General features: G+C 61.9%; 52 protein-coding genes (2 of these 52 cut by a window edge). 32 read left to right on the top strand and 20 right to left on the bottom strand.

From position 1 onward, the window contains the following. The 4 genes from DK366_RS07260 to grxD form a co-directional block, all read right to left on the bottom strand. On the bottom strand, positions 1 to 1,653 hold the 5' portion of the coding sequence (locus tag DK366_RS07260; protein ID WP_109124872.1) for a lysophospholipid acyltransferase family protein. The gene continues 57 nt to the left of window position 1, outside the view; only the first 1,653 of its 1,710 coding nucleotides appear in the window; it begins with the start codon at positions 1,651 to 1,653; its stop codon lies beyond the left edge, outside the window. 101 nt (positions 1,654 to 1,754) lie between these two features. Beyond that, positions 1,755 to 2,354 carry a YhgN family NAAT transporter gene (locus tag DK366_RS07265; protein WP_109124933.1) on the bottom strand — a complete coding sequence of 200 codons (600 nt, stop codon included), beginning with the start codon at positions 2,352 to 2,354 and terminating at the stop codon, positions 1,755 to 1,757. A gap of 36 nt (positions 2,355 to 2,390) precedes the next feature. Continuing rightward, entirely contained in the window at positions 2,391 to 3,161 is a 771-nt protein-coding gene (locus tag DK366_RS07270) for an SDR family NAD(P)-dependent oxidoreductase (protein WP_109124873.1), read from the bottom strand. Further along, complete coding sequence (gene grxD / locus DK366_RS07275) at positions 3,161 to 3,484, bottom strand: Grx4 family monothiol glutaredoxin (protein ID WP_109124874.1); 324 nt, start codon at positions 3,482 to 3,484, stop codon at positions 3,161 to 3,163. The genes DK366_RS07270 and grxD overlap by 1 nt, the downstream gene beginning before the upstream one ends. Before the next feature lie 391 nt (positions 3,485 to 3,875). Here grxD and sodB point away from each other — a divergent pair, with 391 nt between their 5' ends. Further along, positions 3,876 to 4,454, top strand: coding sequence for a superoxide dismutase [Fe] (sodB, locus tag DK366_RS07280; RefSeq protein ID WP_109124875.1), 579 nt, complete (start codon positions 3,876 to 3,878; stop codon positions 4,452 to 4,454). Between the two features lie 175 nt (positions 4,455 to 4,629). Here sodB and DK366_RS07285 read toward each other — a convergent pair whose 3' ends face one another. Together DK366_RS07285 and purE are read right to left on the bottom strand one after the other, a co-directional pair. After that, complete coding sequence (locus DK366_RS07285) at positions 4,630 to 5,793, bottom strand: 5-(carboxyamino)imidazole ribonucleotide synthase (protein WP_109124876.1); 1,164 nt, start codon at positions 5,791 to 5,793, stop codon at positions 4,630 to 4,632. Continuing rightward, positions 5,790 to 6,293, bottom strand: a complete 504-nt coding sequence (purE, locus tag DK366_RS07290; protein ID WP_109124877.1) for a 5-(carboxyamino)imidazole ribonucleotide mutase — start codon at positions 6,291 to 6,293, stop codon at positions 5,790 to 5,792. The genes DK366_RS07285 and purE overlap by 4 nt, the downstream gene beginning before the upstream one ends. Before the next feature lie 64 nt (positions 6,294 to 6,357). Here purE and DK366_RS07295 point away from each other — a divergent pair, with 64 nt between their 5' ends. The 4 genes from DK366_RS07295 (at position 6,358) to DK366_RS07310 (ending at position 10,434) form a co-directional block, all read left to right on the top strand. Next, complete coding sequence (locus DK366_RS07295; RefSeq protein ID WP_109124934.1) at positions 6,358 to 6,630, top strand: Trm112 family protein; 273 nt, start codon at positions 6,358 to 6,360, stop codon at positions 6,628 to 6,630. A gap of 165 nt (positions 6,631 to 6,795) precedes the next feature. Beyond that, entirely contained in the window at positions 6,796 to 9,090 is a 2,295-nt protein-coding gene (locus DK366_RS07300) for a DUF1631 domain-containing protein (RefSeq protein WP_109124878.1), read from the top strand. After that, positions 9,087 to 9,941, top strand: coding sequence for a carboxylating nicotinate-nucleotide diphosphorylase (nadC, locus tag DK366_RS07305; RefSeq protein ID WP_109124879.1), 855 nt, complete (start codon positions 9,087 to 9,089; stop codon positions 9,939 to 9,941). The genes DK366_RS07300 and nadC overlap by 4 nt, the downstream gene beginning before the upstream one ends. An 85-nt stretch (positions 9,942 to 10,026) precedes the next feature. Next, positions 10,027 to 10,434, top strand: a complete 408-nt coding sequence (locus DK366_RS07310) for a DUF3301 domain-containing protein (RefSeq protein ID WP_109124880.1) — start codon at positions 10,027 to 10,029, stop codon at positions 10,432 to 10,434. 59 nt (positions 10,435 to 10,493) lie between these two features. Here DK366_RS07310 and DK366_RS07315 read toward each other — a convergent pair whose 3' ends face one another. The 5 genes from DK366_RS07315 to petA form a co-directional block, all read right to left on the bottom strand. Further along, positions 10,494 to 10,946, bottom strand: a complete 453-nt coding sequence (locus tag DK366_RS07315) for a ClpXP protease specificity-enhancing factor (RefSeq protein ID WP_232820948.1) — start codon at positions 10,944 to 10,946, stop codon at positions 10,494 to 10,496. Between the two features lie 147 nt (positions 10,947 to 11,093). Next, positions 11,094 to 11,717 carry a glutathione S-transferase N-terminal domain-containing protein gene (locus DK366_RS07320; protein WP_109124881.1) on the bottom strand — a complete coding sequence of 208 codons (624 nt, stop codon included), beginning with the start codon at positions 11,715 to 11,717 and terminating at the stop codon, positions 11,094 to 11,096. Between the two features lie 82 nt (positions 11,718 to 11,799). After that, a complete protein-coding gene (locus DK366_RS07325) occupies positions 11,800 to 12,555 on the bottom strand; it encodes a cytochrome c1 (RefSeq protein ID WP_109124882.1) in 756 nt (251 codons plus the stop codon). After that, positions 12,548 to 13,849, bottom strand: coding sequence for a cytochrome bc complex cytochrome b subunit (locus DK366_RS07330; protein WP_109124883.1), 1,302 nt, complete (start codon positions 13,847 to 13,849; stop codon positions 12,548 to 12,550). The genes DK366_RS07325 and DK366_RS07330 overlap by 8 nt, the downstream gene beginning before the upstream one ends. After that, a complete protein-coding gene (gene petA, locus DK366_RS07335) occupies positions 13,849 to 14,454 on the bottom strand; it encodes a ubiquinol-cytochrome c reductase iron-sulfur subunit (RefSeq protein WP_109124884.1) in 606 nt (201 codons plus the stop codon). The genes DK366_RS07330 and petA overlap by 1 nt, the downstream gene beginning before the upstream one ends. A 384-nt stretch (positions 14,455 to 14,838) precedes the next feature. Here petA and DK366_RS07340 point away from each other — a divergent pair, with 384 nt between their 5' ends. Then, positions 14,839 to 16,023 (top strand): trypsin-like peptidase domain-containing protein, encoded by a 1,185-nt coding sequence (locus DK366_RS07340; RefSeq protein WP_109124885.1) that lies wholly within the window; start codon positions 14,839 to 14,841, stop codon positions 16,021 to 16,023. Here the strand turns inward: DK366_RS07340 and DK366_RS07345 are convergent. Continuing rightward, positions 16,009 to 17,121, bottom strand: coding sequence for a lytic transglycosylase domain-containing protein (locus DK366_RS07345; RefSeq protein ID WP_232820949.1), 1,113 nt, complete (start codon positions 17,119 to 17,121; stop codon positions 16,009 to 16,011). The two genes, DK366_RS07340 and DK366_RS07345, sit on opposite strands and share 15 nt — an antisense overlap. A 323-nt stretch (positions 17,122 to 17,444) precedes the next feature. On the opposite strand from DK366_RS07345, the gene miaB reads away from it, so the two are divergent. Genes miaB through ybeY form a run of 4 tightly spaced genes read left to right on the top strand, consistent with a single transcriptional unit; the run spans position 17,445 to position 20,753 of the window. After that, the gene (gene miaB / locus DK366_RS07350) at positions 17,445 to 18,797 is read left to right on the top strand and encodes a tRNA (N6-isopentenyl adenosine(37)-C2)-methylthiotransferase MiaB (RefSeq protein WP_109124887.1); all 1,353 of its coding nucleotides are present in this window, start codon (positions 17,445 to 17,447) and stop codon (positions 18,795 to 18,797) included. Beyond that, a complete protein-coding gene (locus DK366_RS07355; protein WP_109124888.1) occupies positions 18,794 to 19,288 on the top strand; it encodes a GNAT family N-acetyltransferase in 495 nt (164 codons plus the stop codon). Before miaB ends, DK366_RS07355 begins: the two co-directional genes overlap by 4 nt. 8 nt (positions 19,289 to 19,296) lie before the next feature. Next, positions 19,297 to 20,283: a PhoH family protein gene (locus DK366_RS07360; RefSeq protein ID WP_109124889.1), complete on the top strand. Its 987-nt coding sequence runs from the start codon at positions 19,297 to 19,299 to the stop codon at positions 20,281 to 20,283. Continuing rightward, a complete protein-coding gene (gene ybeY / locus DK366_RS07365; RefSeq protein ID WP_109124890.1) occupies positions 20,280 to 20,753 on the top strand; it encodes an rRNA maturation RNase YbeY in 474 nt (157 codons plus the stop codon). The genes DK366_RS07360 and ybeY overlap by 4 nt, the downstream gene beginning before the upstream one ends. A 101-nt stretch (positions 20,754 to 20,854) precedes the next feature. Here the strand turns inward: ybeY and DK366_RS07370 are convergent, their stop codons facing one another. Next, positions 20,855 to 21,619 (bottom strand): ABC transporter ATP-binding protein, encoded by a 765-nt coding sequence (locus DK366_RS07370; protein WP_109124891.1) that lies wholly within the window; start codon positions 21,617 to 21,619, stop codon positions 20,855 to 20,857. A 50-nt stretch (positions 21,620 to 21,669) separates the two neighbouring features. Beyond that, positions 21,670 to 22,443 (bottom strand): ABC transporter permease, encoded by a 774-nt coding sequence (locus tag DK366_RS07375; RefSeq protein ID WP_232820950.1) that lies wholly within the window; start codon positions 22,441 to 22,443, stop codon positions 21,670 to 21,672. 608 nt (positions 22,444 to 23,051) lie between these two features. On the opposite strand from DK366_RS07375, the gene DK366_RS07380 reads away from it, so the two are divergent. The 5 genes from DK366_RS07380 (at position 23,052) to DK366_RS07400 (ending at position 29,976) form a co-directional block, all read left to right on the top strand. Further along, the gene (locus DK366_RS07380) at positions 23,052 to 23,900 is read left to right on the top strand and encodes a transporter associated domain-containing protein (protein WP_109124893.1); all 849 of its coding nucleotides are present in this window, start codon (positions 23,052 to 23,054) and stop codon (positions 23,898 to 23,900) included. 86 nt (positions 23,901 to 23,986) lie between these two features. Continuing rightward, positions 23,987 to 25,171 (top strand): DUF4105 domain-containing protein, encoded by a 1,185-nt coding sequence (locus DK366_RS07385; protein ID WP_232820951.1) that lies wholly within the window; start codon positions 23,987 to 23,989, stop codon positions 25,169 to 25,171. A 52-nt stretch (positions 25,172 to 25,223) separates the two neighbouring features. After that, a complete protein-coding gene (gene corA / locus DK366_RS07390) occupies positions 25,224 to 26,234 on the top strand; it encodes a magnesium/cobalt transporter CorA (protein ID WP_232820952.1) in 1,011 nt (336 codons plus the stop codon). A gap of 198 nt (positions 26,235 to 26,432) precedes the next feature. Beyond that, positions 26,433 to 28,112: a hypothetical protein gene (locus DK366_RS07395; RefSeq protein WP_109124895.1), complete on the top strand. Its 1,680-nt coding sequence runs from the start codon at positions 26,433 to 26,435 to the stop codon at positions 28,110 to 28,112. 178 nt (positions 28,113 to 28,290) lie between these two features. Next, positions 28,291 to 29,976 (top strand): tetratricopeptide repeat protein, encoded by a 1,686-nt coding sequence (locus DK366_RS07400; protein WP_109124896.1) that lies wholly within the window; start codon positions 28,291 to 28,293, stop codon positions 29,974 to 29,976. A gap of 65 nt (positions 29,977 to 30,041) precedes the next feature. On the opposite strand, the gene DK366_RS07405 is transcribed toward DK366_RS07400, so the two are convergent. Next, entirely contained in the window at positions 30,042 to 32,114 is a 2,073-nt protein-coding gene (locus tag DK366_RS07405; protein WP_109124897.1) for a S9 family peptidase, read from the bottom strand. A 281-nt stretch (positions 32,115 to 32,395) separates the two neighbouring features. Here DK366_RS07405 and DK366_RS07410 point away from each other — a divergent pair, with 281 nt between their 5' ends. From DK366_RS07410 to DK366_RS07470, 13 genes are all read left to right on the top strand, one after another. Further along, complete coding sequence (locus DK366_RS07410) at positions 32,396 to 32,827, top strand: pilin (protein WP_109124898.1); 432 nt, start codon at positions 32,396 to 32,398, stop codon at positions 32,825 to 32,827. Positions 32,828 to 33,161: 334 nt separating this feature from the next. Then, positions 33,162 to 33,590, top strand: coding sequence for a pilin (locus DK366_RS07415; RefSeq protein ID WP_109124899.1), 429 nt, complete (start codon positions 33,162 to 33,164; stop codon positions 33,588 to 33,590). 90 nt (positions 33,591 to 33,680) lie between these two features. Next, positions 33,681 to 35,615 carry a hypothetical protein gene (locus DK366_RS07420; protein WP_109124900.1) on the top strand — a complete coding sequence of 645 codons (1,935 nt, stop codon included), beginning with the start codon at positions 33,681 to 33,683 and terminating at the stop codon, positions 35,613 to 35,615. A 78-nt stretch (positions 35,616 to 35,693) separates the two neighbouring features. Next, the gene (locus DK366_RS07425; protein ID WP_109124901.1) at positions 35,694 to 36,188 is read left to right on the top strand and encodes a type II secretion system protein; all 495 of its coding nucleotides are present in this window, start codon (positions 35,694 to 35,696) and stop codon (positions 36,186 to 36,188) included. A 67-nt stretch (positions 36,189 to 36,255) separates the two neighbouring features. Next, positions 36,256 to 38,298: a hypothetical protein gene (locus DK366_RS07430; protein WP_109124902.1), complete on the top strand. Its 2,043-nt coding sequence runs from the start codon at positions 36,256 to 36,258 to the stop codon at positions 38,296 to 38,298. Positions 38,299 to 38,301: 3 nt separating this feature from the next. After that, positions 38,302 to 39,543, top strand: coding sequence for a glycosyltransferase (locus tag DK366_RS07435; RefSeq protein WP_109124903.1), 1,242 nt, complete (start codon positions 38,302 to 38,304; stop codon positions 39,541 to 39,543). Continuing rightward, entirely contained in the window at positions 39,530 to 40,207 is a 678-nt protein-coding gene (locus DK366_RS07440; RefSeq protein WP_109124904.1) for a class I SAM-dependent methyltransferase, read from the top strand. Before DK366_RS07435 ends, DK366_RS07440 begins: the two co-directional genes overlap by 14 nt. A gap of 56 nt (positions 40,208 to 40,263) precedes the next feature. Then, positions 40,264 to 42,147 (top strand): asparagine synthase (glutamine-hydrolyzing), encoded by a 1,884-nt coding sequence (gene asnB, locus DK366_RS07445; RefSeq protein ID WP_109124905.1) that lies wholly within the window; start codon positions 40,264 to 40,266, stop codon positions 42,145 to 42,147. Next, positions 42,144 to 43,637 carry an MOP flippase family protein gene (locus DK366_RS07450; protein ID WP_109124906.1) on the top strand — a complete coding sequence of 498 codons (1,494 nt, stop codon included), beginning with the start codon at positions 42,144 to 42,146 and terminating at the stop codon, positions 43,635 to 43,637. The genes asnB and DK366_RS07450 overlap by 4 nt, the downstream gene beginning before the upstream one ends. Then, complete coding sequence (locus DK366_RS07455; protein ID WP_109124907.1) at positions 43,618 to 44,610, top strand: glycosyltransferase family 2 protein; 993 nt, start codon at positions 43,618 to 43,620, stop codon at positions 44,608 to 44,610. Before DK366_RS07450 ends, DK366_RS07455 begins: the two co-directional genes overlap by 20 nt. Positions 44,611 to 44,646: 36 nt before the next feature. After that, positions 44,647 to 45,570 carry a glycosyltransferase gene (locus DK366_RS07460; RefSeq protein WP_109124908.1) on the top strand — a complete coding sequence of 308 codons (924 nt, stop codon included), beginning with the start codon at positions 44,647 to 44,649 and terminating at the stop codon, positions 45,568 to 45,570. A gap of 49 nt (positions 45,571 to 45,619) precedes the next feature. After that, a complete protein-coding gene (gene glf, locus DK366_RS07465; protein WP_109124909.1) occupies positions 45,620 to 46,717 on the top strand; it encodes a UDP-galactopyranose mutase in 1,098 nt (365 codons plus the stop codon). 3 nt (positions 46,718 to 46,720) lie between these two features. After that, positions 46,721 to 47,842, top strand: coding sequence for a glycosyltransferase family 4 protein (locus tag DK366_RS07470; protein WP_109124910.1), 1,122 nt, complete (start codon positions 46,721 to 46,723; stop codon positions 47,840 to 47,842). Here DK366_RS07470 and DK366_RS07475 read toward each other — a convergent pair. From DK366_RS07475 to DK366_RS07485, 3 genes are all read right to left on the bottom strand, one after another. Further along, complete coding sequence (locus DK366_RS07475; RefSeq protein WP_109124911.1) at positions 47,839 to 49,068, bottom strand: glycosyltransferase; 1,230 nt, start codon at positions 49,066 to 49,068, stop codon at positions 47,839 to 47,841. The two genes, DK366_RS07470 and DK366_RS07475, sit on opposite strands and share 4 nt — an antisense overlap. Positions 49,069 to 49,252: 184 nt before the next feature. Continuing rightward, positions 49,253 to 50,107, bottom strand: coding sequence for a glycosyltransferase family 2 protein (locus DK366_RS07480; protein WP_109124912.1), 855 nt, complete (start codon positions 50,105 to 50,107; stop codon positions 49,253 to 49,255). A gap of 105 nt (positions 50,108 to 50,212) precedes the next feature. Beyond that, the gene (locus DK366_RS07485) at positions 50,213 to 51,385 is read right to left on the bottom strand and encodes a DegT/DnrJ/EryC1/StrS family aminotransferase (RefSeq protein ID WP_109124913.1); all 1,173 of its coding nucleotides are present in this window, start codon (positions 51,383 to 51,385) and stop codon (positions 50,213 to 50,215) included. Between the two features lie 229 nt (positions 51,386 to 51,614). Between DK366_RS07485 and pilB the strand changes: the two genes are divergently transcribed. The 4 genes from pilB (at position 51,615) to coaE (ending at position 56,305) form a co-directional block, all read left to right on the top strand. Further along, complete coding sequence (pilB, locus tag DK366_RS07490) at positions 51,615 to 53,336, top strand: type IV-A pilus assembly ATPase PilB (RefSeq protein ID WP_109124914.1); 1,722 nt, start codon at positions 51,615 to 51,617, stop codon at positions 53,334 to 53,336. 159 nt (positions 53,337 to 53,495) lie between these two features. After that, positions 53,496 to 54,758, top strand: coding sequence for a type II secretion system F family protein (locus DK366_RS07495; RefSeq protein ID WP_109124915.1), 1,263 nt, complete (start codon positions 53,496 to 53,498; stop codon positions 54,756 to 54,758). A 66-nt stretch (positions 54,759 to 54,824) separates the two neighbouring features. After that, a complete protein-coding gene (locus tag DK366_RS07500; protein ID WP_109124916.1) occupies positions 54,825 to 55,685 on the top strand; it encodes an A24 family peptidase in 861 nt (286 codons plus the stop codon). A 2-nt stretch (positions 55,686 to 55,687) separates the two neighbouring features. Next, positions 55,688 to 56,305 (top strand): dephospho-CoA kinase, encoded by a 618-nt coding sequence (gene coaE / locus DK366_RS07505; protein ID WP_109124917.1) that lies wholly within the window; start codon positions 55,688 to 55,690, stop codon positions 56,303 to 56,305. A 7-nt stretch (positions 56,306 to 56,312) separates the two neighbouring features. Here the strand turns inward: coaE and DK366_RS07510 are convergent, their stop codons facing one another. Further along, complete coding sequence (locus tag DK366_RS07510) at positions 56,313 to 57,260, bottom strand: Nudix family hydrolase (RefSeq protein WP_109124918.1); 948 nt, start codon at positions 57,258 to 57,260, stop codon at positions 56,313 to 56,315. 12 nt (positions 57,261 to 57,272) lie between these two features. Then, positions 57,273 to 57,671: the 3' portion of a dihydrofolate reductase gene (locus DK366_RS07515; protein WP_109124919.1), read on the bottom strand. It continues 90 nt past the right edge of the window; only the last 399 of its 489 coding nucleotides appear in the window; the start codon falls outside the window, past its right edge; the stop codon is at positions 57,273 to 57,275.

The raw sequence follows: 57,671 nt of genomic DNA on the forward strand, positions 1-57,671 counted from the left end.
GACCAGGCCATCCACACAACCCGAGAATCCCGGATCTTCGCCGAAGTCGAGGAACTGCACGCCTTCGGGTTCCACCAGATCCACATACTGGCGATACAGCACCGGCAGGCTCACACCCAACGCATCCAGGTGATGCTTGAGCTTGCCAAGACCCGCCGCCGGATCAAGCCCGGCCAGCGCATCGCGCACCAGATCGATCACGGCAGGCGACACGACGAAAGGCTGTCGTGCGGATGCAAGGCCCGGCGCGCCGAAGTAATGCTGATGTGCCGCTGCGATCCACTCACGCGCTTCGCGCGGCAGACTCACCGACATGCTTACCGGGCCGAACAGGTAACGCAGATCGGGGTGGCGCTGCAGATACAGGCCAATGCCTTGCCACAGCTGATCCAGCGCGCGCGAACGCCAATAGGCCGGCGCAATGAAACTGCGGCCCAGTTCCAGCCCCTGCGAAAGACGCGATTCGAGTGCCGGCGAGTAATTGAACAGGCTGGAGGTGTACAGCGCGCTCATCCCGCGCTCGGCGATCAGTCGACCGCCGTGGCCGAAACGGTACGAACCCACGATGCGCAACGCCTTCGGGTCCCACAGCACCAGGTGTTCGTAATGCGGGTCGTAGGCATCCAGGTCGCGACGTGCGCCGGTGCCCTCGCCCACCTTGCGGAACGTGAGTTCGCGCAGACGGCCGATTTCACGCAACACGGGGCTGTCGGAAGTGCCCTTGAACAACAGGATTTGCTTGCCGTCATTGAGATCGGCGAGCTTCTCCGCATGGGCTTGCAGTTCCGCCACCACGCGTTCGGTCGGTTCCGGATGCGCCAGCGGTGCCTGCCCGCCGAAGATCAGTCCGCGATGACGACCCACGCGATACACATGGCGACGCATGAGCTTGGCCGCGCGCTGGGTCGACTCGCCGCTGTGCTGTTCCAGCTCATCGGCGGACACCAACTGCCCCACGCTGAAGCCCACGCGGCGACTGGTCGGTGAAATGGCTTCGCGTGGAAGCATGGCCGTGCTCAACGGCTTGGCCAGCATCGACAGGCCATAGAACATGGCCGAGTTGCGCGCCGAAATATGCACCGGCAAGACCGGTACACGGCTGCGCTGCGCCAGGCGGGCAAAACCATCGGACCAGCGTCCATCGCTCACGCCCGACGGACGCACGCGCGACACCTCGCCGGCAGGGAACACGATCAGCGCTTCGCCGTTGTCCAGCGCGCGGTAGATATCGCGCATCTTCGAGGCGGCGCCCTTGCCGAACACATCCACCGGCAGCAGCAGCTTGTGCAGCGGCTCGATCGACATCAGCCAGTCGTTGGCCAGGATGCGGACATCGCTGCGCACCGAGCCCACCATCTGCAGCAGGGTCAGCGCGTCGATCATGCCAAGCGGATGGTTGGCCACGATCAGCACGCCACCCTCGACCGGGATGTTCTCGCGCTCGCGGGGATTGACGTAGTAGCTGACACCGAGCACATCGAGCACGCGCTCGACGAAATCGAAGCCTTCGGCCGCACCAGCGGCTACCAAGGTACGGTTGAAACCATCCTCATCGGCCAGTCGGCCCAGCATGCCGGCAACCGGCCGGCGGATCAGGGGATGTTGCGCCAACCATGGCAGACGTTCGGTGAGGGTCTGTTCAACGCTGAGCATGACCGCCTCCTGGGATTTACCCCAAATGCTGGTAGCGGATTATGACAGCAAGGTTATGCGGAGAGGACCGAAAGATCACGCCGCGTAAAAAGGTCGCTGTTTCAAACAACCAGATGCAAATAAGCCGCCACGCCGCCCATGAACATCTGCACCGACAGCGCGATAAGCAGCATGCCCATCACGCGCTCAAGCGCCGTGAGCACGCTCTCGCCGAGCCAGCGGAACAGATAGGTGGAGCACAGCAGGATTACCGAGGTGGCCAGCCATGCGCCTAGCAGGGCAATGGCCCAATCGGCGGTGCGACCGGGCTGGGTATTGGTCAGCAGCAGCAAGGCGGCCATGGCGGAGGGGCCGGCCACGCCGGGGATGGCCATGGGCACGATGAAGGGCTCGCCCTCCCCCTGCTTGCCGAAGATGCCGCCGCCATCGGCCGGCGGAAACACCATGCGGATGCCGATAAGGAACAGCACGATGCCACCGGCAATGCTGATGGATTCCTGCCGCAACTGCAGCAATTTCAGAATGTGCTGACCGCCAATCAGGAATCCGAGCAGGACACCCAGCGCAATCAGCAGCTCGCGAATCATCACCTTACGGCGGCGCTTGGGTGCGACGTCTTTCAGCAGGCTCAGGAAGATGGGGATATTCCCCAGCGGGTCCATGATGAGGAACAGCAGGATCGCCGCCGACAGCGTGGTCATCTGCATTTCCATGTCAGCAATGCTCCTGCGTCATGGTCATGCCGGTTCACGCAAATCGAGGGTCGCGCCGCGTGCACGCTTGCCCTGCTCGCCCAACAGATAGATGGCGGCCTCGGCCGTGGCATCCGGCAACGGCTGCAGCATGGTGTCTTCGCCAAAGTAGGCCGCACGACGCAAGGTGGTGCGCATGGGCGCGGGCAGCAATGCATGCGAACGCAGCGACGACTGCTCGGTTTCCTCATGGAGGATGGCAACCAGTCGCTCCAGCGCAGCCTTCGAAACGCCATACGCGCCCCAGTGCGCACGCTGCACCAGTTCGGGGTTATCCAGCACGAACACCACGGCGCTGTCCGACGCCCGTGACAGCAACGGCATGCACGCCTGCGTCAGCGCAAACGGCGCCGACACATTCACATGCATGGCGCGCAGCCAGTCGTCCGGCTTCTGCACGGAAAGCGGCGTGAGTTCCTTGAAGCTCGCGGCGGTGTGGACAATGCCGTCAAGGCGACCGAAATCGCGCTCGAGCCCATCGGCCAATGCCTCATAGTCGCCTGGCGTGGCCACTTCCATGTCGAGCGGATGGATCACCGGTTCCGGCAAACCCTCGCTCACCATCGCATCGTAAAGCTGTTCCAGCTGACGCTTGCGGCGACCGGTGATGACCACGGTGGCGCCAGCGCGAGAGGCAGCACGCGCCACCGCCGAACCCAGGCCGCCATACGCGCCGGTAACCAGCACGACACGATCAGCCAACGAGCCCGCCACAGGCGCCCAGCCTTCCGGCAAACGAACCAGGGGAAGCGCCATCAGGAATCGGCTCCGGCCACGTCGGCCGCCATGCGCGCGAGCTCACCGGCGGCCTTCAGGTCTTCGATGATGTCGCAACCGCCGATCAGTTCACCCTGGATGAAAAGCTGAGGGAACGTCGGCCAGTTCGCGTAATGCGGCAATGCCGCACGCACTTCCGGATCGGCCAGCACATTGACGGCGTGGAACGTCGCGCCCGCCTCCGTCAGCGCCTGCGCGGCGCGGCTGGAAAAGCCGCACATGGGGAACTGCGGCGTGCCCTTCATGAAGAGCACGATGGCATGTTCGGCCAACACAGCCTTGATTCGCTCGTTAACGTCCATAACTAGGTGCCTGCTTCATATCTTTTCATGGCCCGCATTCGTCGTCTCAGGCCGCCTCAGAGAGAGCTGAGTCGTAGCGCCTGACTGGTGGTCAGGTCAAGGTTCAGCTCTCTCTGAGGCGGCCTGAGGCGGCGAACCCTATGGGCCGGGTCTATTTGCCCGCCAGCCTGCGTCATCACTCGGTCGTGTATCGACTTACACTCCCTCGTTCTTTCTTGGCTGGCGGGCAAACAGCTCCCGGCGCGGGCCATGAAAAGATATGAAGCAGGCACGAATCATTCATCGCTAGAATGCAGTTAGATCGATAGTGTATCAGTCGTGCACGGGTCGCCGGTCCTCGGCCATTCCAAGCCCGACCCCTTTTCCTCAGCCAACGCCCAGGAGCCACAACATGGCCTTCGAACTCCCCCCCTTGCCCTATGAACAGAATGCGCTGGAACCGCACATCTCGGCGGAGACGCTTGAGTATCACTACGGCAAGCATCACCAGGCGTACGTGACCAACCTCAACAACCTCGTCAAGGGCACCGAGTTCGAAAACGCCTCGCTGGAAGACATCATCAAGAAGTCGTCCGGTGGCGTGTTCAACAACGCTGCACAGGTCTGGAACCACACCTTCTACTGGCACTCGCTCAGCCCCAAGGGCGGCAACGAGCCGAGCGGCAAGCTGGCCGATGCCATCAACAAGGCATTCGGTTCGTTCGAGAAGTTCAAGGAAGAGTTCACCAAGTCGGCCGTGGGCAACTTCGGTTCGGGCTGGACCTGGCTGGTGCAGCGTCCGGATGGTTCGCTCGGCATCGTCAACACGTCCAATGCCGCCACGCCGATCACCGGCAGCGACAAGCCGCTGCTGACCTGCGACGTGTGGGAGCACGCGTACTACATCGATTACCGCAACGCCCGTCCGAAGTACATCGAGGCGTTCTGGAACCTGGCCAACTGGGAATTCGCGGCCAAGAACCTGGCCTGATTCCTCGGGAATCCAGTCGTGAAAACGGGGCTCTTGGGCCCCGTTTTTTTATCAGCACACCAGGCCGGCAATTCAATGTAGGAGCGCACTTGTGCGCGACCGCCACGATTGACGAACCGGGACACTCAACCCTGCGGTCGCGCACTAGTGCGCTCCTACAGGGGCTGCCGCTTGCTTATTTGTTTTCGCTCAGCTTGCCGACTGCCGGCTGCGCCTGCTGATCGCGACCCAGCGCGTGCGCAATACCGGAAAGGCGTTCGACCAACCGCTTCGCATCCGGCGCACACACCGTGGCGTGACCCACCTTGCGACCCACGCGCGGCTGCTTGCCGTAGTCGTGCCAATGCGCATCAACGGCTTCCAGCACGGGCGCAGCATCGGGCAGTTCGCCGATCCAGTTGAACATGGCCGACAAGCCGCGCGCCGACGTATCACCCAGCGGCAAACCGAGCACCGCGCGCACATGGTTCTCGAACTGGCTGGTGAGTGCCCCCTCGATGGTCCAGTGACCGGAGTTGTGCAAGCGCGGCGCCATCTCGTTGCCGAGCAGCTCGCCGTTTTTCACGAACAGCTCCAACGCGAACACGCCGCCGTATTCCAGTTTTTCTGCCAGCGTGCGTGCCAGATCGGTGGCGCGCGCCTGCAGCGCCGCGATGTCCGACGCCGGAGCCAGGCTCAGCGAGAGCACGCCGTCGGTGTGCCAGTTCTGCGTAAGTGGCCAGGTGCGGAAATCGCCGTCGCGACCGCGCACGGCAATCACCGACAGCTCGCGATCGAACGGCACGAAGGCTTCCAGGATGAGCCCGTGTGCCTGCGCCTGCGGACCCAGGGCTGCCCACGCGGCGTCGGCGTCGGCCAACGTCTTGATGCGGAACTGGCCCTTGCCGTCGTAGCCAAGGCGACGCGTCTTGAGGATGGCCGGCGCACCGACTACCGCCAGCGCCTGATCCAGTTCTTCGCGGGTGTCGACCGTCTTGAACTCCGGCGTCAGCAAACCGCATTCGCGAAACAGCGTTTTCTCTGCCAGGCGATCCTGCGCCACGGCCAATGCGCGCGGCGCGGGAAATACGGCGACACGCTTGGCCAGCCAGTGCGCGGTCTCGGCCGGCACGTTTTCGAAATCGAAAGTGACCACGTCCACTTCGCGAGCGAAATGCTCAAGCGCGTCGTAGTCCGTCCAGTCAGCCACTACCAGCGGAGCCACCTGTCCGGCGCAGGCGTCGGCGGCGCTGTCCACCACCAGCGTCTTTACACCCAGCGGCGCCGCGGCAAGCGCCAGCATGCGTGCAAGCTGGCCGCCACCGAGAATGCCGAGGACGGGTTGACGACGGGCGCTCACGAACGGGGGTCCGGGTTGTCCAGCACGGTTTGCGTCTGGCGGGAACGGTAGGCGTCCAGCGCGGCGGCGATGGCCGGATCATGCAGCGCCAGCACCGAGGCGGCGAGGATGCCGGCATTCACCGCACCCGCGCGACCGATAGCCAGCGTGCCGACCGGAATGCCAGCCGGCATCTGGGCAATGGAAAGCAGGGAATCCATGCCGTTGAGCGCCTTGGACTGCACCGGCACGCCAAACACCGGCAGACGGGTCTTGGCCGCCAGCATGCCCGGCAAATGTGCCGCACCGCCGGCGCCAGCCACGATGACCTGGATACCACGTCCCACCGCTTCTTCGGCGTACTGGAACAGCAGGTCCGGCGTGCGGTGCGCAGAGACCACGCGCACCTCGTGCGCCACGCCCAGTTCGGCCAGCACGCTGGAGGCATGCTCCATGGTTTCCCAGTCGGAACGGGAGCCCATTACAACGCCCACGCGCGGCGGGAGGGTAGTCAATGTCATGACCCAAGCCATCCAAAAGGGTTATTGTACGGACTTTCCGCGTCTCGGCACGATCCCGCTCCCCATGGACAAACGCTTGCTCGACATCCTTTGCTGCCCGGTCAGCAAGGTCCCCGTCCGCCCGCTCCAGCGTCAGGAGCTTGATGCACTCAACAAGGCCATCGCGGCCGGCCAGGTCCAGACCGTATCGGGTGCTGCCGTCGGGTCGCCGCTGTCCGAAGGACTGATCACCACCGACCGGAAAGTCATCTACCGGGTCGAGGACGGCATCCCCGTGATGCTGCCCGAAGAAGGCATCGGCACCCTGCAATTCACCGACTTCCCTGCGGCAGCCTGACGACCGCCAGGGCGGCCAGCCCGCAAGAACCCGCGTCTTGTGAACGTGTCGACATATATCGATACGGTGAATGACAGCAGCCCCCGCCATCCCTTATTGTAGGCTGGCGTATTGTCGTTCGTAGGTTGCCCGCACGTCGGCATCACTTTCAGGGGGTGAAAGGCGATGAAAGACGCCAGTGAACCATCCAACATTGTCAGCCTGAGCCAGCGCCTGGACCCCTCCAGCGAGCGCGGAGGCGCCCTCTTGAACACCGTCCGGGACATCGCTGGCAAGCGCCTGCAGATCTTGATCAACGGCATGTTCGAGCACGTGGACGATGCCCTGTTCGATCTGGCCGAAAAGGCCGAGAACAACGCTGCTCAGATGCACTACTTCGACGGCATGCGCGAAGTGCGCAAGCGCCGCCCGATGGTGGAGCGCAGCTTCCTCGCGCAGATCTCGCGCGAGCTGACCGATTTCGCCTCCAGCTACCGCAACAACGCGGGCGCCACCAACGGTGTGTCGCTGCCCGCCGGATCGGTGGAGCTGTCGCTGGTCGCCGACAACGAACTGGAAGAATCGCTGGCCATCACCAGCATGATCGGCAAGAACGAAACGCGCCTTACGCGCGACCTGTTCGCCGTGAACCAGCGCCTCTCCGTCATCTACGGCGGCATCAAGATCGACGACGGCACCAACCCGGTGGGTCCGGCCGCGCTGTCGCAGGCCTTCCGCCAGGCGATGCGCGAGCTCAGCGCCGAGATGCGTGTCAAGCTCATCATCTACAAGCTTTTTGACCGTTACGTACTGGCCTCGCTGGACGAGCTGTACACCGAGATCAACGCGGAACTGGTGCGCGCCGGCGTGTTGCCGCAGCTGCGCCATGAAATCCAGCGCGCGGGCGGCGCCCAGCGTCCGGCCCCCGCGGCCGGAGCAGCGGCTGGTGCGGAAGCCGTCGAACAGAGCGAGGGCAGCTTCCTCGCCGACGACGAAGCCGGCGCATCCAGCGAACTGATCCAGACCCTGCGCACCCTGTTCAGCGCACGCCGCACCACGCCAGTCACCGCGGGCCAGCGCCTGCCGGCCGGCGCCGTGCAGCTGCCCAGCGCGAACGAGTTGCTCGGTGCGCTGAGCGTGCTGCAGAGCCAGGCCGCCATCAATCAACAGATGCCGGCGAATGCCGGCAACGCGATGGAGCTCGCGGGCGAAGTCCAGCAGCTCAAGGAACACCTGCTTGCCCAGATCGGCTCCCTGCGCGGTGAAAAGCCGAGCCAGGTGTCGACCATCGACGAGGACACCATCGATCTCGTCGGCATGCTGTTCGAGTTCATCCTCGAAGACCGCAACCTGCCGACCGAGATGCAGGTATTGCTGGCTCGCCTGCAGATTCCGTATCTCAAGGCGGCCATCCTCGACCGCAAGCTGTTCGCACACCGCCAGCATCCGGCACGCCGCCTGCTGGACAGCCTGGCCGATGCCGCCAAGGGCTGGTCGGCCGAGTCCGATCGCGACCATCGCCTGCACGACAAGATCAAGTCCATCGTCGACCGCCTCCTGCAGGACTTCGACGATGACATGACCATCTTCGAACGCCTGTGCGCCGAGCTGCAGGAATTCCAGGACATCAGCCGCCGCCGTGCCGAACTGGCCGAACAGCGCGTGGCCGAATCCACCCGCGGTCGCGAGAAGCTCGAGCAGGCACGTCGCCGTGCCGCGCGCGAGATCCTCAGCCGTATAGAAGGCCATAACCTGCCGCCGCTGATCCACGGGATCCTGTCGCGTGCATGGGCCAACTATCTGGTGCTGACCATCCTGCGCCAGGGCGAGGAATCCAGCGAGTTCCGCGACGCGCTGCGTTTTGCCAACGATTTCATCGACAGCACCAAGCCGGCCCGCACGCTCGACGAGCGCCGCGCGCTGCGCCAGATGCTGCCGGGCATCGAACGCGCGCTGCGTCGTGGCCTGGCCAATGTGGCGTTCCAGGAAAGCGACATCGATCGCCTGCTGGCCCAGCTGCATACGTATTACCGCCACCAGCTCGGCGAAGCCGTGCCGGAAGCCGAAGTGCAGGCGGTGGAAGAGTCCACCACCCTGCCGATTCCCGAGAGCATCCAGCCGATCGCCGAATCCGAGGCGGAGCTCGCCCGTTCCGAGCCGGAGCCGGAACCGGTGATGGATACGCCGGAGACGCGCCTGGTCGCCGAGCTCAAGCCCGGTACCTGGCTGGAGTTCGTCACGGCACCGGAAACCATCGAGCGCGCCAAGCTGTCCTGGATCAGCCCGATGAGCGGTCGCTACCTGTTCGTGAACCGTCGCGGCCTGAAGGTCGCCGACTATTCGCCGCACGAACTGGCCCAGGCACTCGCCACGGGCACGGCGCGCGTGCTTGAATCCACGGCCTTGTTCGACCGTGCGCTGGATGCCATCGTCGGTCGCCTCAGCCAACCGGCCACGTCCCAGGCACCGACCGAAGAATGACTTCAGTACAACTCGTTTCCCCGGCGTCCGACCTCATCCAGGCGGACGTCGAGCGTGCCTTCGCCGAAGACATCGGCAGCGGCGACGCCACGGCAGACCTGATTCCCGCCAACGCCACGGCCAGCGCCACGCTGACCTGCCGCGAGGATGCGGTCATGGCAGGCATCGACTGGTTCAACGCCTGCTTCCGTCGCCTTGATCCGAAGGTGCAGATCGATTGGACCCCGCGTGACGGCGACCATGTCGCGGCTGGCTCGGTCATATGCCGATTGAGGGGCAACGCCCGCGCGTTGGTGAGCGCCGAACGCTCGGCACTGAATTTCCTGCAGCTGCTCTCCAGCACTGCCACCGCGACGGCAGCCTACGTGGCCGCTGTCGCCGGCACCGGCGTGCGCGTGCTCGATACCCGCAAGACCGTGCCCGGCCTGCGCCTGGCGCAGAAATATGCGGTGCGTTGCGGTGGTGGTCACAACCATCGCGTCGGCCTGTACGACGCCGTCCTGGTCAAGGAAAACCACATCATTGCGGCCGGTGGCATCAAGGCCGCTGCGGAAGCGGCGCGCCGCCTGCATCCGTCCTTGCTGCTGGAAATCGAGGTGGAGAACCTCGATGAATTGCAGCAGGCGCTCGCAGCCGGCGCCGACCGCATCATGCTGGACAACTTCACCCTCCCCCTGATGCGCGAAGCCGTCGGCATCGCCAAAGGCCGGGCTGAGCTGGAAATTTCAGGCAACGTGGACCTGTCTACCATCGCCGGATATGCGCAGACGGGGGTGGATTTCATCTCGGTTGGCGCGCTGACCAAGCACGTGCGGGCGGTGGACCTGTCGCTTCGCCTGCAGCTCGACTGAGCACAGGCAGGGCAACATCCCTTGAAGGCAGGACGTTCACGTCCTGCCTCTTGCAAGGCCGACGCAACGCCTACACTCTCGCGGCATGAGCGAGATTTCCGACCTGATTCTTCTTGTGGCGCTGCTGGCCATCATCGGCCTGTGGCTGCAGCTCAGCCGCGGCCGTGAGCAGGCAGCGCAGGAGGCCCGCGCGCAATGTCGCCAGCACGGCCTTCAACTGTTGGACGAAAGCGTGGGGCTTCGCGGCGTGCGGCTGCTGCGCCAACACGGGCGCCTGATGCTGGAACGCTGCTACACCTTCGAGGTGAGCATTGACGGCAACGACCGTGAACCCGGCAAGCTCTGGCTGATCGGCCGCACGCTGAGCGGCGTCAGCCTGCCGCCCATTCAGAGCCATCTTCCTGGCCTGCTCGCCGAACACGCGCCGCCGCCGGCCACGGACAACGTTGTGCCGTTGCGCCCCCGCCTGCGCAAGGACAACACGCTGCACTAGCGAATATCGAAAGGTCATCGCACCGGCAGATGCCGGCACGATGGCGCGGGATACGCGAATTACTTCACCACGCGCAGGAACGGCGCACTGCGCTTGGGCTTCTCGCCCGTCTGGTCACCTTCCGGCGATGGCGGCGTGTCGTCCGGATCGGGCGACGACGGCGGCGGCTGGTCACCACCTTCGTCAGCCGGGAACATCATGCCCTGGCCGTTTTCCTGGGCGTAAAGCGCCAGCACGGCCTGAACGGGAATATGGATGTTGTGGCTTACGCCGGAAAAACGCGCCTGGAAGCTGATCCAGTCGTTGCCGAGGTCGAGACTGGCGACCGCTCGCATGGCCAGGTTCAGTACCACCTGCCCGTTCTTGATCACCTGCGGAGGCACCCGCACACCCTCCCGCGTGGCATCAACGAGCACATAGGGAGTCAGGTTGTTGTCCGTGATCCAGTCGTAGATCGCCCTAAGCAAATAGGGGCGATTGGAGGACATCGGCGGAAGCTTGTCGTCGGTCATTCAAAAGCCTATGGGTAGCCCCGCCCGACCGGAGACGGTCCGGGGCGTGCCGGGTAGATCGTTGCAGTTTAATGCCAAGCCGAGGCGAGTTGTCGCAGCAAGTCACCCCCGGGATCGGCCGATGCCGTCAGGGAGCCAGGTCGACCGTCAGGGCCGCATGGCCTTTTCCTCAGGCGTCATGCTGCGGGCATAGCCCTGGCTGGCAAAAAGGCGCTCGCCATAGTCCAGGATGGGCTTGCCCTCCCGCCCCAGGTCCACACCCAGCCAGGGCAGGCGCCATACCACGGGCGCAACGAGGCAATCGGTGAGGCTCATTTCGGGGTTCAGAAAGAATCGGGACGCCTTGAACAGCGGCAAGGCCGCCAGCAGGTGCTCGCGAAGACGCTTGCGGGCCGCATCGGCCGGCTTGCCTCCCGCCCGGATGATGTCCACTTCGGGCAGCCAGTCCAGTTCGATCCGCACAGTAGCCAGGCGCAGGCGAGCGCGCGATAGCGGATCGATCGGCATCAAGGGCGGGTGCGGATAACGCTCATCGAGGTATTCGCAGACCACGGCCGTGTTGTAGAGCGTCAGGTCGCGGTCGACCAGGGTTGGCGTGGTGCCGTAAGGATTGAGGTCCAGCAGGTCTTCGGGTGGTTTGGAAGGATCAACCATCACCCGGTCGTAGCTCACGCCCTTCGCGGCGAGCACGAGGCGTGTCCGGTGGCATTGAATGCCATCCGCGGTGGTGTACAGGGCGAGTGCGGTACGCGAACGAGCGCTTTGGACCATGCGCGATCTCCCCATCGACATGAAGCTTCTACGTTACGGCAGCTCTAAGGCCGCCGTAACGTAGGCTTTGGAAGGTGACGTCTTAGTGGACGTCCTTCCAGTACTCCTTCTTTAGCAGATATGCCAGGAAAGTGAAGCCTGCCAGGAACAGAAGCACCCAGATGCCGTAGCGCTGGCGCTGCAAGGCGGCCGGCTCGGAGGCGTACTCCAGGAAGTTGGTCAGGTCACGGGCAGCCTGCTGGTATTGGGCCGGCGTGAGCTTGCCCGGCTGCGAGAGCTCGAGCTTCTCCACGTCGTCACTGCCTTCCTTCTTCACCGCCGTCTGGATGCCCTGCAGCTCCCACAACGGGAACGGCATGGAGGCATTCGGGAACACGGTGTTGTTCCAGCCCACCGGACGGGTGGGGTCGACATAGAAGGAGTTGAGGTAGGCAAAGACCCAATCCGGGCCCTCTTCCTTGGCACGCACTTCCAGCGAGAGATCCGGCGGCGCCTTGCCGAAGAACTGCTGCGCGGAATCTTCCGGCATGTGCGAGATCACCGGATCGCCGAACTTGGCACCGGTGAAGTTGAGGTTCTTCATGACCTCGTCTTCAGACAGTCCCAGGTCTTCGGCAATGCGCGAGTAGCGCACGTACTTCAGCGAGTGGCAGCCCACGCAGTAGTTGAAGAACAACTTGGCGCCACGCTGCAGCGACGCGGTATCGCGGATATTGGTGCCCGCGGAAGGCATGGCGCCCTCCTCGGCCGACGCCACGGAGGCGGTGCCGGCAACCAGGCCAACAGTGAGCGCGAACGAGATAAAAATCTTCTTCATCGGCAACAGTCGCTTAGTCATGGTCGAACACCACCCGCTCCGGGACCGGCTTGGTCTTTTCCCAACCAAGTCGCGGGTAGCACCACAGGAACACGAAGTACCCGAAGTAAAGGACGGTCATGACGCGACCGAAGGTGTTCTCCCAGAACGTCGCATCCGAAGGAGCCCACTCGACCAGCTTCTCGCCAACCACGCCCGCACCCACCAGGGCCAGGCCGATGAAGGAGGCGGCGAAGGTCATCAGCGCCCCCTTGAAGCCGGTGCCGCGATAGCGGATGGAACGCACCTTGCCCGCATCGATCCACGGCAGCACGAACAGCAGCGCGATGGCGCCGAACATGCCCAGCACGCCCCAGAAGGCCGTGCCGAAGAACGACGGGATCATGCGCAGGATCGCGTAGAACGGGGTGAAGTACCACGACGGCTTGATGTGCGACGGCGTCACCAGGTTGTTGGCGGCGACGAAGTTGTCGTGTTCCAGGAACCAGCCACCGAAGGTCGGCGCGAAGAAGATGATGAACGCCGCGATGACCAGGAAGAAGCTGACGCCGAACAGGTCCTTCACCGTGTAATACGGATGGAAGGGAATGCCGTCGGCCGGCTTGGTCGGATCCCAGCGGTTGCCCTTGGGACCGTGCTTGGTATCCACGCCATCGGGGTTGTTCGAACCCACTTCGTGCAGCGCCGCCAGGTGCAGCACCACCAGAAGCAGCAGCACCAGCGGCAGCGCGATCACGTGCAACGCGAAGAAGCGGTTGAGCGTGGCGTCGGCCGGCAGGTAGTCACCCATGATCCATTCGACCAGCGAACCGCCGATGACCGGGATGGTGCCGAACAGCGAGATGATCACCTTGGCGCCCCAGAACGACATGTTGCCCCACGGCAGCACATAGCCCATGAAGGCCTCGGCCATCAGCGCCAGGAAGATCAGCATGCCCAGCAGCCACACCAGCTCGCGCGGCTTCTGGTACGAGCCGTACATAAGCCCGCGGAACATGTGCAGGAACACCACCACGAAGAACAGCGACGCACCGGTGGAGTGCATGTAGCGGATCAGCCAGCCCCACTCCACGTCGCGCATGATGTACTCGACCGAGTTGAAGGCTTCCGCCGCACTCGTCTTGTAGTTCATGGTGAGGAAGATGCCGGTGACGATCTGGTTGATCAGCACCACCAGCGCCAGCGAACCGAAGTAGTACCAAAGATTGAAGTTCTTCGGCGCGTAATACTCGGTCATGTGCTTGCGGTACATGGGCATGAGGCCCGGTGCCCGCTCGTTGACCCAATCGCCGACACGCGTGAATACGTTGGCCATCAGCCTGCCTCCTTCGGATCCACGCCAATCTGGATGTGCGTGTCATCGATGAAGTGGTACGGCGGCACCAGTAGGTTCTTCGGCGCGGGCACACCCTGATAGACACGGCCCGCCATGTCGTAGCGCGACTTGTGGCAAGGGCAATAGAAGCCGCCCTTCCAGTCGGGATCGAACGGCTCGGGCTTCATGACCGGCACGAAGTCGGGCACGCAACCGAGGTGCGTGCAGAGTCCCACGAGCACCAGCCACTCGGGCTTGATGGAACGTGTTTCGTTCTGTGCGTACTTGGGCTGCTGCTCGGCGGAGCCGGCGTCGGACTTGGCGTCGACGAGACGAGCGTCCTGGCTGGGAAGCGCGTCGAGCTGCGTCTTCGAACGATTGACCACAAACACCGGCAGACCGCGCCAAGGGTAGGTCACCCGCTGGCCTTCTTCGATCTTGCTGATGTCGATCGTGACCGGCGCACCCGCGGATTTGGCCCGCGCGCTCGGTTCCCACGACTTGATGAAGGGTACGACTGCCGTTACGACTCCCACACCACCAACCACGGCCGTGGTCGCTGTGAGGAAGCGGCGGCGGCCGTGATCGACGACTTCGTTCGCCATCAGGCTCTCCGGTACTTACATGCCATTGAGACGCGGAACTTAATAAGTTCCACGGGTGCTTGCCAAGCACGTCGATCAAGTTCGGCAGCACGAGACTACATGCTGCGAACAAAAATTCCCCTAAGACTCCCCCTTAGAGAACAGCAGGCACGCGCAGTACCAGCACGATGAGCATGCAGCGAGATCAGCCACAAGCCTTCCGTTGTCGGGCACTTAGCGCACCGGGAAACCCCGGGACGACCCGCTTCGCAAGCGCCAGTGGAACTGACTCCCGCAAAATCGCGTTAGTGTAGCGTCAGGGCATGGCTCGTACAATAAAAGCGCCGCGCCTGCGACACATGCGCGCACCCTCCTCTAACGCCTTGCCGTGAAACGCATTACGACATGAAACATGCCGCTGGCACGCTCGCATTCATCGCCCGCTTCGTGGTGCTCGGGCTGGCGGTTGCCTTCGTCATCAGCCTGGCGTGGCCCAATGTCGGCAACCGGCTGAGGGAACGTTTCGGCGTTTCGCACAACAACGTTGAATCGGCGGTGCAGGCCTCTGCCCCCACGCGCGTCAGCGGCCCGATGTCCTATGCCGATGCCGTCGCCAAGGCCGCGCCCTCGGTGGTGAACATCTACGCCAACAAGATGATCACCGAGCAAGCCGTGCAGATGTACACGGACCCGGTGTTGCAGCGCCTGTTCGGCGGCCGCCCCGCCGGCCCTGCCTACAAGCGGCGCGAACAAAGCCTGGGCTCAGGCGTGATCGTGCAGCAGGGCTACGTGCTCACCAACAACCACGTTATTGCGAACGCCGACGACATCCAGGTGCTGCTGTACGACGGGCGCGTCGCCAAGGCCACCGTGGTGGGCGCCGACGTGGAGACGGATCTTGCGGTGTTGAAGATCGACGCCGGCAACCTGCCCGTGATCCACATCGCCGACCAGCGCGCGGGTCGCACGGGCGACGTGGTGCTTGCCATCGGCAACCCGCTGGGACTCAACCAGACGGTGACGATGGGCATCATCAGCGCCATCGGCCGCCAGTTGAACACCTCCAGCCCGGAAGACTTCATCCAGACCGACGCCGCCATCAACCTTGGCAATTCCGGCGGTGCGCTGGTGAACACCGACGGCGAACTCGTCGGCATCAACACCTTGCTCATCGGCAAGGCCGCCAACGCCGAAGGCATCAGCTTTGCGATCCCCGTCGCCAGCGCCAAGCGCGTGCTCGACCAGATCATCGATACGGGGCATGTAGTGCGAGGCTGGATGGGTGCGGACTACACGTTCGTGCCGGTAACGGCCGACAGTGGCCTCCCGGCCGCCGCGCGAGGCGCGCAGGTGACGGACATCTATCCGGGCGGCCCTGCCGCGCAGGCGGGCATCCAGCCGCATGACATCCTGCTGCGCATCGGCACGGAAGACATCGTGGACCCGGCCGACCTTCGTCGCCACGAGGCGGCATTCAAGCCCGGCAGCAAGGTCGAGGTTTCCGGCTTGCGCAACGGCGCGCCCTTCCACACGGAAGTGATACTTGCCCAGCGCCCGCCGATGGCGCCGACGGCATCACTGGATAGCTGATACGCCTGCCGCGGCCACCGGCGCCCGGACACCACCGGACCCACCGGACGGATGGATGGCCAACCCGTAACGCTTGCGGAGCGTGCCCACGCGCTCGACATACACCTGCGTTTCCGCGAAGGGCGGCACGCCGTTGTAGCGCTGCACCGCACCCGGCCCCGCGTTGTACGCCGCCGCGGCCAGGCGCTCGTTGCCGTTGAACGTGCGCAGCAACAAACCGAGATAACGGGCACCGCCGCGGATGTTCTGCGCCGTGTCGAACGCATCACGCACGCCCATGTCGTTCGCCGTGCCGGGCATCAGCTGCATCAGGCCCTGTGCGCCCTTGAGCGACAGCGCGCGCGGATTGAACGCGCTTTCCGCATGAATGATGGCGCGCAGGAAGGCCTCGTTCACGCCGGACTCCTGGCTGGCCAGCTGGATCACGTCGGCGTACGCGCTGAGGTTAAGCGCCACCGCGTCCCAGCGAATGTTCGAGTGCAGATTGCACGCCACGCAGGTGGCGATGTAGCTGAAAAGCATGGTCACCGCAGGACCTTGCGTACCCGCCGGTTTCAGGTTGGTGTACTCGACGCTGCCGTCCTTGCGCACGACGCGATACACCGCGCCGCGCAGCACCCGGCTGCCGTCGTCACCCACGTCCGCCACGGGTTTGTCCGGCGTGGAAGCACTGCGTGCCGGGCTCGCTTCGCTATAACTCCACTGCCCCGGCTTGCCGCTGGGCGCAGCCTTGGCGGTAATAACCCGGGCGGTGGTTTCCACGGAATCCTCCACCCACGCCACGGAGGGTGACTGGGGAGGCGGCGTCACCGGCACCTTCGGCGTCGAGCCCTCCACCGAACCTTTCACACTGGCCAGTGAAGGCGCAGCAGCGACCGGCTTCTTGCGCACGGGGTCCGGCGTACCGGCGATGCGGCTACACCCCTGGTAACCCGCCGCGCTGCTACTGAAGACAACCTCACCCGCGGAGCCCGTGCAACGATAAAGGGCGCCCGCATGCCCCAAACCCGGGCAGACCAGAGCGGCCAGCAACGCCGTGCCAGCCGCCAGACGGCGAAGATGGGGCGCACACGACCACGGGGAAAGCAGCCCGCTCACGGACTTCCCCCAAGGCCGCCAAGCCTTGGCGGCGGCCTTTTCCCGGTGTGGCACCCGCATCACTCCCCCTTCTTCTACTTCTTCCCGGTCAATGCGTTGCAAGCGCCGGGCCAGGCGGCAGTGTGCTCCCGCCTTGGCCGCCAGCCAAGCGGCATCAGGCCGATTCGTGCGTCAGCGCCCGTTTCCGGAGCACAAAGGACGTCTCATGGCCACGCAAGTGGTTGATCCGACACGCCGGTTTCAGTGGCAGAGGGGTCGCGGGACGAGTAAACTGTGCGGTTCGGCAACCTATCCGCCGCCCCTTGAACCACGGTATTTGAGCCATGACCGGCAAGCTTTTCATCAAGACCCACGGCTGCCAGATGAACGAGTACGACTCGGCCAAGATGGCCGACGTGCTCAAGGCCTCGCATGGTCTGGAATTGACGCAGGACGAGTCCGAGGCGGACGTCATCCTGATCAACACCTGCTCCATCCGCGAGAAGGCCCAGGAAAAGGTCTTCAGCCAGCTCGGCCGCTGGAAGGAGCACAAGCAGGGCGGCAAGCCCGTGCTGATCGGCGTGGGCGGCTGCGTGGCCTCGCAGGAAGGCCAGGACATCATCAAGCGCGCGCCCTACGTGGACCTGGTGTTCGGCCCGCAGACCCTGCATCGCCTGCCGGAACTGATCGAAGCCAAGCGCGCCACCGGCAAGCCGCAGGTGGACATCAGCTTCCCGGAGATCGAGAAGTTCGACCGCCTGCCCGAGCCGCGCGCCGAAGGCCCCACGGCGTTCGTGTCGATCATGGAAGGCTGCTCGAAGTACTGCTCCTACTGCGTGGTGCCCTACACCCGCGGCGAGGAAATCAGCCGTCCGTTCGACGACGTGATCGTGGAGATCGCCCAGCTCGCCGAACAGGGCGTGCGCGAGGTGAACCTGCTCGGCCAGAACGTCAACGCGTACCGTGGTCCCACGCATGACGGCGGCACTGCCGATCTTGCCGTGCTGATCCACGCCATCGCGCAGATCGAAGGCATTGGCCGCATCCGTTTCACCACCTCGCATCCACTGGAGTTTTCGGACTCGCTGATCGAGGCGTATGCCAACGTGCCGCAGCTGTGCAACTTCCTGCACCTGCCGGTGCAGGCCGGTTCCGACCGCATCCTCACGGCAATGAAGCGCGGTTACACGGCGATCGAGTTCAAGCAGAAAATCCGCAAGTTGCGCGCGGTGCGCCCGGACATCTGCATCTCGTCGGATTTCATCGTGGGCTTCCCCGGCGAGACGGACGAGGATTTCGAGAAGACCATGAAGCTGATCGACGACGTCGGCTTCGACCAGAGCTTCTCCTTCATCTTCTCCTCGCGCCCCGGCACGCCGGCCGCCAACCTGGAAGACAACACCTCCCAGGAAGTGAAGCACGCGCGCCTTTCGCGCCTGCAGGCCAAGCTCAACGACAACGCGCGCCAGATCAATGAAGCCATGGTCGGTACGGTGCAGCGCGTGCTGGTGGAAAAGATCAGCAAGAAGAACGCGAACGAAGTCACCGGCCGCACCGAGAACATGCGCTTCGTGAATTTCCCGGGCAGCGCGCGCATGATTGGCCAGTTCGTGGACGTGGTGATCACCGAAGCCATGACCAACTCGCTGCGCGGTCGCGTGCAGCTTGTTGACGACGGCGTCGCCCTGGCCTCGTGACGGCAACCCTTTCGATTCGCGAAATCGGGCCGGACGAATTCACCCTCGTCTGGCCGCTGTTCCACAGCGTGGTGGCTGCCGGTGATACCTACAGCTATCCGCCCGACCTGACGTTCGAGCAGGCGCGGGACTGGTGGACGCTCCCGCCCACGCGCTGTTTCATCGCCCAGCGCGAAAAACTCGTGCTTGGCTGTTACATGCTTCGCCCCAATCAACCGGGGCTGGGCGACCACGTGGCCAACGCTGGCTACATGGTCTCGCCGGCCTCACGTGGGCAAGGCGTTGCCGCGGCCATGTGCGAACATTCGATGGCGCAGGCCCGCGACGCGGGCTTCACCGCCATGCAGTTCAACTTTGTCGTCTCGACCAATACCACCGCGGTGCGCCTCTGGCAGCGCCACGGTTTCCGCATCGTCGGGCAGGTGCCGGGCGCGTTTCGCCACGCCGCACAGGGTCCGACCGATGTCTATGTGATGCACCGGCATCTTTGACAAATCCCATGAACAACGGCCTGAATCAACGCGACTTCTCTCTTGAGCCGGAAGACAACGCCCGGCTGTCCAATCTCTGCGGTCCTTTCGATGAGCACCTGCGCCAGATCGAACTGCGCCTGGGTGTGGAGATCAATCACCGGGGCGCCCTGTTCCAGGTGATCGGCGACGAAGGTGCCTCGCGCGCCGCCGAAAAAGTACTCCGCGCACTGTACGAAGTGACTAATACCGAGTCGCTCAACGGCGCGAAGATCAACCTGCACCTCGCCGAGTCGGGCATCGACGCCATCGTGAGCGATGCCGCCGACGAAGCGCAGGACGTCACCATCAAGGTGAAGCGAGGCGTGATCAAGGGTCGCGGCCCCAACCAGGCGCGCTACCTGCACGCCATCACCACGCACGACATCAGCTTCGGTGTCGGCCCCGCCGGCACCGGCAAGACCTACCTCGCCGTGGCGAGTGCCGTTGAAGCACTGGAAGCCAATCGCGTACAGCGCCTGCTGCTGGTGCGCCCCGCCGTGGAGGCGGGTGAAAAGCTGGGCTTCCTGCCGGGCGACCTGTCGCAGAAAGTCGATCCGTACCTGCGACCGCTCTACGACGCGCTGTACGAAATGCTCGGCTTTGAAAAAGTGGCCAAGCTGATCGAGCGCAACGTGATCGAGATTGCGCCGCTTGCCTATATGCGTGGCCGCACGCTCAACGATTCGTACGTGATCCTCGACGAAGCGCAGAACACCACCGTCGAGCAGATGAAGATGTTCCTGACGCGCATCGGCTTCGGCTCGGTGGCGGTGATCACCGGCGACGTCAGCCAGATCGACCTGCCCCGCCACGTACGCTCCGGCCTGCGCCACGCCATCGAGGTATTGCGTGGCGTCGACGGCATCAGCTTCACCTTCTTCACCTCGCGTGACGTGGTTCGCCATCCGCTGGTGGCCAAGATCGTGCGCGCCTATGAAGCCTTCGAGCAGGCGTCCGAGGAGCCGCCGCGATGAGCGCACTGACGCTTTCGCTGGGCTACGGCGTTCCGCGCAAGGGCATTCCTTCCGCCGCCAGCTTCCGCGCATGGACGGAAGCGGCGCTGCGCGGCGCCAGGCGCCGCAAGGCCACGGAGCTTTCCATCCGCATCGTCGACACGGACGAAGGGCGCGCGCTTAACCGCGACTATCGCCACAAGGACTACGCCACCAACGTGCTGTCCTTCCCGGTGGAATTGCCGCCGGGCGTATCACTGCCGCTGATCGGCGACCTGGCCATCTGCGCACCCGTCGTGGCCCGCGAGGCGAAAGAGCAAGGCAAGAACCCGCGCGATCACTGGGCGCACATGACGGTACACGGCGTGCTGCACCTGCTGGGCTACGACCACATCGAAGACGCGGAAGCCGAAGCCATGGAGGCGCTGGAGACGCGCATCCTCGCGGGCCTGGGCATTGCCGACCCGTACACCCTGCACGGCACCGACTGAAGCCCTTTCGCCTGCGCGCGAGCGAAAGGACGACGCGGTACGGCCGGGACGCAATGCCCGGCCCTACCGGCTGGACACGCATCCCTGCGTACAGGGGCTTTTCAGGCAGCCGCCGCCGTGGGCACGGCGCCAAAGTACGCGTCCGTCACCGAGTGCACATCGCCCATCATGCGAATCTTGCCGTGCTCCAGCCAGATCGCGCGATTGCAGGTGTTCTCGATGAGCTGTCGGGAGTGCGACGCAAGGACCAGGATGTGCGTGGCCTCGACCATGCTGGAGAGGCGGGCCTCTGCGCGATGCCTGAATGCCTCGTCGCCCACGGACAGCCATTCGTCCATCAGCAGGATTTCCGGGCGCAGGATGGTCGACACGGCAAAGACAAGGCGCATGTGCATGCCGGTCGAATACGTGCGCACCGGCATGTCGATGAAATCGCCGAGTTCGGAGAACTCGATGATCTCGTCAATGTGCTCTTTCACGCGCGCCCGCGTCATGCCCAGCAACGCGCCGCGCGTATAGATGTTCTCGCGGCCGCTGGCCTCGTGATCGATGCCAAGCGAAATATCGATGAGCGAACCGACGTTGCCGTCGATACGCACGCGACCACCCGAGGGTTCGTAGACGCCGCCCAGCACTCGTAGCAGGGTGCTCTTTCCTGCGCCGTTGTGACCAAGCAAGCCCACCCTGTCGCCTTTGTTCAAGCTAAACGTCAGGTTCTCCAGTGCGCGCACCACCACGCGGCCGCGCTCATCGGCGCCGATCTGGCCACCGGTGGCAACCCGCAACAGATTCTTCTTCAGCGAACGACCTGTCGCGTTGTAGATCGCGAAATCGACCGTTGCATTTTCAAATTCGATAAACGCCATGATTCTTCAGTCCATGCAAGATGATGTGAAGCGGCTCGCGCCTTTCATCGTTAGAGCCAATAGGCAATGCGTCGCTTGTAACGGCCGTAGACGAACAGCGTCAGTGTCCAGCCAACGATCGCCAGCCCGACACTGACACCCCAGTTCATGGCACTGGGAAGCTGGCCAAGAAGGGGCGCGCGGACGATCTCAAGCAGGTGATAAGCCGGATTGAAGTCCAGCAGATAAGCCGACACGTTGGCCGGCAGGCTGCGAGGCAACCACATGATGGGGGTCAGGTAGAAAGCGACCAGCAGGACGCTGGCGACAATCTGGGCCAGGTCGCGAAAGCGCGCGCAGGCCGCGCCAAGAAGCACCGCCACCCACAGCAGGTTGACCACGAGCAGGGCAAAGCCGACGACGGAAACAAGAATGACCGGGCTGATGGCTTTGCCTGTCGCGATGAACACAATGGGAAGGATCACCAGGTTGTGCCCAAGGATGATCGTGTTGCGCCACATCATGCGAAGCACGTGGACGAACAAAGGGATGGGCAGCTGTTTGATGATCGCATCGGAGGCAATGAAGCTGGTGCAACCTTCATTGACGACCGACGACAGGAAACCCCACAGGATGATGCCGCTCGCCAGCCACGGCAGGAACTCACCCATCGGGCTTCGGAAGAGTGTCCCGAAGACGATGCCAATGGTCCCGATCATCACGCCCATGCTGATGGTGAGCCACAGCGGACCCAGCGCGGAGCGGCGATAGCGCTGGCGAATATCCTGCCAGCCAAGAACACCGACCAGTGGCAGTCGGCGCACCGCTGCCGCGATGTCGGACATCGCAGATATTGTTGAATGCTTGTACATGGAATCCAGAAATTCGAAGGGGACGTTACGAGCAGGGGCGACGCCGGGGCGCTTTCACCAAAAAGTACTTATCCATCATCACCATGAAGCTTTTTGCGGCGAATCCTTGCGCGCACCTTGCCTGACCTCTGCTTTCCCACTGTCCACCCTGCGCAACACACGATTGGAAGTAAGACGTCTGAGAAGGCTCCGGCGGAAATGCTTTCTGAAAAATCTCTGGTGCCGGCGTCAGACGACCACCGGAAACGACAGTGAAGCCGGTAGCCCCAGTCCATGTGCCCGTACCCGCATCAGCCCGCCACGGGTGACGGGTGCGGCGCCGAGCCTGAAATAACAGCAGCGCCTGTTGTGCTACAGGCGGCCGGACGGTACGCCCGGGTGGCCCTCTGCCCGGCTCGCATGGCGCCAGCCCAAGGCCATGGCCCTCGGCGGCCATCGCGAACCGGGGCATCGAGCGGCTGCCTGGGCTCGCCACTTCCACGCGGCACCAAGGCGCCCGCATTCGCCTTGTTCCTGAATCGTCACGAATTTTCCGCTAGACTGACCATTCCGCCCGTCATCGGGCAGCACCCGCACGAGTAATGAACGAGGACCCTGGCAGTACCAGCGGCCCGGCCCACCGCAGTTGGTGGGATCGACTGGGCCACATGTTTTCCGGCGAGCCGCGCAACCGCAAGGAGCTCATCGACGAGCTACGCGCCGCCCAGGCCAACGGCCTGATGTCGTCGGACACCCTGACCATGGTCGAGGGTGCCATCAAGGTCACCGAGCTGAGCGTGGACGATGTCATGGTCCCGCGCGCGCAGATCGTGATGATCTCCGCCGACGCCCCGCTCCCCGACATCCTCGGCATCGTGGTCGAATCGGGCCACTCGCGCTTTCCCGTGCACGGCGAAGACAAGGACGAGATCCTCGGCATCCTGCTCGCCAAGGATCTGCTGCGCTTCGTTGGCAACGGCGATCATTTCGACATCGCCAGCGTGCTGCGCCCGGCGGTGCTCATTCCCGAATCGATGCGCCTGAACGTGCTGCTGGCGGAGTTCCGCCACACGCGCAACCACATGGCGCTGGTGGTGGATGAATACGGCGGCGTGGCCGGCCTCATCACCATCGAAGACGTGCTTGAACAGATCGTCGGCGAAATCGACGACGAGCACGACGACGAGGAAGAACCCAAGCTGATGCACGAACAGTCGGGCGGCGGCTGGGTGGTCAGCGCACTCACTCCCATCGCCGACTTCAACGAGCAAACGGGCGCCGACTTCTCCGACGAGGAGTTCGATACCGTGGGTGGCATGTGCACGTCCGAATTCGGCCATCTGCCGGAAGTGGGCGAGGAAATCACCATCGGCGGTTATCTGTTCCATGTGACCGAAGCGGACGACCGGCGCGTGCAGGCCTTCCGCGTGACCCGCCTGCAGGAAGGCTAAGCATGTTTCATCGTGGGAGGGCGCCGGCGGCGTCGCGTCAAGGACGTTTGTGGCTCGCCCTCGCCTGCCTGCTGGCATGCTGCGCGATGTTGTGGCCTGCCCATGCACGCGCCGGCGTGGCCAACGCCCCGGGTGCCAATCTCGAGGTATCGCTGATCACCTACGGTCCCGGCGATACCTACTGGGAGCGCTTTGGCCACGACGCCATTGAATTGCGCGACACGGTGAGCGGCGAAGCCGTCACCTTCAACTATGGCGTGTTCGACTTCGACGAAAGCGGTTTCCTGCTCAATTTCGCTCGCGGCCAGATGCACTACCTGATGGACGCGGAGCCGTCGGACGTCGACCAGCAGTACTACACCCAGGTGGGCCGCTCGGTGACGCGCCAGCACCTCGCGTTCACGGCCGCACAGGCTGCCGACCTGCGCGACTACCTGCTGTGGAACCTGCAGCCGGAAAACGTGCGCTACGAGTACGACTACTACATGCGCAACTGTGCGACGCGCGTGCGCGATGCGCTGGACAAGGCGCTTGGCGGCATCATCAAGCCGCAACTTGAATCCCGCGTGGGCGGCATGACCTTCCGCCAGCAAACCGCACGACTGATGAGCCAGCAGGCGTGGCTGATGCTGATCCTGGATCTCGGACTCGGTCCGTACGCCGACCAGCCGCTCAGCGCATGGCAGGAAGCCTTCCTGCCGATGGAGTTGCAGCACGAAATCAATCACGTGACCGTGACGGACGCGGACGGCCATGCACATCCGCTGGTGCTGGACGAGAAAGTGCTGTCGCCCAATCGTCTTGATGCGCCACCGGCAACGGCGCCTGACCTGCGCCCGCCGCTCGCGCTGGCCGGACTCCTCTTCGCCGTGGTCTTGTTCGCGACGTATCGCTTTGCGCCTATCGTCTACGCGCTGCTCGGCTCGCTTTACCTCGTACTGGCGGGCCTGGTCGGCATCGCGCTGCTGGTGTTGTGGACATTGACCACGCACCACTCGGCATGGGCCAACGCCAACCTGCTGTTGTTCAATCCACTCGCATTCCTTCTGTTGCCTGCACTGTGGCGTTCGCGCAAGCAGCTGGCTGCTTCGCGCTACGCAAATGCGGTAATCGCCATTCAATTGCTGGCGATTCTTGCCGCGTGCCTGTTGCACCTGCTGCCGGGCGTGGTGCAGCAGAACCAGCCGTGGCTGTTGTTCGCGCTTCCCGTGTGGCTTGTGATTGCGTGGTGCATGCGTCGTCAGCGCGTGGTGAATACGTCGGCCGCCTGATCCCGCTGTCGTTGCCCTGTCTCACACAGGGGCGCATCATTCGCGCATGGACATGACCGCCTCCAAGACCACGCCTCCTGTTCCCGCCAGCGCGATGGTCGTCAATTGTGTTGCCTATCGCTTTGACGGGCAGCGTATTGGCGACATCAGCGTGGACGACATCAGCGAGGTGCTGAAGCAACCGGACACCTTCGTCTGGGTCGGCCTGCACGAGCCGGACGAGGCGCTGCTGCACAAGCTGCAGGAGGAATTCGATCTGCACGATCTTGCGATTGAAGATGCGCAGGCCGCGCATCAGCGCACCAAGATCGAAACCTACGGCGACTCGCTCTTCGTCGTGGTGCAAACCGCGCAACTGGTCAGCGGGCACATCGCCTTCGGCGAAACCCATGTATTCCTTGGCCCGCGCTATCTGGTGACCGTGCGCCACGGCGCATCGCTCTCTTACGCACCCGCGCGGCGCAATTGCGAGCACACACCGGACCTGCTCGCACTGGGGCCGTCCTATGGCCTCTACGGCGTGCTCGACTACATCGTCGACAACCTGCTGCCCATCGTGCGCGACTTCCGCGAAGAGCTGCAGGACCTGGAAAAGGACATTTTTTCCGACACGTTCAAGCGCAGCACCATCCGTCGTCTCTACGACATGCAGCGCGACCTGATGACATTGCGCCTGGCTGTCGCACCCATGCAGGACATCATCAGCCAGCTCGTACGCCAGCATCCACAGCTCATTCCGGACGAGTTGCGCGCCTATTTCCGCGACGTCTATGACCACGTCTTTCGCGTCAACGAATCCATCAGCGCCATGCGCGAGATGCTCGCCGCCGCCATCAACGTCAACCTGTCACTGGTCACCTTCGGCCAGAACGAAGTAATGAAGCGCCTGGCCGGCTACGCCGCCATGCTCGCCGCCCCCACGCTGATCACCAGCTGGTACGGCATGAACTTCGCGCATATGCCCGAGCTCAACAAACCGTGGGCCTACCCCACCATCATCGTCCTGGTCCTCACCATCGTGACCACGATCTACTTCATCCTGAAGCGCAATCGCTGGCTCTGAGTCTCATCCCGCCTCAGGATTTGGGGGAGGCTCCGGGACTGAAGTCACGATTCATGCCGTGCAATCCGCGTTTCTCTGGCCCTGGATGTCGCCGGACCCTACTATGCATGGATGAGGTGATCATGACGCCTCCACCCGCCCACGGTTAATGCCCGGGCAAAATGGGCATGCGGGAAGAAGCAGAACGCAGGGGGATGCATGAAGAAGTGGACGATGCGCGGATTGGCCGTTGCCATTCTGTTCGCGGTGGCGTGGATTTATTTTCCAGTGACCCGCGCAGGATTTGTATGGGATGACTGGCCGAGCTTCCGCGATCTCCAGGGCGATCGCTGGTTGCACTACGTATTCCGCGATTTCAATCAGTGGACCGTCTACTTTCGTCCGCTGACCGTTGCCTTCCTCGCGCTTCAGGTCAAGCTTTTCCACGGTGCGCCGGGACCGATGCATGCGGTATCGCTGGGCCTTCACCTGGTCAATGTCGCGCTGGCAGGAATGCTTGCGTTTCGGGTGGGTGCACTCGCGGGAGCAACCAGCTCACGCCAGGCGTGGACAACGCTGGCTTGCATGTTGCTCTACGGCATGCACCCAGCACTGATCGAAACCGTCTCCTGGATTGGCTGTCAGTTCGACCTGATGGCTACGCTGTTTACGTTGCTGGGACTGGTTGCGAACACGTACATACAGCGCGCCATGACGCGCGCTTTCACGCTGGCAGCCCTCTTTTTCCTGGCCGCCTGCTCCAAGGAAGCGGCCGTTGTGTTTCCTGTGCTGGTCGCCCTTTTTGATGTGGCCCTGTTCGCCCACGATGGTGAGGGTGCTCCCCGCACCATCGCTCATAGAGTCATCCAACGTAACTGGAGAGCCTACGCTGGCATGCTGGGCGCGGGTGTCGTCTATCTCGCGGCAAGGCATTGGGCGCTCAACGTGCCCGGTCACCCGGCCATGTTCCGAGCCGTTGACTGGTCAGCGCAGCTGCAGGAAATATGCCTGACGTATCTGTGCTACTTGAAGGTCATTGTTTGGCCCATGGCCGGTATCGGCCCGCTGCATCCCGAAAACGGGGCAGTGTTTCAGGTAGTGACAACCCAGTCACTGCTCGCCTGCGTCGCATCGATCAGCATCGTCATCACGGGTATTTATCTCGCCGTCAAACGTCGTTCCGCGCTGGGTTTTGTCATTCTCGCAGCCACCATTGCATTGCTGCCCGTATTGCGCGTCATACCCGTCAGCTTCGACCTGAATTTGTACCATGAGCGTTACGCGACGCTTGCCATCGCGGTCATCTGTTCCTTGATACCGCTTTTCAAATGGCCCAGCCCGGCAATGGCGCGTGATTCCGTCGCTGTCAGGGCGGTACGCCTGCTCGCCGTGGCGACAATTGCCCTCTGGACCATGTTCTGCATGGTCGACATACGCACCCTGCTTCCGCACTGGTCAAGTGACGCTGCACTTTGGCGCTGGGCCATGGCCCTGGACCCGTACTCTCAAGTGGCAAAGGACAATCTGTTCCTTTCATTCCAGCACAGCGGAAATGTTGAAGAGGCCCAGAAGTTGGCAGACCAACTCCTGGCCGACCCCGCGACATGCACATCGTGCATGCTTCATATCGCCGAAATGTCGCTGGATCAGAACGACGCCATGCGTGCCACGGTGGCACTCGATCGGGCAGGCCAAAGCCTGCTGGTTAAGAAGCAACCGGATGCTCGGCAGATCTACTACCGTGAACTCGGCCGCCTGTTGATTCACCAGGGCCGCTATGCAGATGCCCAGCATGTACTTGAAGCATCCTTGGCGATCAAGCCTGCCGACCCGAATGCCCAGGCCGCGTTGGCTACGGCCAAGGCGGCCAGCGTAAACGGACTCGATGAGAAACGCTGATCCGCGAAGTCACCTTCCCGGAAAGATCCCGTGGCAAAGGCTTTGGCCTCGATAGCAGCATCCGAACAATGCAATGTCCTGCCATCGGCACTTGATCAGCAGGCATCGGTTCCAACCAACATGGGCGCAATACATCAGAAGAAGTTCGGATGTCGACGCCTTGAGAACGGGTAAGCGCATGCAACATCGTTTGACTTATTGCCTAGGCGCGATCGTCCTGCTGGGGATTGCGCTTCTCTATTGGCCCGTCACCCACTTCAACTTCATCTGGGACGATTGGCAGAGCTTCCACGACACACCCTGGTTGACCCAAGGTGATGAGTGGAAGCACTACATCCTGCGCGATTTCAACACCTGGGTTTACTATTTCAGACCCTTGGGTGTGGGTTTCTTTACGCTGCAGGTGCGATGGTTCGACAGCACGCCAGGCCCCATGCATGCGGTTTCGCTCTCTCTGCACCTGATTGATGTGGCCCTGGTCGGCGTTCTGGCCTGGCGCTGTTCCACCCTTGCCGGCGTGGAAGCCAGGCGCCGGGCATGGCTGACTCCGCTTTGCATGCTGCTTTACGGACTTCACCCGGCACTCATCGAAACGGTTGCATGGATCGGGTGCCAGTTCGACCTGTTGCTGACACTTTTTGTGCTGGCAGGTTTGATCGCAAACCTCAGCATCCACCGGTCCTGGCTCCGGGCCTGCGTCATCACCTTCATTTTCTTCCTTGCGGCATGCACGAAAGAGGCGGCCCTGTCTTTCCCGTTCCTGCTCGTCCTGTTCGACTGGATGCTTTTCTCAGGGAATCACGATCCACGTTTCGTTGCAGGCATAACCAGGATGCTTCGGCGCAACTGGCTGGTATATGCAGGGATCGTTCTTGCGGGCGTCGGTTACCTGATATTCCGGCACGTGGCACTGGGGTCTGTCACGGGCCACTTCGCCCCCATATCAGCGAACCCTCTAGCTCGCCTGTGGGAAATCAGCATCGTCTATCTGCACTACCTGCAGATCATTGTCTGGCCCATCGCCGGCATGAATCCGCTTCACCCATATATCCCCGGGGATTTTCTCGGACCGCTCACTCCCGCTGCATGGCTTGCGATGATTGCCGCAACGATCATTGTCATCAGCGCGACGAGTATGACACTCCTGCGCAGATCGCCTTTCGCGGGAATGGTTGTCGCGGTGACGTTGGCCCTATTGCCCGTTCTCCACGTTATTCCCGTGGACTTTGAGCTAAGCCTCTATCACGAGCGCTACGCCACCCTGGCGGTAGCCATGCTGTGCTCCATGCTGCCATTGCTGCGGCAACCCGCGTGGCTGAAGGCGAAAATGTCGGGACAAGCAACCCGGTTGCTGTTGATGGCCGGCGTGTTCCTGTGGATCGCCTGCTCGATCATTGATTTGCGCGTGATCCTGCCCAACTGGGCGAACGATGTAGCCGTCTGGAACTGGGCGCTATCCGGAAATCCCCATTCCACGGTCGCCAAGGTCAACCTGCTGGCGGCCTACATCAAGGACAAGGACTACGCGGAAGCTCGAGCACTGGGTGATCGCGTCCTGGCGGATCCCTCTTCCTGCGTCCTTTGCATGTTCAAGGTTGCAGAGCTGGCCATCGACCAGCACGAACCCGATCGCGCCGCTTTCGCGCTTGAGCGAGCCCGCCGGTCGCCATTGATCGTTGGGGATAAAAGTACCCTGCATGCGTACTACGTGCTCACGGGAAAGATGCTCATCCTGCAGGGAAAGCCCGAGGATGCTGCGAATGTGCTTCGCGTAGCCTTGTCGCTGGCACCAGACGATACGGTCACCCAAAAGATGCTGGATTCGGTGACGATCTCGCAGAATGAAACGCCCAAGGTCCGCTAGCACCCTGTTGATCCCATAAAAAAACGGCGGCCCATGGCCGCCGTTTTTCATTCAACAAGAGACCATCAGTGCGCCGTGGACGTGTCTTTAGCCGTCCATTCCTTCAACCACGCATTCACCGTCTCATGCCACTGCACGCTGTTCTGCGGCTTGAGCACCCAATGGTTCTCGTCCGGGAAATGCAGCAGCTTGCTGGGAATGCCACGACGCTGCAGCGCGGTGAATGCACCCAGGCCCTGCGTGTCGGGAATGCGGAAGTCCTTGGCCGAGTGGATCACCAGCATCGGCACGCGCCAATCCTTGACGTGGTTGATCGGGTTGAACTTCTCGTAGTTCTCCGGATGCTCGTACTGCGTGCCGCCGTTTTCGCGTTCTTCAAACCAGAGTTCTTCCGTGTCGTAGTACATCGCGCGCGCATCGAACACGCCGTCGTGGTCGACCAGGCACTTCCACGGCTGGTTCCACACGCCGGCGATCCAGTAGGTCATGTAGCCGCCGTAGCTGGCACCGAGTGCGCAGGCGCGATCACCATCAAGAAAACTGTACTTGGACAGTGCCGCGGCCCAGCCGGCCTTGAGGTCTTCCAGCGGCTTGCCGCCCCAGTCGCCCGAGATGGAATCGGTGAAGGCCTGGCCGTAGCCGGTGGAACCATGGAAGTTGATGGTCACCACCGCAAAACCCTGGCCCGCGTACGTCTGCGGGTTCCAGCGATAGCTCCACGCATTGTTCATCGCACCCTGCGGGCCGCCATGGATGATGAAGGCCACCGGGTACTTCTTGCCGGCCTTGTAGCCTGCCGGCTTCACCACGTAGCCCTGCACGGTTTCGTTGTTCCAGCCCTTGAAGGTGAAGAACTCGGGTTCGCCCATCTGCACTTTCTTCAAGCGCTCAGCGTTGTAGTGCGTCACCTGCTTGAGGTTCTTGCCCTGCAGATCGGCCGTATAAAGATCCGCCGAACGCTTCAGGTCGTCGCGCTGCACCAGCAGCGAAGACTTGCCCAGCGCATAGGCGCCGACTTCACCGTTGGTGACCAGCGTGGTGACCTTGCCACTGGCGACGTCCACCGCGAACAGCGGGTGCTGACCGTTGTCATCGGCGGTGACGTAGAGCGTCTTGCCATCGGCGGATACCTGCATGCCACCCGCCGAACGATCCCAGCCCGGTGCCACTTCACGCTTCTGTCCGCTGGCAAGATCAAGCGCCATGATGCGGAAGCGATCAGCCTCGGATACGGGCACCTTCATGGCGAGGTAGTAAAGCGTCTTGCCATCCGGCGATGGCACCGGGAAGGCATCCCACGCGGGGTTTTCCGCGGTGAGGTTGCGCGGCGCGGCCGAGGCATCCGCCGGTACGCTGTACACGTCGAAGTTGGTCGACCACGGCTCGCTGTTGCCGGCGATGCGCACATCGAAATAGACGGTCTTGCCATCGGGCGAGAAACTGAACTCGCCTTCGTCGCCGAACGGCTTGCTCGGCACGTCGCCGTCGATGCCCTTCGTCAGCAGCACGGGCTGCTCGGACGCGTTGTCGAGATCAGCGATATAGAGCTGCGCGCGGCGACCATCGGCCCACGTGTCCCAGTGACGTACGAACAGCTTGTCGTACACGGTGCCCGAGGCCTTGTCCTTGGCTCGACCGTCCAGGTGCTCCTTCGTGCAGGCCAGGTCGGCGCAATCGGTGAACACGCCAAAGGTGAGCAATGCCTTCTTGCCATCGGGCGAGAGCTTGTAGCCATCGACGTCGATGGGCGCATGCGTTACCTGCACGGCAGCGGCAGAAGCGCCCAGCGGGCGGCGCCAGAGCTGCGATACGCCATCCTTGTCAGCCACGTAATAGACGGCCGAACCATCCGGCGCCCAACGCGGCGAGGAAGCCTTCTCCACCAGCTTCACCGGCTCGCCACCCTTGGCAAGGTCGAGCAGGTAGATCGAAGTGACGCCCTTGTTGGCCGCGTAGTCGGTCACACGCACCGTGTAGAGGGCCTGGCGGCCATCGGGCGACAACTGCGGATCGCCGACGCGATCCATCATCACCAGGTCGCGGATATTGAACGGGTGGGTACCGTGGTTTTCGACCTCGGCCGCCATGGCAGAGGTACCGGCCAGCGCAAGCGCCAGCGCGACAAACAGGGGCTTCATGGGTGGGGTTCCTGGGTGTTGCGAAGCCTTCGACGGTAAGAGCCAAAGCGGCCTGAAGCAAGGCACGGTGCGGCATGAGGCCAGCAGGCGTTCGTCAGGTGGCGCTGATCATGACCCGCTCGAGGACTGGCGAAGGACCGCGTAAAGAGCCTAACTCCGTGACGTACTTCACGAATCCCCGTGACGCTTCGGCTGGGCCATGCCCAAGAACCGCCCCATGCAATCCATTGGTACAAAAGCTGCTGCTGGACTCCCCAGGAAAACTCAGGGGGAGTCCCAACATGTCGCGCCCGCGAACTGCCGCCGGCTTTACGTTGATCGAGCTGATGATCGTGGTGGCGATCATCGCCATCCTGTCGGCTATCGCCATTCCGCAGTACCAGACGTACGTGGCCCGCGCGCAGACCGCTGCGGCCCTCAGCGACATCTCGCCTGGCCGTACAGCCTACGAAACGTTGGTGAATCAGGGCGTCGTCGATGGCGCGGTATACGCCAACGCCAACAACCTGGGACTGCAGAGCAGCACGCCGCATTGCCAGCTCATCACGTCAACGGTTGAGGTCGGCGGTACCGGCTCCATCACGTGCAAACTGGATGGCAGCACCGCCATCCGAGACCAGATCATCGAACTGGACCGCAACTCGTCCGGCGGATGGGCATGTCGATCGGAGATCGATCCCCGTTACCTTCCCGCAAGCTGCCTGAGTAGTTGATGCCGGGGCGAAAGGTGACAAAAAGTGTCATCAGATGACCGCCAAGGGCGATCGCTGCGCTGATTCACACCAAGCATCGCGATCAGGTACTCAGTATGCGCACCTGATCACCCGGAACAGCTTGTTGATGTAGTGCCAACCCCTGCACAATCCAGCCACCTGCCAGCAAGCAGGGGCCTGTAAGGGGTGGGGATGGCACACAAGATGCTGTCACCCGCCTTGAGTTTCCTGGTCGTTCCACGGCAATTGTGGGGGACCGGATCCGCCTAGGGGGTACGGGACCGGGGCTCAGGGGCACAATCGAAGGTTAGCTAACCAAAACAGAGGAACCACCATGAAGAACCAGAAGGGCTTCACCCTGATCGAACTGATGATCGTCGTGGCGATCATCGCGATCCTGGCTGCCATCGCCATTCCGCAGTACCAGACCTACGTGGTCCGCTCGCAGGTCACCCGCGTGATCGGCGAAGCCGGCGACCTGAAGGTGGCCGTGGAAGACTGCCTGAACAACGGCCTGACCGTGTTCGGCACCGGCAGCTGCGTCAACACCGCTACGTCGTCTGACCTGATCACCGGCAACATCCCGAACGTTACCCTCAGCCAGACCGCCAGCATCGCTGCCAGCTTCGGCAGCCATGCCAACACCGCGCTGAGCGGCTTCGGCGTGACCTGGAACCGCAATTCCAGCGGCGGCTGGTCCTGCACCACCACGGTGCAGGCCAAGTACGCTCCGGCCAGCTGCACGGCCGTGGCCGGCCCGTAATTCGGTTTCAGAGCATCAAGCAACATCAGGGGCCGCCTCAGGGCGGCCCTTGTTTTTTGTTCCGTGATCACACCACGCAAGTAGCCATCCATGCCCTCGTTTCGCCTCTCCGCCGCTCTCCTCCTGTCGGTCGCCGGCTGCCTGGCGTTGATCGCCGGCCTGTACTGGCCGGCATTGCATGGCGGATTCATCTTTGATGACTATCCGATCTTCGCGGAGAACCCGGCCATCCAGGTCCATGGGTGGGACTCGCATGCGTGGCAGACGGTGTGGCATTGGTCGCGCTCAAACATCCAGCGCCCCCTGGCCATGATGACCTACGCGTTCAACTACGCGATGGGTGGCAGCACGTTCGGTTTCAAACTCACCAACCTCATCATCCACCTCATCAATACGATGCTGGTGATGCTGCTTGCCATGCGACTGCTGCAGGCCGCGTGGCCAACCCAGCATGCCCGCCAGCGCGGGTATTGCGCCCTGGGCGTCGCTGCATTGTGGGCGATACATCCGCTGCAGGTATCCACGGTGATGTACGTGGTGCAGCGGATGGAAATGCTGGCCTTTTCGTTCGTCGTGCTCGCGCTGCTCGCGTACTGGCGTGGACGACGCAACCAGATGACGCACCAGCGTGCGTGGCCGTGGTTTCTGCTGACCGCTGCGTTCACCGCCGCCGGTTATGCCTTCAAGGAAACAGCAGTGCTTGTTCCCGGCTACGCGATGCTGATGGAACTGACACTGCTGCGATTCGAGGCAAGCTCGCCCCGGACTCAACGACTGTGGCAGCTGTTCTATGCGGCCGGCGTGCTGTCCGCCTTGGCGGCGATCGTGTTCTACGTTCTGCCTCACTATGTTTTTTCAGGGTATTTCGAAGGCCGGGATTTTTCGGCCTGGGAGAGGGAGCTGACCCAGTTGCGGGCGCTCCCCATGTACCTGGGCTGGATGCTGTTGCCGCTGTCCAGCCACCTTACGTTCTACTACGACAACTACATCGCCTCGACGAGCCTGCTTCAACCAGCAACGACACTGCTTGGTGGATTGACACTGCTAGCCCTGGTGATTCTTGCGGGCGCCACCTACAAGCGCCGCCCTCTGCTGGCGTTTGGGATCGGCTGGTTTTTTGTAGCGCATGTGCTTACGTCCGCACCTCTGCCGCTTGAGCTGGTATTCGAACACCGCAACTATCCAGCGCTGTTTGGTGTACTGCTTGCCTTGGCAGACCTGGCGTACATCCTGAGCCAGAAAATCAACGTACGCATGGTGGTTGCCCTCGTGGGCGCATTTGCACTTACGCTGGCATTCCTCACCGTCCTGCGGGCCTCGGTGTGGGGCAGCCCATTTCGACTCGCCGTCGAGCTGACCGAAATCAATCCCGGCTCACTCCGCGCGGCACAGGATCTAGCACGAAGTCTTATGGCCATGTCCGGTGGCGATGCGACATCCAGGTTCTACGCCATGAGCATTGCCGAACTGGAACGCGCGGCACGCTTGCCTGACGCCTCACCGTTGCCCGAGGAGGCGCTGCTGATCGAGGCAAGCACGCACCCTGGCATGCCCACCCAGCCATGGTGGGACAGCCTCCGCAACAAGCTGGAGACGCGCCCGCTTATCCCCGACACATACGCCGTGCTGCATCGACTGGCTGAATCGAGGCTCTCGGGCAACGCTGGCATTGATGCAGAACAACTTGCAGCCTGCTTTGCCATTGCCACCAGAAAGGCTCCGTGGCGCGAGGTGCTTCATGCCGATTACGCCGAGCTGGCGGGCTCCGTGCTGAATAACCCGACGCTCGCCGGCGAACAGTGGACGCTCGCACTGAAGACAGATCCCACCCCTGCCGACTATGGCAAGCGGCTGGCGGAATACCTGGTGGAAAAACACAGGAATGAGGAGGCTGCAACCGTCATCGCCACGCTTCGGGAGCTGCACCCCGCGCTGCGCGACGACCCCGAGCTGAACGGCTGGCTGGAAAAGATCCACGACCAGGCGTCCTCAAGCCCTTCACTGCCGCCTGCGCGCGCCTTGTGACCGCAAGGCGACGGATAGTTAACGCGTCGGTCATCCTGTCTGTCGCACCTTGCCTGAAGTGATTTCACGGAGACCGCCATGGCCATGCAGAAATCGACCCGATTGATCTCGCTTCTCGTGCTGCTGGCCATCATTGCCATCGTGGCCACTTTCATCATTCCAGCGTGGAAGCACCACCAGACATTGAGCCGGATGGAGCAAGCCATCCGGGTGGGAGAGCCGGCAAAGCTGGTCGTGATGGAAGCCGCAACCATGCGTGGCGGCCTTTCGCAACTCAAACCGGACGACCTGAAGATCAACCCGCAAGCGACTGCCAATGCTTATGTGGCTCGCGTGGACATCTCCGAAACCGGGCGCATCACCATCGTCACGCGGGATACCGGTGCCCTGCCCGCCCCCACTTTCCTGCTGACGCCCCTGGAGGCTCCCAAGGACAGCGGAGGCGCTCCGATCCTGTGGGCCTGCGACATGCTCACCGGCGATCCCCAATGGACGCCGTCAAGCTGCACGCGACCCGGCAATGCACCCGTCGCGCCAGCCGTGACGGGATCGGCAAGCCCGCGACCGGCCTGAGCCCGACGCAGGTGGTTCGCCGCCGAACAAGGTAAGCTGCGAGCTCTCGAATTCACCTGATTAACCCGTGGCCCCTGACACCCTGTCGTCACGCGCGGGCTGGCGACTGTTGGCGCTGGCCCTGATCATCACCGTGCTGGTCTATTGGCCGGGCCTCCATGGCGGCTGGCTCTTCGACGACTATCCCAACATCGTCGACAACCACGGCGTCCAGCCGAGCGACGCCAGCGTGGCCTCACTCGTTCGCGCCGCCCTGTCCTCTCCCGCCAGCGACCTGCGGCGTCCGCTCGCCTCGCTCAGTTTCGCCGCCAACTACCTTGCAACGGGGTTGGAGCCTTTTGGCTGGAAGCTGGTGAACCTGCTGATCCATCTGATGAATGGCGTCCTGGTATTCCTGCTCGCGCGGGAACTCCTCGCAACCGGGCGCCAGTTCTTCGCTCAACGTGGCCTTCGGCCGGACGTGGTAGCCGCTTTGGTCGCCGGTGGATGGATGTTGCTGCCCATCAACCTCACGGCCGTGCTCTATGTGGTGCAGCGCGAGGAAAGCCTGGCCAATGTGTTCGTGCTGATGGGGCTGCTGGGTTACGTCGTTGGCCGTCGCCGGATGATGACGCAAGCTGCACCTCCGGCAGAATCGCCCGAAGACGCAAAGTCCAGGCACAAGGACTGGCCCGGTCTTGCACTCTGCATTGCCAGCATTTGCATCTCAACGTGCCTTGGGCTGACCGTAAAAGAGACGGCGGCCATGCTGCCGCTGTATGCATTCCTGATCGAGTGCATCCTCTTCCGCTTCGCGTGGCACAGGGCGACAAGTACCGATGCGTCTTCAGTGCCGCGCACAAAGAAAGACTGGCGCCTGATCGGGCTCTTCCTGGTCACGCTGTTCTTGCCGGCCATCGTTGGCGTTCTCTGGCTGCTGCCGGGTGTGTTGAACCCCATGAGCTGGGCCACGCGTGACTTCACGTTGAAGACCCGACTCCTGAGCGAAGGCCGCGTGATCTGTGGCTATCTGTTTTGGACTCTGTTCCCGACGGCGCGCGAGCTTTCGTTCTATCACGACCAATACGAGATCTCCCGCAACCTGCTTGCACCCTGGACCACACTGACCAGCCTGCTGTTCCTGGTGGCGCTGGTCGCAATCATTCTTTGGCAAAGACAGCGACGCCCGCTCGTATCGCTTGGCCTTGCGTTGTTCCTCGGGGCGCAACTGCTCACCGGCACCATCGTGCCGCTCGAACTTGTCTACGAGCATCGAAACTATTTCGCGAGTTTTGGCGTGTTGCTGGCGACCGTGCCGCTGCTGGTGGGCCCGTGGAACACTTCTTCGATCACTTCACCGATGCATGATCCTCGAAACGCGGGGAAACTCATGCCTCTGGCGGGCCGGTGGCTGCTGGGCGGCCTCGTCTTCTACTGGGCTTCTCTTACGGCTTACACATCCATTGCCTGGGGTGAGCCGCTTGATCTTGCGCGCGAACTCGCCTCGCGCGGCCCCGACTCTCCCCGTGCCCAATACGAACTCGGACGCGCTTACATCATCTATTCGCACTACGACCCTGCCTCGCCGTACATAAAACCGGCCTATGAAGCACTCGAAAAAGCTGCGGCGATTCCGGCATCGTCCATTCTTCCGCAGCAAGCGTTGATCTTCATGAACTCACGCATGAACCTCCCGCAGAAGGACGCGTGGTGGGACAGCATGATCGACAAGCTGAAATCGCGACGCCCCGGCGTGCAGGACGAAAGCTCTTTATCAGCACTGGCACAGTGCCAGCAAGAAGGCCGTTGCGACCTGTCCACTCCGCGCATGACCGAGGCCTTCAACGCAGCACTTGCGCACCCCCGTCCCACCGCTCGCCTCCTGGCGATGTACAGCAACTACGCCTGGAACACGCTGGGGGATCGATCGAAGGGCATGGCCTTGATGAACCAGGCCGTTGAAACCGCACCAAGCGAGCCCGCTTATCGAATTACCCAAGTTCGAATGTTGGTGGCGCTAGGTCGTGTCGAGGATGCCCGACGTGCGACACGGCAGCTAGAAGCCCAGAATATCGGTGGAAGCCTGGATAAAAGCATCTCGGACCTCAACGCCCTGCAAAGTGAGCGCTGAACGATGCGTGCAATCCCTCCCCAAACAGAAGCAAGCATTGACGAGGCTCGTGCTCGAATAAAGCACACGGATAACGTCACCGTCTTTGCTCCCCGGCTTCTACCGTGGTCAGAAACCTTTGTCCTCGCGCAAATGACAGCGATGCGTCGCTGGCATCCCACGCTTACAGGCGAACGTCCGGTCCCCAAGGGACTTCCTCTGGATAGCATCGATCACTTTACTTTTTGCCCATCCCCCCTTCGATCCCGGCGCGCTTGGTATACGTTCTGCAAGCGGATAGGCATCGCACACCCACCCACGCTCGCCGCCCTGCGCCATCTGGGTTCGAGTTTGTTGCACGTCCACTTTGCGACAGCTGCCGTCGACTACTGGCCATTGCTTCGCGCACTGAATCAGCCCGTGCTAGTGACAATGCACGGATTTGACATCCAGATCCGGCCGGATTGGTGGGCCGCTGGCAAGGGAGGCTTTTGGCGCCGAAACTATCCAAAACAGCTTCGCAAACTGGCTCGCCAACCTAACGTCTCTTTTATCGCCGTCTCCAATGCCATCCGCCAGAAGGCAATTTTGATGGGCATTCCGCCGGACAAAATCACGGTGCGTCATATTGGCGTCGACACCGACATTTTTGTTCCGGGCCCGCTTCCTATAACTCAGCGACCCCGGCGAGTGATATTTGCGGCGCGCCTGGTGGAAAAGAAGGGTGCCAGCTATCTCATAGACGCTTTTCGGGCGGCCTCTGCCGTATTTAAAGATGCGGAACTGATCATTGCCGGTGACGGCGAGTTGCTTGAGAGGCTGCAACGACAGGCACAAGGTATCGCTGGTATTCACTTCGTGGGTCGTATCACGCCCATGATGCTTCGGGAGCATCTTAATTCAGCGCGCGTTGTGTGCTGCCCCAGTGTCACGGCCGAAAACGGCGACGCAGAGGGATTGCCAACGATTCTTATGGAGGCGCAGGCCTCGGGGGTGCCCGTGATCACATCATCACCTGGAACCGATGGCGAAGCCGTCATACACGGTGTCACGGGCTGGTGCTTTCCCGAACGCGATGTTGCCGCATTGACAGGCTTTCTAAAGCACGCACTCGCTGATGACAAGACGTGTGATGTCATGGGAAAGAGGGCACGCCAACACGCGGTGAAAGATTTCTCTCTGAGTGCGTGCACCGCCCAGCTCGAACGGGATTTCGATCACTTCGCATCGCATCGAACAGGTGAGTCGAATCATGTACGCAGTTAATCGACTTACGCACAATTGGCTCGCGAAGCATTTGCTCAACCGCGTCGTTGGGGCGCGACTTCCAGCCTTGCATGGACAGGTGGTGGATCTTGGTTGTGGCAGTCGGCCTTTCGAAAAAGATGTCCTGAAGTATGCATCCCGATATATCGGCGTTGATTGGTCCAATACATTGCACGGCCTTAGCGCCGACGTGATAGCGAACCTCAACGAACCGTTGCCCCTGGAAGATGCGAGCTTCGATCACGTGTTGTCCTTTGAGGTCATCGAGCACTTGAGCGAACCCGACACAATGTTAGAGCAAGCATTTCGCATTCTCCGGCATGGAGGAGAACTCACGCTTACCGCCCCTTTTCAGTGGTGGTTACATGAAGCGCCGTGGGATTATCAGCGGTTCACGCGCTTCGGCCTTGAGCACCACCTGCGCAAGGCCGGCTTCACTGATATCGATATTAAAAATACTTCCGGATTCTGGTCGATGTGGCTACTGAAGCTCAACTATCAGCTCCATCGCCTGATTCGCGGACCGCGGGCATGCAGAATTGTCATCCGATCAATACTTGTCCCAATATGGCTCGCAAATCAAATGATTGCCACGTGGGCGGACCGAATCTGGCCGGAAGATCGTGAGACGGCGGGTTACTTTGTGACGGCCCGTAAGCCTTAAATCATCTACGACGGCAACATAAAGTTGTTGCTCCAACACAGGTATTGGCATAGGTCATGTGCGGCATCGCAGGCTATTCGCTCCAAGCTCCCTCTTCAGTCTCGCGATCGACATTGCTCGGCATGTGTCGGGCAATGGCTCACCGAGGACCGGATGATGAGGGCACCGCGTTCTTTCGCGGGTCGCACGCCCTACCCATTGTCGAATCGTTCAAATGCCATGCACGTGCCAGCGAGGTTGATCACGTAAATGACGAACACGATGTCGCGCTGGGACACCGTCGATTCTCCATCGTCGACTTGTCCCATGCGGGTCATCAGCCCTTCTGGTCACCGGATCGTTCGGTATGCGTAGCCTTCAATGGTGAGATCTATAACTTTCTGGAACTCCGGAAAGAACTCAAAGCACTTGGTCATGTGTTTGTCACGAATTCTGATACCGAAGTTTTGGTACATGCGTACTGCGCCTGGCATACCAGGATGTTTGCCAAGCTAAGAGGGTTTTGGGCTATCGCGCTTTACGATCTTGCGCGGCAAGCGGTACTGCTGTCTCGAGACCCTATTGGCAAGGCGCCACTCTACATCGCTCCTGTCGCAAATGGCTTGGCTTGGGCATCTGAAATCAAGGCGCTTCGCACCGTGGCTTTGCCCTCTGCCATGCAACCACGAGAAAGTGCGATTGCAGACTTCGTGCAACGCGGCTTACGCGACGTCTTCAATAACACGTGCTATGAAGGAGTGCACACGCTTCCTGCTGGCACCTTTGCGTGGCTCACAAAGGGCAAACTCAATGCGCCTGAACGATATTGGAGTCTGCCCACTACGCGTATGGAAGAGCGGGACTTGCCCCCCGGCGAAGCCGTAAATGGTTTTCGTGAACTTTTTTTCCAGGCTGTCGCGCGTCGCCTTCATGCTGATGCCCCATGGGGTGCGGAACTGTCAGGCGGCATGGATTCGTCAAGTATTGTCGCCGCTATTGCCAGCCTAGGGCACAGGGTCACCACTTTCACAGTGAAGTTCGAGGAAAGTCACTCGGATGAAGAACCCTTTGCCCGGCTAATGCTTAAGCGCTTCGGCTCCAATATTGACTATCACGTGCTTCGCCCACCTAAAAGCGCCTTCTGGGAATCGGCGGATAGTTATGTTGGATTGATGGATGAGCCAATTCACGCACCCAACATGCTCACCCAATTTGCCATGTGGCGGATGATGTCCGATCAAAATTTACGCGTGAGCTTGAATGGTGCCGGCGGTGACGAGTTGTTGGCAGGATATTCCAACGATTACGCCATGCCGCATTTGTGGGAGCAGATACGACTCGGCAGGCCTTGGCGTGCAATCAAGGAAGCAGTTCAGTATCAGGAACGCCCTTATGGCCTTCTTCTTTTACGCGAAGCAAAGCGAGCGTTATGGAGAAAAATGCGTCGTTTCGACGACCATGGGTTGCTTCGCGTGCAAGGTTCAACGACTTCGCCAAGACAGGACATGAATGGCTTGCTCATTGATTTGATGAGCGATTGGCGCATGAACTATTGGCTACGCTCAAGTCATCAGTCTTGGATGGGAGTGCCAATGGAAATTCGGGCTCCACTGCTGGATGTAGATCTAATCGATTTCGTTTTTCGCCTACCCAGCGGCTACCTTATTCGCGACGGCTGGCACAAGTGGATATTCCGGCAGGCCATGAAAGATTTATTGCCACCTGAGATCACCTGGCGAAAGCGAAAGATGGGATTCCCGTTCCCCATTCGCGAATGGCTTGGCGCGTCGCGCAATACATACCTCGCCCTGGCCAAAGATATCGACTGTCCATTCATAGATAAGCGCATCATGCGAGAGAAGTTCGACATCTTGTCCGCCAAGGATCCTTATTACCTGTGGCGCGCGATGTCGGTTACTTTGTGGTGGAAACGAACGGTGTTGGGGCAACCCCTCGCATGAAGGCGCCATTCAGCGACTTGGCTGGCAGTGCGCGCAGGGGTGCCCGTTTCACCACGGTCGCCAGCGCTGTCGTCATCGGTTTTCAGGTTTGTCAGATATCTGTGCTGGCACGCATTCTCGCACCATCAGATTTTGCGATAGCCAGCATCGCGTCAGTGGCCGTATCTCTGCTCGCCTTCTACGCGGACTTTGGTTTGTCTGGCGCAATCGTACATTTCAAACAAGCGAGCAAGGCTCAACTATCTACTTTGTACTGGATCAATGTCATCGCGGGCACTGTGCTCGCAATCCTCTTGATCGCTCTTGCGCCCTGGGTGGGGCTGTATTTCGACAGTCCTAAACTGACCGGCACGCTTCAATGGTTGAGCCCGGTCATTGTCTTTTCATCCGCCACAGGCCAATACAGAGCCATCCTTCAGCGCGACCTGTCATTCGGGATACTTGCCTTTGCAAATGCAAGTAACGCCGCCATGTCGTTCGTGGCGGCCATTACAGCAGCCATGATGGGCATGGGCGTATTTTCCGTAGCTATAGGTGCGGTAGCCGGGAGCCTGATAGCTGCAGTCATTCTATTTTTTCGAAGTCCAGGCTTCGCCCATCCGTCTCGCATCTTCCAACTTTCCGGCGTGAGTCCCTTTTTGCGCTTTGGCGGCTATCAAGTAGCCGAAAGAACGCTAGGGTTCATCAACACGCAGATCGATGTACTGGTTTTGGGTAAATTCGTCGGAATGGCTGAACTTGGGCGTTACGCCCCTATCAAGACGCTTTGTATCAAACCCGTGATGCTCGTAAATCCGATCCTTACGAGCGTTTCCTTTCCGATCATGAGCGCTGCCAATCAAGATCTGACGCGCGTCGCACGCATCTATCTGATGCAAATCCGCTCAATCGTGACGCTCACCGCACCACTCTATTTCTTCTGTGTCATTTGCGCAGGGCCAATCGTCGACATATTTCTCGGCCCCCAATGGAAGGACAGCACAGTCCTGTTCCAATGGCTCGCGATGTACGGATTGTTAGTTTCCATGGGGAACCCCGTTGGTTCGCTGCTACTCGCCACAGGTCGAGCACGAGCAAGCTTTCTATGGAATCTAGGCTTGTCGGTGCTATTTCCATTGGCCGCCGTCGTTGCTTCTCCCTACGGGGTATCAACAATCGCGGCGACTATCACTATCCTTGAGGGTCTGCTGCTTATTCCAGGCTGGCGCATCTTGGTGTGGGCGTCATGCGGCGCTTCCTTCGGCTCCTATCTCGCGGCACTCGCCCGGCCCGCGGCAATTGCGGCACTGGCTGCCGGTATCACATGGCCCATCACTCGGCTCCACTTCACATCCTGGGAGACACTGCTGTTGACCGGCTTCGTGGGATCTCTCCTTTATGCAGCCCTATCGCTTGCCTTCAATCGCGAGACCGCAACCCTTCTCTGGCAAACCATAAGGCAGCGCCACAACACTGACGCCAGCGCTTCCGATGCACACACCGTTAGTTAGCGTTGTCATCCCTACGTATCGTCGCCCGCATTACTTGGAGCGAGCGGTGAAGAGCGCGTTTACGCACGCAGGCCCCGAGACGGAAGTCATCATCGTCCCTAATGGCCCGGACAAGTCATGGGAAAGAGCTCTTGACTCACTGCCTAGAAGCTCACGATTAACCATTCACCCCATTGCTCAAGCGCACGGAAATGTTGCCCGGAACCAGGGCCTGGCCATGGCCCGGGGCAAATACGTCCGTTTTCTGGATGACGATGACTACTTACAGCCGGCGGCGACCGATCAAATAGCTCTCCTGGAGCGTAGCGGTGCCGAATTTGCTTCCGGACTTGTTAGAAACGAGGACCAGGAGGGGGCAGACCTTGGCCTCCTTCGATTTCCGCATACACGCGACTTCGTCTGTGCTGCGGTGGAAAGCAGCGCCTTTACGCTGCCTGTCGGTAACCTCTTTCGGCGCGACAGTCTTAAATCGGTCCTGTGGGACCCCTCGGTTAATCGCTTACAGGATAACGCCTGGATGCTGGACTTGGCCATTTGCCGGGAATGGCAGTGGCAACATCTGGACCAAGTCGTTGGAACGTGGTTTCAGCACGACGCACCCCGAACGTCGGTGTCCAAAGTGCAAACCCAGCTCGATCAACAAATTACCGACCGATTGAGCCAATTATTTGAAACGTTGGCCGCTTCTGGCCGATTGACGGCGGATCGCTCAAAGGCCATTGCAGATGCGCTCTGGCGATATGCCCATGGCAGATTTCCCCATGCCCCTGGGCACTGGACCCGAATTGCCCGAAAAGCCTTGAACATCAGCGCCACAAGCCGCCCCCATCATCCGCCGTACAACTTGCCCGTCATAAGGAGAATAGATCCCGTATTGATAGAATGGAGCCTGGTTCCAGCGCGCCTTGCCTACAGAACGGGGGTCCGATGGAGAAATTCACTCACTGGCAGCGATTACCGGCGACGTCTATAGGTCCGGGCGCCAAATAACCCGCTGGATCACAGTTGCATGCACCCTCCTCGTATTGCTGCCCTGATCGTCACCTACAACCGCAAGTCGCTGCTCGTTCGCTGCCTCCTTGCACTTACCAAAGCCTCACGTACCCCAGACCTTATCCTCTTGGTCGACAACGCCTCCACGGACGGTACGCGAGACATGCTTCGCGAACAGGGCTGGCTTGATCGCGATGACATCCAGCTTTTAGCTCTACCAGACAACAGCGGAGGTGCGGGCGGATTTGCCGCCGGCCTAAAGCATCTCGTGGCTAACGGTGTTGACTGGATATGGATGATGGACGATGACGCAGCACCCCACCCCGATGCGCTGGAGGAGCTTGCCAAGATCGCGGTTGATCCGACGCACGTTTATGGCTCCCTCGCGGTGCAAGAAACCCAGACTTCTTGGATCACAACACTGATGCACCCTACGCCAAGGGCCGTGCATCATGCGAACGAGGTTCCGGAACGGGCTAACGTACAGTTCCTTCCCTTTCTCGGGTTCATGATCCATAAAGATCTAGTCCAGCGTATCGGTTTACCTGATGCTGGCTACTTCATCGCTGCAGACGACATTGAGTACTGTCTTCGTGCACAGCAAGCCGGCGCCGACATAGTCATTGCGGGCAAGAGCCGAATCGAACACCCAAAGGCTGACTGGTATCGCGTGGGTGCGCCGGGGCGCTCTCTGATATGCCTGCGTCTTCCGCCGTGGAAGCGCTATTACGATACCCGTAATCGCTTGTTGATCGCCCGCAAGTACTACGGCATCCGGCTGCTTACCCAGACCGTGCCGGGATCTTTCGTTCGTCTCTTCGCCGCCCTTCGCCATGAACCTCGCCGCATGGCTCAGCTTGGTGCGTTTTGTGCTGGCATGTTCGACGGATTGATGGGCATCAAGGGGCCGCGACATCGCTGGTGGCGCATCAACCCATGAAATTTCCACGCTCCCATCTTTTTTCCTGCTTACCGCCTCGTGGATCTCAATGAATCGCAACGTCCGTACACTTGTCGTTGGTGCCGGGTTCGCCGGTAGCGTTGTCGCGCGCGAACTCGCTGATACCGGCCACCAGGTCCGCGTCATCGACAAGCGGCCCCACATCGCCGGCAACGCCTACGACGAACTGGACGCTCATGGCGTGCTGGTGCACCGCTATGGCCCGCATATCTTCCATACCAACGGCGACCGGATCTTCGAATACCTTTCGCGTTTCACGGAGTGGCTTCCGTACGAGCATCGCGTGCTTGGCGTGGTGGAGGGGAAGCATTACCCGTTCCCGATCAATCAGGACACGCTGAACCAGCTCTACGGTTTGCAGTTGGATGATTCAGGCGCAGAGGCGTTCTTCGAACGCGTGCGCGAGCCACGCGAGCCGGTGCTGACCAGCGAAGATGTGGTGCTCAACAGCGTTGGCCGCGACCTGTACGAGAAGTTCTTTCTCAACTACACGCGCAAGCAATGGGGTCTTGATCCTTCGGAATTGAAGGCTGGCGTGGCGGCGCGCATTCCTGTGCGCACGAATACGGACGATCGGTACTTTACCGATACGTTCCAGGCGATGCCGAAGCATGGCTACACGCGCATGTTCGAGGCGATGCTCGACCATCCGAATATTTCGGTGGAATTGGGCGTGGACTTCGATGACATCCGCGACACGCTGGAGGTCGCACACGTCGTGTATACCGGCCCCATCGACGCCTACTTCCGATACTGCTTTGGCCACCTGCCCTATCGTTCGCTTCGCTTCGAACATGAGCATCTGCCTGACGTGAAGCAGTACCAGAAAGTGGGCACCGTGAATTATCCAAACGATCATGCCTACACGCGTATCACCGAGTTCAAGCATCTGACCGGCCAGGAACACGCGGGCACGTCGATCGTGCGCGAGTATCCGCAGGCAGAAGGCGATCCTTACTACCCTATTCCGCGAGCGGAGAATGAAGCCTTGTTCAAACGCTACGAGGAACTGGCCAAGAACGAACCCGGCGTCACTTTCGTCGGCCGGCTTGCGCAGTACCGCTACTACAACATGGACCAGGTCGTGGGAGCTGCCCTTGCAGCCGCAAAACGACTGATTGGCTGATCGATGCGCATCGCTTTCCTGTGCAAACGCCGCTACATGAGCAAGGACGTGATCCTTGACCGGTATGCGCGCCTTTATGAAATTCCCTATCAGCTGGCCAAGCTTGGGCATGACGTCCGTGGATTCTGCCTGGGTTATCAAGGCCAGGAGGAAGGTCACTGGGTGCACGAGGCGTCGCCGGGCCGGCTGGAGTGGCAGGCACGGTCACTCGGAAAGACGATTTTCCCTGCCCTCGCCACGTACCCACGATGGCTGCTGGAACGCCTGCGCGAATACTCTCCTGACATCATCATCGCCGCATCGGATATTCCGCATGTGGTACTCGGTAGCTGGATCGCTTCGAAACTCAACGTGCCGTGGGTGGCCGATCTGTACGACAACTTCGAGGGTTTTGGTCAGGCGAAAATCCCCGGAATGGTCGGCGCACTCAGGCGAGCCGTTGGAAAGGCGGACCTGGTACTGACCACCAGCGATCTGCTGTGCGACATGGTCCGCGACGTCTATTCGCCTCGCGGCGAAGTGATTTCCATGCCGAGCTCGGTGGACACCTCGATCTTCCGTCCGCGCGATCGCACGAATAGCCGCGCGTTGCTCGGCCTTCCCGCGCAGGCACGACTGGTAGGCACGGCTGGCGGACTTTCCAGGGAAAAAGGCATCGCCACGTTGTACGAGGCCTGGTCGTTGTTGAGGGAACAACACGACGACGTGCATCTGGTGCTGGCCGGCCCGGTAGAGGCCGCAACGCCCCTGCCCGTGGGTGATCGCGTCCATTACCTCGGCTTGTTGCCGCACGAACAGGTGGCCCATCTCTTCAGCGCGCTGGACGTCGGCGTCATGAGCATTCTCGACACGCCGTTTGGGCGCTACTGCTTCCCGCAGAAAGCCTACGAAATGCTGGCTTGCCGACTGCCGGTGGTGGCGGCCAACGTGGGTGCCATGCCTGCGCTGTTCGCCGGCGCACGCGAATGCCTGTTCACCAGCGGCGATGCGGCTGATCTCGCGCACCGCATTTCAGGACAGTTGGCGAGTGCCCGTTCGTTGGATATCGAGATCAAGGATTGGAAGGCCTTGATCGGCTCTCTTGAACCCACACTGCAAGCGTTGGTCGATCGCAAGACCGACTAACGACGGCCGTCGTGTTGCGCCATGCACTGCTCTAGCAAGTCACCGTATCTGCCTGAGACACCTTGCCAATCGATCACATGAAGCGCCTTCTCGCGCAACGCCAGGGCACGCTGTCGTGACGCATCCGGCTGATCGAGCGCCTGCAGCACACGGTCAGCCAGTTGGGCGGTGTCCTTCGCATCCACGCAGACTTCCGATGCGGCGTCACCCAGCAAATCGTGCAAACCGGCAACATCGCCCACCACAACCGGGCAACCGCAGCCCATCGCCTCCATCAGCACGACAGGCAAACCTTCCTGATCGCCGGAAGCGTCACGGACGAACGGCGCTACAAAAAGACTGGCGCCGCGATACAAGGCAGGCAACGCGCCTTGCGGCGTGGCACCGAGGAATCGAACGTGGCTGGCGATGCGCAGGCGTTGAGCCTGCGCGCGCAATGCTTCTTCCTCGGGGCCAAATCCCGCGATGATCAACTCGACGGAGGGCCGTCGCGAGAGAATGGCAGGCATGGCATCCAGCAAGTGGCAAAGACCTTTCTTGGCAACCAGTCGGCCGACGAACAACAGGCTGTCAGGCTTGCGCACTACGTCATTGCCGGGCACAAACCGATTCCGAAGATCTACTCCCATGGGCACCACCGCCAGTTGCGGTGGGTGCATGTCCAGTCTCGCAACCTCTTCTGCCATCGCGGTGCTTACCACGGTCATACCGCTTGAGTTTGCCGCCACCGTTCGCTTGACGCTTTCGAGAGCTTTCCCTCGAAAGCCAAACAAGTCACCTCCATGGGATGTGACCACATACGGTACGCCAGCAAAACGCGCCAGCAGCTGTGCAATGAAACCCTGTGGAATCAGCCAGTGGGCGTGAATGGCATCGACCTGTTGGCTACGCAGCACGCGTCGCGCGGCCCACCATAGTCCGACGATGAAGCCAGGCACCAACAACCATTTCCACGGCTGCCGCTTGAGATTGGCCGCAATACCGCCGTTGTTGACCAGGGTTTGCCATGCACGAGGCGCATAGCGATACCGCACCACGCACACGCCATCGAGCGTGCCGCTCGGATCAGCGCCTTGCGCATCAGGCACAACTGCAACTACATCGAAACGATCCACCAGGCGCCGACAGAGTTCATGCACGAATCCGGGTTCGTGGTCGTCACGCCAACGCGGGTAGGTGGAAGCCAAAACCAGCACAGTGCGGCGCTGCGAGCCTTTCGATGTCATGACGCGGATATCTCGCTACAGCCGAACACAGGTATCCGGGATTGGCTTGCCGGCGGGAAAGCATTCGACAAGGCACGGGATGTCGGCGACGATTTCAGCAAAAGCAAAGATCGCTCCTTCGTCTTCATCATCACGCGGATAACGTCAACGCACACAGGCTGGCATAGGCGGTCAAAGCAATGGCTCAGTCGCTGCGGCGATAGGTCAACGCGGTGATCTGCTCGGACACCAACCCGATCAGGAAGATGATGACCGACGCGCTCCACAACAGCGCACTACCGTTGGTGAGGCGGCCATAGGCAATGAATGTGCGCAGGTAGTTGGCACAACCGAGCGCAAAGAACAACGCACTTGCCGGCACGAACAGCTTCAAGGGCGAATAAAGCGTGGCGATCTTGAAGATGATCAGCAGGAAGCGGATGCCGTCCTTGAGTGGCTTGATGTGGCTTTTGCCAACGCGCTGGCCGGCCTTGATGGGCAGGTAGGCAACGGGGTAGGCGCTACGGAAAAATGCCATCGTGCTGGTGGTCGGGTACGAAAAGCCATTCGGCAGCAGGTGCAGGAACTCGCGGAATTTCTCGGCGCGCACGGCGCGGTAGCCCGACGTGAGATCCAGCACCGCATGCCCCGTCATGCGTGTGGCGAGCCAGTTGTAGATGGTGTTGGCCACACCGCGCCCGACGCCGGCCTGGCTGTCCCAGTCGCGCGCGCCGACCACCATGTCGAAACCTTCGCCGAGTTTCTGCAGCAATCGCGCGATGTCGGCGGGATCATGCTGGCCATCGCCATCCATGAACACCAGCGTGTCGCCGCTCGCCGCACGCGCGCCGCGCTTGATCGCCGCGCCGTTGCCCATCGAATAAGGCGAGGAAAGGCATTGCACGCCGGCGCTTGCGCAGATGGCGCGCGTGTCGTCGGTTGAACCGTCATCCACCACGATGATCTCGGCCTCGGGCTGGGCGAGGCGCAGGCGTGGCAGCAAGTCTTTAAGAGCCGGCCCTTCGTTCTTCGCGGGCAGGATGATGCTTAGACGGTTCAAGAGCGTGTCCCCGGGTGTGAACGGGCATCATAACCCGAGCACCCTCGCTGTCTGGGACCCGCCGACGCAGCCGCGGGCACTGCGTCACACAGGTTGACGGCGGGATCAGGAGCGCACGATATCGCGAACAGCGTCGATCACCCTCGTCGCATCGTCGTCGGTCATGGCCGGTGACAGCGGCAAGCTCACGGTCTGGCGGCCAAGCTGCATGGCGTTGGGCCATTGCTCCGGGCGCCAGCCGAAACGCTGTTGATAGTAGGGGTGCTCGGGAACCGACAGGTAATGCACGCCCGTGCCGATCCGCCGCTCGTTCATGGTGTCCAGGAAGCCGTCGCGGGAGATACCGCAGCGGTTCGGGTCGATCATCACGGTGTAGAGGTGATAGCCATGGCGCGTGCCCGCTTGCGCGGGTGCGGGCCGGCCGATGGGCAAGGACGCGAAAGCCTCGTCGTAGCGCTGCCACAGCGCCTGCCTGCGCAGCCAGTTGCTTTCCACGCGGGCCAGCTGATGAATGCCCAGCGCGGCCTGCAAATCCATCATGTTGTACTTGAAGCCGCATTCGACCACCTGGTAGTGGCGATAGCCTTCGTCGCCGAAGCGGTGCCAGGCGTCCTTGCTCATGCCATGCAGGGCGAGAATCCTGGCCCGCGCGATGTGCTCTTCGTCGCGCCCCAGGATCATGCCGCCCTCGCCCGTCACCACGTTCTTGGTCACGTAGAAACTGAAGCAGCCAAAGTCGCCGAAGGTGCCCGCGGGCTTGCCCTGGAACTCGGTTTCGATGGCATGCGCGCAATCCTCGATCACCATCAGCCCGTGCTTGTGGGCAATGGCCATGACGCGGTCCATCTCGCAGGGGCGTCCCGCGAAATGCACGGGGAGAATGGCCCGCGTGCGCGGCGTAATGGCGGCCTCGATGGCGTCCGGATCGATGTTCTGGGTGACCGGATCCACGTCCGCCAGCACGGGGGTCAAACCGGCGTGGAGAATGGCGTTGACGGTGGCGCAGAAGGTCAGCGGCGTCGTGATCACTTCACTGCCCGGCTCCAGGCCCGCAGCGACCATGCTCACGTGCAGCGCGGCCGTGCAGGAGTTGACTGCGGCCACCTGCGAATTGCGCACACCGCGCCAGCGGGCGAAGTCGCGCTCGAACTGCGCCACGCGGGGACCGGTGCCCAGCCATCCCGAGCGCAGGCAAGCTTCGACCTCGGCGATCTCAGCCTCTTCGATACGAGGCGCGCCAAAGACCAGGAAAGGCGGCTGTGGGTCAGGATGCGTCACGGACGGTCAGTTCCCGGGAGAGGGGCGGCCTTTCTATCCCACCCATGGCGCGGCGTCCACGGCAAAAACGGTGAGGCATGCCTATTGCATCCCCTTTGCCCGGCGCCGGGGCGCGCGACGATCTGTGCGCCCCATCACCCCCCGGGCTCCCAACCCTGATCCCGGCGGGTGACCAACCCGGGCAAGTGGGGTAAATTCCCATTCAATCAGGGGGCTGGACCAGCAAGCTATGTCAACGCTAATGCAACCGTCGCTCGCGGGCCTTACCGGCTTGGCGCGCCGACTGGTATCGGAAGATGTCCTGCCCGAGGCGGACGTCCGCCGGGCGGTCGCCGAGTCCGCCCAGAGCAAGGCGTCGCTCACCGCCTGGCTACTGGACAACAACCTGGTCGACAGCGCCAGGCTGACGCGCATCGCGTCGGACGAATTCGGCATGCCGATGATGGATGTTGGCTCGCTGGTTCCCGCCAACATGCCGGTGAACCTGATCAGCGAAGCGCTGATCAACAAACACAAGGCCCTGCCCCTGTTCAAGCGCGGCAAGCGCCTGTTCGTGGGCATCGCCGATCCCATGCAGTCGCATGCACTGGACGAAATCAAGTTCCACTCCAACTGCATGGTGGAACCGATCCTGGTCGAGCGCTCGCAGCTCAACCGTGTCATCGAGAGCACGCTCAACGCCATGAGCAACGCCGTGCCCGACATGGGCGGCGGCGAATTCGACGAGCTCTCGCTGGAAGGCGGTGACGAAGAGGCTGAAACCACCGGCATCGACGCGAACGCGAACGATGACGCGCCCGTCGTGAAGTTCGTCAACAAGATCCTGGTCGACGCCATCAAGCGCGGCGCCTCCGACATCCATTTCGAACCTTTTGAAACGCAGTACCGCGTGCGCCTGCGCATGGACGGCATGCTGCGCGCCGTCGCCAGCCCGCCGATGAAACTCGCCTCGCGCATTTCCTCGCGCCTGAAGGTGATGTCCGGCCTGGATATTGCCGAACGCCGCGTGCCGCAGGACGGACGCATCAAGCTCAACCTGTCCAAGAGTCGCTCGGTCGACTTCCGCGTGAGCACGCTGCCCACGCTGTTCGGCGAGAAGATCGTGCTGCGTATCCTGGACGGCTCCGCCGCCAAGCTCGGCATTGATGCGCTGGGCTACGAGGACGTGCAGAAGCAGCTTTACATCGACGCCATCCACAAGCCCTACGGCATGGTGCTGGTCACCGGCCCGACTGGCTCGGGCAAGACGGTGTCGCTGTATACGGCGCTCAACATCCTCAACACCCACGAGCGCAACATCTCGACGGTGGAAGACCCGGTCGAAATCCGCGTGGAAGGCATCAACCAGGTCCAGCAGAACGTGAAGCGCGGCATGCCCTTCGCGGCTGCCCTGCGCTCCTTCCTGCGCCAGGATCCGGACGTGATCATGGTGGGCGAAATCCGCGACCTGGAAACGGCCGAAATTGCCGTGAAGGCAGCGCAGACCGGTCACATGGTGCTGTCCACGCTGCACACCAACGACGCTTCGCAGACGATCTCGCGACTGATGAACATGGGCATTGCGCCCTACAACATCACCTCGTCGGTGACCCTGATCATCGCCCAGCGCCTGGCCCGACGCCTGCACGACTGCAAGAAGCCCATCGACCTTCCGCCGCAGACCCTGCTCGATGCCGGGTTTACCCAGGAAGAAATCGATGCCGGCCTGACCGTGTACGAGGCCGGCGGCTGCGACAGCTGCAACGATGGCTACAAGGGCCGCGTCGGTATCTATCAGGTCATGCCCATGCTGGAAGAAATCCAGAAGATCATCCTTCAGGGCGGCAACACGCTGCAGATCGCCGAAGCCGCCCGCAAGGCGGGTGTGAACGATTTGCGCGCCTCCGCGTTGCTGAAAGTAAAGAAGGGCATGACCAGCCTGGCCGAGATCGATCGCGTCACCAAGGACTGATCCCGGGGCCGGCAGCGGACCGCCATCCGGGGATGGGCTGTCCGTCGCACTGAAGTTGCGCCCGGTGCCACGAATTGTCTTATAAGAATGACTTAAGCTGCACCGATTGGACGGCCGCCCTCCTGAGGCGGCTCGACCGTACCAGCAGGGGGAAATGCCATGGCTGCGGCCACCGCTAAGAACGTGAAGTCGCTCGGCGCCCAGCGCGCTGAGATCAGCAAGCTGACCACTTATGACTGGGTGGCGCTCGACAAGCGCGGCAAGCGCATGAAGGGCGACATGGCGGCCAAGAACGCCTCGCTGGTCAAGGCGGAACTTCGCCGCCAGGGCATGAACCCGCAGACGGTGAAGGAACGCGGCAAGCCGCTGTTCGGCGCCTCGGGCAGCTCCGTCAAGCCGCGCGACGTGGCCATCTTCAGCCGTCAGATCGCCACCATGATGGCGTCCGGCGTGCCGATGGTGCAGTCCTTCGACATCATCGCCGACGGCCAGAAGAATGTTCGCTTCAAGAACATGCTCGTCGACGTGAAACAGGGCATCGAAGGCGGCCAGTCGCTGCACGAAGCGCTCGGCAAGTACCCCGTGCAGTTCGATGAGCTTTACCGCAACCTGGTGCATGCCGGTGAATCGGCGGGTGTGCTGGACACCGTGCTGGACACCGTGGCCACGTACAAGGAACGCACCGAAGCGCTGAAGGCCAAGATCAAGAAGGCCATGTTCTATCCCGTGATGGTGATGGCCGTGGCGTTCCTGGTCTGCGTCATCATGCTGCTGTTCGTGGTGCCTGTGTTTGCCCAGACCTTCAAGGACGCGGGTACCGAACTGCCGGCGCCGACCCAGGTGGTCGTGAAAGCATCGGAGTTCATGAAATCGTATTGGTGGCTGATGCTGGTAAGCATCATCGGCGGCGTCAGCGCGCTGGTCTTCTTCAAGAAGCGCTCACTCAAATTTGCGCACTTCCTGGATCGCCTGCTGCTGAAATTGCCGGTGATCGGCAACATCATGCGCAACTCCGCGCTGGCCCGCTTCGCGCGCACGCTGGGCGTGACGTTCCGCGCCGGTGTGCCGCTGGTGGAAGCCATGGATGCCGTCTCTGGCGCCACGGGCAGCATCGTGTACGGCGACGCGGTGAAGCAGATGCGCGAAGACGTCGCGGTGGGTCACCAGCTGCAGCTTTCGATGCGCCAGACCGGTCTGTTCCCGAACATGATGGTGCAGATGGTGGGCATCGGTGAGGAATCGGGTGCGCTCGACCACATGCTGTTCAAGGTGGCCGAGTTCTACGAAGAGGAAGTGGAAAACGCGGTCGATACGCTTTCCAGCCTGCTCGAACCCATGATCATGGTGATCCTCGGCGTACTCGTCGGCGGCATGGTGATCGCGCTGTACCTGCCGATCTTCAAGCTCGCCAGCACCGTGTAAGCGCTGGTTTCCGGGCCCCTCTCCCCGCCGGGAGAGGGGCCTTTTTTATAGCCCTTCGGATAACTCATGCTCGCACTTCCCCTCTGGGCCTGGATTGTTGTCGCCGGCGTGCTTGGCCTGCTGGTCGGCAGCTTTCTCAACGTGGTGATCCTGCGCCTGCCTGCGCGCCTCATGGCGCAATGGCGACTGGACGCGTTCGACACGCTGGCCATGGAACCCGAGCACAAGCAGCCGCTGCCTCCCGGCATCGTGCGCGAGCCGTCGCATTGCCCGCATTGCAAGCATCCCCTGGCGGCGCACGACAACATTCCGCTCTTCAGCTGGCTGTTGCTGCGTGGGCGTTGCCGTTACTGCAAGACACCCATCTCCATCCAATATCCGCTGGTCGAATTGCTGAGTGCGCTCGCCAGCGCGGTGATCGTGTGGAAATTCGGTCCGAATCTGGTCGCCGTGGCGGGACTGATCTTCACCTGGACCTTGATCGCGCTGGCCGGCATCGACTTCCGCACGCAGTACCTGCCCGATCAGCTCAACTACCCGCTGCTGTGGCTGGGTTTGCTGCTCAGCCTGTTGCCGATGTTCGTGCTGCCGAACGCCGCCATTCTCGGCGCCGCCATCGGCTACCTGAGCCTGTGGAGCGTGTACTGGCTGTTCAAGCTGCTCACCGGCAAGGAAGGCATGGGTTATGGCGACTTCAAGCTGCTCGCCGCGCTGGGCGCCTGGATGGGACCCATGGCACTGCTGCCGGTCATCCTGCTGTCGTCGTTCATTGGCGCCATCGTAGGTGGCAGCCTGATCGCACTGCGCAAGCACGGACGTGACATTCCTATGCCGTTCGGGCCGTTCATTGCGGCAGCGGGCTGGGTGTGGTTCGTCGCGGGTCCGTGGCTGATGCAGCAGTACAGCCAGCTGATGGGGTTGCAGTAACCATGGCGCATGCCGGCTATGTGGTGGCGCTCACGGGCGGCATCGCTGCGGGCAAAAGCGCGGTGTCGCGACGCTTCGAAGCGCTCGGCATACATGTCTACGACGCCGACATTGCCGCACGCGAAGTGATCGCCCCGGGCTCCGAGGGGCTCGCCGCCATCGTGCAACATTTCGGTGCCGGCGTTCTCGATGCCACCGGGCAACTCGACCGCGCCGCCATGCGCCAGCGCGTGTTCGGCAACGATGTCGAACGTCGCGCCCTGGAAGCCATCACGCATCCGCGCGTGCGCGCTTGGCTACACGAGCGGGTCATGGCGGATCAAGGCGTGTACTGCATGCTCGCCATTCCGCTCTTCGCGGAAAACCACGATCACTATCGCTGGGTGGATCGCGTACTGGTGGTCGATGCGCCGGAATCGGTGCAGCTTGAGCGACTGATGCGTCGCGATGGCATCGACGAATCCCTCGCGCACCGCATGATCGACCGCCAGGCACGTCGCGAACAACGCCTGGCATTGGCCCACGATGTGATTGAAAACAACGGTGACGAGTCAGCGCTGGACCACGCCGTCGCCGCGCTGCATGCGCGCTACGAAGCGCTTGCGCAGGCGAAACACTGACACAGCTTCACCAGAAGCCGCGGATACCCGCCACGCCCTGCCCACCCATTTGCCGCGCCTGTGCTTCCTGCTTGTGCGTCATGCCGCCCAACGCATAGACGGGCACAGCGGCCGTGCTGACCTGTTGTTCGAACGCCGGCCACCCTAACGGCTTGGCATCAGGATGCGTCGCTGTCGTCGCCACCGGCGACAGCGTGGCGAAGTCGGCGACCTGCACGGCACGCGCCAGATCGTCCACGCTGTGGCAACTGGCACCAACCCATTGGGTGACGGGCAGCGGGCGCTCTTCGCAGGCGGCGAGTTGCGCAGCCTTGAGCTGCACACCCATGCCATCGCCCAGATCTCGTGCGCCATCGATATCGCCGCTGAGCAAAAGATGGGCGCCACGGGCGCGCGCTTCGGGCAATAGTCGCGCGGCCAATGCCCGCACGGACTCGATGGGCCAGGATGGAAAGCGAAGAAGAATGAGTCGTTCGCCGGAAGCAATGGCTGCGCTGACACGACGCTGCCAGCCATCGATGTCTTCCGGAACGTCCGGCGTGATCAGGTAGCGCGTTGGCAGCTGCAACGCGCGCAGGATGTGTTGGTCCGCCGGTGCCAGCATGGCCAGGTCGACCTCGGCAGGCAGGCACCATTGAAGCGCCTGCCCATCAAGGGAGGCCGGTTCACCCGACCACTCGCGCACGATGCGTGCATCGAGCAACAGCGATCGTTCGCCGTAGTGCCAGGGCACACGAATCAGCGGTTCGCCGGCAACGGCAACCACGCCAAGCTCTTCATGCAATTCGCGGGCAAGGCCGTCGACCGGCGCTTCGCCGGCTTCCAGCTTGCCGCCAGGGAATTCCCACAGGCCCGCCAGGTGTTTGCCGGGCGGGCGTTGCGCGAGCAGAACGCGTCCCGCCGCATCGAGCATGACGCCAGCCATCACATGCATGGCGACCGTCGGAGCGGGCATGCGCAAGGTCGCTCAGTCGTTGCGGATGTACTCGACCATGTCGAAGTCGTAGGCGTGGCTCTCGTCTTTCTTGTGGTGCACGCGGGAGACTTCGGTCCAGTCACTGAAGTGCACGCCCGGGAAGAAGGTATCGGCACCTTCCACGGCGGCGTTGACCCAGGTGAGGTACAGGCGCTGCGCCTTCGGCAAGGCCTCGGTGTAGACCTCACCGCCACCCACCACCATCAGGCCGGTGCCGCTCGCGCGGGCCACGCCTTCGGCCAGCGAACGCACGGTGATCTGGCCCGGGAACGGCGCCTCGTGCTTGCGGCTCAGGACAAGATTGGTGCGGTCCGGCAGGGGGCGGCCAATCGCCACGGCCGTGTTGTAGCCCATCAGCACGTACTTGCCGAGCGTGAGCTCCTTGAACCA

Origin of the sequence: Dyella sp. C11 (assembly GCF_003121485.1) — a bacterium.
Lineage (GTDB): Bacteria > Pseudomonadota > Gammaproteobacteria > Xanthomonadales > Rhodanobacteraceae > Dyella.

What these genes read in the sequence shown, in the direction of transcription:
- ybeY (WP_109124890.1), top strand. Translation starts at nt 20,280, where the DNA reads ATGAGCGCACTGACGCTTTCGCTGGGCTACGGCGTTCCGCGCAAGGGC.
- DK366_RS07360 (WP_109124889.1), top strand. Translation starts at nt 19,297, where the DNA reads ATGAACAACGGCCTGAATCAACGCGACTTCTCTCTTGAGCCGGAAGAC.
- glf (WP_109124909.1), top strand. Translation starts at nt 45,620, where the DNA reads ATGAATCGCAACGTCCGTACACTTGTCGTTGGTGCCGGGTTCGCCGGT.
- DK366_RS07325 (WP_109124882.1), bottom strand. Translation starts at nt 12,555, where the DNA reads ATGACTAAGCGACTGTTGCCGATGAAGAAGATTTTTATCTCGTTCGCG.
- DK366_RS07425 (WP_109124901.1), top strand. Translation starts at nt 35,694, where the DNA reads ATGGCCATGCAGAAATCGACCCGATTGATCTCGCTTCTCGTGCTGCTG.
- DK366_RS07475 (WP_109124911.1), bottom strand. Translation starts at nt 49,068, where the DNA reads ATGACATCGAAAGGCTCGCAGCGCCGCACTGTGCTGGTTTTGGCTTCC.
- DK366_RS07395 (WP_109124895.1), top strand. Translation starts at nt 26,433, where the DNA reads ATGAAGAAGTGGACGATGCGCGGATTGGCCGTTGCCATTCTGTTCGCG.
- DK366_RS07460 (WP_109124908.1), top strand. Translation starts at nt 44,647, where the DNA reads ATGCACCCTCCTCGTATTGCTGCCCTGATCGTCACCTACAACCGCAAG.
- sodB (WP_109124875.1), top strand. Translation starts at nt 3,876, where the DNA reads ATGGCCTTCGAACTCCCCCCCTTGCCCTATGAACAGAATGCGCTGGAA.
- DK366_RS07370 (WP_109124891.1), bottom strand. Translation starts at nt 21,619, where the DNA reads ATGGCGTTTATCGAATTTGAAAATGCAACGGTCGATTTCGCGATCTAC.
- DK366_RS07300 (WP_109124878.1), top strand. Translation starts at nt 6,796, where the DNA reads ATGAAAGACGCCAGTGAACCATCCAACATTGTCAGCCTGAGCCAGCGC.
- DK366_RS07270 (WP_109124873.1), bottom strand. Translation starts at nt 3,161, where the DNA reads ATGGCGCTTCCCCTGGTTCGTTTGCCGGAAGGCTGGGCGCCTGTGGCG.
- grxD (WP_109124874.1), bottom strand. Translation starts at nt 3,484, where the DNA reads ATGGACGTTAACGAGCGAATCAAGGCTGTGTTGGCCGAACATGCCATC.
- petA (WP_109124884.1), bottom strand. Translation starts at nt 14,454, where the DNA reads ATGGCGAACGAAGTCGTCGATCACGGCCGCCGCCGCTTCCTCACAGCG.
- DK366_RS07510 (WP_109124918.1), bottom strand. Translation starts at nt 57,260, where the DNA reads ATGCCCGCTCCGACGGTCGCCATGCATGTGATGGCTGGCGTCATGCTC.
- DK366_RS07375 (WP_232820950.1), bottom strand. Translation starts at nt 22,443, where the DNA reads ATGTCCGACATCGCGGCAGCGGTGCGCCGACTGCCACTGGTCGGTGTT.
- nadC (WP_109124879.1), top strand. Translation starts at nt 9,087, where the DNA reads ATGACTTCAGTACAACTCGTTTCCCCGGCGTCCGACCTCATCCAGGCG.
- coaE (WP_109124917.1), top strand. Translation starts at nt 55,688, where the DNA reads ATGGCGCATGCCGGCTATGTGGTGGCGCTCACGGGCGGCATCGCTGCG.
- DK366_RS07320 (WP_109124881.1), bottom strand. Translation starts at nt 11,717, where the DNA reads ATGGTCCAAAGCGCTCGTTCGCGTACCGCACTCGCCCTGTACACCACC.
- DK366_RS07495 (WP_109124915.1), top strand. Translation starts at nt 53,496, where the DNA reads ATGGCTGCGGCCACCGCTAAGAACGTGAAGTCGCTCGGCGCCCAGCGC.
- DK366_RS07455 (WP_109124907.1), top strand. Translation starts at nt 43,618, where the DNA reads ATGCACACACCGTTAGTTAGCGTTGTCATCCCTACGTATCGTCGCCCG.
- DK366_RS07400 (WP_109124896.1), top strand. Translation starts at nt 28,291, where the DNA reads ATGCAACATCGTTTGACTTATTGCCTAGGCGCGATCGTCCTGCTGGGG.
- DK366_RS07435 (WP_109124903.1), top strand. Translation starts at nt 38,302, where the DNA reads ATGCGTGCAATCCCTCCCCAAACAGAAGCAAGCATTGACGAGGCTCGT.
- DK366_RS07310 (WP_109124880.1), top strand. Translation starts at nt 10,027, where the DNA reads ATGAGCGAGATTTCCGACCTGATTCTTCTTGTGGCGCTGCTGGCCATC.
- DK366_RS07385 (WP_232820951.1), top strand. Translation starts at nt 23,987, where the DNA reads ATGTTGTGGCCTGCCCATGCACGCGCCGGCGTGGCCAACGCCCCGGGT.
- DK366_RS07295 (WP_109124934.1), top strand. Translation starts at nt 6,358, where the DNA reads ATGGACAAACGCTTGCTCGACATCCTTTGCTGCCCGGTCAGCAAGGTC.
- DK366_RS07420 (WP_109124900.1), top strand. Translation starts at nt 33,681, where the DNA reads ATGCCCTCGTTTCGCCTCTCCGCCGCTCTCCTCCTGTCGGTCGCCGGC.
- DK366_RS07315 (WP_232820948.1), bottom strand. Translation starts at nt 10,946, where the DNA reads ATGACCGACGACAAGCTTCCGCCGATGTCCTCCAATCGCCCCTATTTG.
- DK366_RS07410 (WP_109124898.1), top strand. Translation starts at nt 32,396, where the DNA reads ATGTCGCGCCCGCGAACTGCCGCCGGCTTTACGTTGATCGAGCTGATG.
- DK366_RS07450 (WP_109124906.1), top strand. Translation starts at nt 42,144, where the DNA reads ATGAAGGCGCCATTCAGCGACTTGGCTGGCAGTGCGCGCAGGGGTGCC.
- DK366_RS07470 (WP_109124910.1), top strand. Translation starts at nt 46,721, where the DNA reads ATGCGCATCGCTTTCCTGTGCAAACGCCGCTACATGAGCAAGGACGTG.
- DK366_RS07440 (WP_109124904.1), top strand. Translation starts at nt 39,530, where the DNA reads ATGTACGCAGTTAATCGACTTACGCACAATTGGCTCGCGAAGCATTTG.
- DK366_RS07500 (WP_109124916.1), top strand. Translation starts at nt 54,825, where the DNA reads ATGCTCGCACTTCCCCTCTGGGCCTGGATTGTTGTCGCCGGCGTGCTT.
- purE (WP_109124877.1), bottom strand. Translation starts at nt 6,293, where the DNA reads ATGACATTGACTACCCTCCCGCCGCGCGTGGGCGTTGTAATGGGCTCC.
- DK366_RS07265 (WP_109124933.1), bottom strand. Translation starts at nt 2,354, where the DNA reads ATGACCACGCTGTCGGCGGCGATCCTGCTGTTCCTCATCATGGACCCG.
- pilB (WP_109124914.1), top strand. Translation starts at nt 51,615, where the DNA reads ATGTCAACGCTAATGCAACCGTCGCTCGCGGGCCTTACCGGCTTGGCG.
- DK366_RS07340 (WP_109124885.1), top strand. Translation starts at nt 14,839, where the DNA reads ATGAAACATGCCGCTGGCACGCTCGCATTCATCGCCCGCTTCGTGGTG.
- DK366_RS07405 (WP_109124897.1), bottom strand. Translation starts at nt 32,114, where the DNA reads ATGAAGCCCCTGTTTGTCGCGCTGGCGCTTGCGCTGGCCGGTACCTCT.
- DK366_RS07415 (WP_109124899.1), top strand. Translation starts at nt 33,162, where the DNA reads ATGAAGAACCAGAAGGGCTTCACCCTGATCGAACTGATGATCGTCGTG.
- DK366_RS07380 (WP_109124893.1), top strand. Translation starts at nt 23,052, where the DNA reads ATGAACGAGGACCCTGGCAGTACCAGCGGCCCGGCCCACCGCAGTTGG.
- miaB (WP_109124887.1), top strand. Translation starts at nt 17,445, where the DNA reads ATGACCGGCAAGCTTTTCATCAAGACCCACGGCTGCCAGATGAACGAG.
- DK366_RS07330 (WP_109124883.1), bottom strand. Translation starts at nt 13,849, where the DNA reads ATGGCCAACGTATTCACGCGTGTCGGCGATTGGGTCAACGAGCGGGCA.
- corA (WP_232820952.1), top strand. Translation starts at nt 25,224, where the DNA reads ATGACCGCCTCCAAGACCACGCCTCCTGTTCCCGCCAGCGCGATGGTC.
- asnB (WP_109124905.1), top strand. Translation starts at nt 40,264, where the DNA reads ATGTGCGGCATCGCAGGCTATTCGCTCCAAGCTCCCTCTTCAGTCTCG.